61 protein-coding genes (2 of these 61 cut by a window edge) are annotated in these 57,671 nt (G+C 40.0%); 8 read left to right on the forward strand and 53 right to left on the reverse strand.

All coding sequences use genetic code 11. The annotated features are described in order from the left end of the window. Positions 1-2,139: the 3' portion of a sensor domain-containing protein gene (locus MKZ25_RS12265; protein WP_340801753.1), read on the forward strand. 45 nt of this gene lie to the left of the window's left edge; only the last 2,139 of its 2,184 coding nucleotides appear in the window; its start codon lies beyond the left edge, outside the window; its stop codon occupies positions 2,137-2,139. Between the two features lie 22 nt (positions 2,140-2,161). Here MKZ25_RS12265 and MKZ25_RS12270 read toward each other — a convergent pair whose 3' ends face one another. The 6 genes from MKZ25_RS12270 to yneA form a co-directional block, all read right to left on the reverse strand. After that, positions 2,162-2,809 (reverse strand): alpha/beta hydrolase, encoded by a 648-nt coding sequence (locus MKZ25_RS12270; RefSeq protein ID WP_340801754.1) that lies wholly within the window; start codon positions 2,807-2,809, stop codon positions 2,162-2,164. 13 nt (positions 2,810-2,822) lie between these two features. Beyond that, on the reverse strand, positions 2,823-3,386 hold the full coding sequence (locus MKZ25_RS12275; protein ID WP_340801755.1) for a DNA helicase: 564 nt from the start codon (positions 3,384-3,386) through the stop codon (positions 2,823-2,825). A gap of 229 nt (positions 3,387-3,615) precedes the next feature. Continuing rightward, complete coding sequence (tkt, locus tag MKZ25_RS12280) at positions 3,616-5,610, reverse strand: transketolase (protein ID WP_340801756.1); 1,995 nt, start codon at positions 5,608-5,610, stop codon at positions 3,616-3,618. A gap of 139 nt (positions 5,611-5,749) precedes the next feature. Further along, positions 5,750-5,986 carry a DUF896 domain-containing protein gene (locus MKZ25_RS12285; RefSeq protein WP_079527868.1) on the reverse strand — a complete coding sequence of 79 codons (237 nt, stop codon included), beginning with the start codon at positions 5,984-5,986 and terminating at the stop codon, positions 5,750-5,752. A 64-nt stretch (positions 5,987-6,050) separates the two neighbouring features. After that, positions 6,051-6,707 (reverse strand): YneB family resolvase-like protein, encoded by a 657-nt coding sequence (locus tag MKZ25_RS12290; RefSeq protein ID WP_340801757.1) that lies wholly within the window; start codon positions 6,705-6,707, stop codon positions 6,051-6,053. Further along, the gene (yneA, locus tag MKZ25_RS12295) at positions 6,694-7,041 is read right to left on the reverse strand and encodes a cell division suppressor protein YneA (protein ID WP_340801758.1); all 348 of its coding nucleotides are present in this window, start codon (positions 7,039-7,041) and stop codon (positions 6,694-6,696) included. The genes MKZ25_RS12290 and yneA overlap by 14 nt, the downstream gene beginning before the upstream one ends. A gap of 160 nt (positions 7,042-7,201) precedes the next feature. Between yneA and lexA the strand changes: the two genes are divergently transcribed. Beyond that, a complete protein-coding gene (lexA, locus tag MKZ25_RS12300; protein WP_340801759.1) occupies positions 7,202-7,825 on the forward strand; it encodes a transcriptional repressor LexA in 624 nt (207 codons plus the stop codon). Between the two features lie 81 nt (positions 7,826-7,906). Here lexA and MKZ25_RS12305 read toward each other — a convergent pair whose 3' ends face one another. From MKZ25_RS12305 to MKZ25_RS12315, 3 genes are all read right to left on the reverse strand, one after another. Beyond that, positions 7,907-8,602, reverse strand: coding sequence for a gamma-glutamyl-gamma-aminobutyrate hydrolase family protein (locus tag MKZ25_RS12305; RefSeq protein WP_340801760.1), 696 nt, complete (start codon positions 8,600-8,602; stop codon positions 7,907-7,909). A gap of 115 nt (positions 8,603-8,717) precedes the next feature. Further along, on the reverse strand, positions 8,718-9,263 hold the full coding sequence (locus MKZ25_RS12310; protein WP_340801761.1) for a 5' nucleotidase, NT5C type: 546 nt from the start codon (positions 9,261-9,263) through the stop codon (positions 8,718-8,720). 78 nt (positions 9,264-9,341) lie between these two features. Beyond that, a complete protein-coding gene (locus tag MKZ25_RS12315; RefSeq protein ID WP_340801762.1) occupies positions 9,342-10,049 on the reverse strand; it encodes a DNA alkylation repair protein in 708 nt (235 codons plus the stop codon). Positions 10,050-10,314: 265 nt separating this feature from the next. On the opposite strand from MKZ25_RS12315, the gene MKZ25_RS12320 reads away from it, so the two are divergent. Continuing rightward, positions 10,315-10,863, forward strand: a complete 549-nt coding sequence (locus MKZ25_RS12320) for a gamma-type small acid-soluble spore protein (RefSeq protein WP_340801763.1) — start codon at positions 10,315-10,317, stop codon at positions 10,861-10,863. Positions 10,864-10,982: 119 nt separating this feature from the next. On the opposite strand, the gene glnA is transcribed toward MKZ25_RS12320, so the two are convergent. From glnA to MKZ25_RS12335, 3 genes are all read right to left on the reverse strand, one after another. Next, positions 10,983-12,317 (reverse strand): type I glutamate--ammonia ligase, encoded by a 1,335-nt coding sequence (gene glnA, locus MKZ25_RS12325; protein WP_340732670.1) that lies wholly within the window; start codon positions 12,315-12,317, stop codon positions 10,983-10,985. A gap of 62 nt (positions 12,318-12,379) precedes the next feature. After that, positions 12,380-12,760 (reverse strand): MerR family transcriptional regulator, encoded by a 381-nt coding sequence (locus MKZ25_RS12330; protein WP_340718802.1) that lies wholly within the window; start codon positions 12,758-12,760, stop codon positions 12,380-12,382. Between the two features lie 164 nt (positions 12,761-12,924). Next, entirely contained in the window at positions 12,925-14,172 is a 1,248-nt protein-coding gene (locus tag MKZ25_RS12335) for a methionine gamma-lyase family protein (protein WP_340801764.1), read from the reverse strand. Between the two features lie 117 nt (positions 14,173-14,289). On the opposite strand from MKZ25_RS12335, the gene MKZ25_RS12340 reads away from it, so the two are divergent. After that, positions 14,290-14,898, forward strand: a complete 609-nt coding sequence (locus tag MKZ25_RS12340; protein WP_340801765.1) for a trimeric intracellular cation channel family protein — start codon at positions 14,290-14,292, stop codon at positions 14,896-14,898. 50 nt (positions 14,899-14,948) lie between these two features. Here the strand turns inward: MKZ25_RS12340 and MKZ25_RS12345 are convergent, their stop codons facing one another. The 14 genes from MKZ25_RS12345 to gpr all read right to left on the reverse strand — a co-directional run bounded on the left by MKZ25_RS12345 (position 14,949) and on the right by gpr (position 32,049). Then, positions 14,949-15,251, reverse strand: a complete 303-nt coding sequence (locus tag MKZ25_RS12345; protein ID WP_014823385.1) for a rhodanese-like domain-containing protein — start codon at positions 15,249-15,251, stop codon at positions 14,949-14,951. Positions 15,252-15,330: 79 nt separating this feature from the next. Continuing rightward, positions 15,331-15,555, reverse strand: a complete 225-nt coding sequence (hfq, locus tag MKZ25_RS12350; RefSeq protein WP_079527893.1) for an RNA chaperone Hfq — start codon at positions 15,553-15,555, stop codon at positions 15,331-15,333. 77 nt (positions 15,556-15,632) lie between these two features. Next, a complete protein-coding gene (miaA, locus tag MKZ25_RS12355; protein WP_340801766.1) occupies positions 15,633-16,541 on the reverse strand; it encodes a tRNA (adenosine(37)-N6)-dimethylallyltransferase MiaA in 909 nt (302 codons plus the stop codon). Then, on the reverse strand, positions 16,534-17,451 hold the full coding sequence (locus MKZ25_RS12360) for an alpha/beta hydrolase (protein WP_340801767.1): 918 nt from the start codon (positions 17,449-17,451) through the stop codon (positions 16,534-16,536). The genes miaA and MKZ25_RS12360 overlap by 8 nt, the downstream gene beginning before the upstream one ends. A 159-nt stretch (positions 17,452-17,610) precedes the next feature. Next, the gene (gene mutL, locus MKZ25_RS12365; protein WP_340801768.1) at positions 17,611-19,509 is read right to left on the reverse strand and encodes a DNA mismatch repair endonuclease MutL; all 1,899 of its coding nucleotides are present in this window, start codon (positions 19,507-19,509) and stop codon (positions 17,611-17,613) included. A 14-nt stretch (positions 19,510-19,523) separates the two neighbouring features. Further along, positions 19,524-22,139, reverse strand: a complete 2,616-nt coding sequence (mutS, locus tag MKZ25_RS12370) for a DNA mismatch repair protein MutS (protein ID WP_340801769.1) — start codon at positions 22,137-22,139, stop codon at positions 19,524-19,526. 179 nt (positions 22,140-22,318) lie between these two features. Next, positions 22,319-22,900, reverse strand: a complete 582-nt coding sequence (gene cotE / locus MKZ25_RS12375; protein ID WP_340801770.1) for an outer spore coat protein CotE — start codon at positions 22,898-22,900, stop codon at positions 22,319-22,321. A gap of 224 nt (positions 22,901-23,124) precedes the next feature. Continuing rightward, the gene (locus MKZ25_RS12380) at positions 23,125-25,314 is read right to left on the reverse strand and encodes a bifunctional diguanylate cyclase/phosphodiesterase (RefSeq protein ID WP_340801771.1); all 2,190 of its coding nucleotides are present in this window, start codon (positions 25,312-25,314) and stop codon (positions 23,125-23,127) included. A 152-nt stretch (positions 25,315-25,466) separates the two neighbouring features. Further along, the gene (locus MKZ25_RS12385; protein ID WP_087615997.1) at positions 25,467-25,904 is read right to left on the reverse strand and encodes a RicAFT regulatory complex protein RicA family protein; all 438 of its coding nucleotides are present in this window, start codon (positions 25,902-25,904) and stop codon (positions 25,467-25,469) included. Continuing rightward, entirely contained in the window at positions 25,901-27,436 is a 1,536-nt protein-coding gene (gene miaB / locus MKZ25_RS12390) for a tRNA (N6-isopentenyl adenosine(37)-C2)-methylthiotransferase MiaB (RefSeq protein WP_340801772.1), read from the reverse strand. Before miaB ends, MKZ25_RS12385 begins: the two co-directional genes overlap by 4 nt. Positions 27,437-27,512: 76 nt before the next feature. After that, positions 27,513-27,857, reverse strand: coding sequence for a hypothetical protein (locus tag MKZ25_RS12395; RefSeq protein WP_340801773.1), 345 nt, complete (start codon positions 27,855-27,857; stop codon positions 27,513-27,515). Positions 27,858-27,946: 89 nt separating this feature from the next. Then, positions 27,947-29,776, reverse strand: a complete 1,830-nt coding sequence (lepA, locus tag MKZ25_RS12400; RefSeq protein ID WP_340801774.1) for a translation elongation factor 4 — start codon at positions 29,774-29,776, stop codon at positions 27,947-27,949. 326 nt (positions 29,777-30,102) lie between these two features. Continuing rightward, entirely contained in the window at positions 30,103-30,930 is an 828-nt protein-coding gene (spoIIP, locus tag MKZ25_RS12405; RefSeq protein WP_340801775.1) for a stage II sporulation protein P, read from the reverse strand. A gap of 84 nt (positions 30,931-31,014) precedes the next feature. After that, complete coding sequence (gene gpr, locus MKZ25_RS12410) at positions 31,015-32,049, reverse strand: GPR endopeptidase (RefSeq protein ID WP_340801776.1); 1,035 nt, start codon at positions 32,047-32,049, stop codon at positions 31,015-31,017. Between the two features lie 164 nt (positions 32,050-32,213). On the opposite strand from gpr, the gene rpsT reads away from it, so the two are divergent. Beyond that, entirely contained in the window at positions 32,214-32,462 is a 249-nt protein-coding gene (rpsT, locus tag MKZ25_RS12415) for a 30S ribosomal protein S20 (RefSeq protein ID WP_251686766.1), read from the forward strand. 64 nt (positions 32,463-32,526) lie between these two features. Here the strand turns inward: rpsT and holA are convergent, their stop codons facing one another. Then, positions 32,527-33,537, reverse strand: coding sequence for a DNA polymerase III subunit delta (holA, locus tag MKZ25_RS12420; RefSeq protein ID WP_340801778.1), 1,011 nt, complete (start codon positions 33,535-33,537; stop codon positions 32,527-32,529). Between the two features lie 243 nt (positions 33,538-33,780). On the opposite strand from holA, the gene MKZ25_RS12425 reads away from it, so the two are divergent. Continuing rightward, a complete protein-coding gene (locus MKZ25_RS12425) occupies positions 33,781-33,954 on the forward strand; it encodes a YqzM family protein (RefSeq protein WP_079527924.1) in 174 nt (57 codons plus the stop codon). A gap of 51 nt (positions 33,955-34,005) precedes the next feature. Here the strand turns inward: MKZ25_RS12425 and MKZ25_RS12430 are convergent, their stop codons facing one another. From MKZ25_RS12430 to MKZ25_RS12485, 12 genes are all read right to left on the reverse strand, one after another. Continuing rightward, positions 34,006-36,324: a DNA internalization-related competence protein ComEC/Rec2 gene (locus tag MKZ25_RS12430; protein WP_340801779.1), complete on the reverse strand. Its 2,319-nt coding sequence runs from the start codon at positions 36,322-36,324 to the stop codon at positions 34,006-34,008. Continuing rightward, positions 36,293-36,868, reverse strand: a complete 576-nt coding sequence (locus tag MKZ25_RS12435) for a ComE operon protein 2 (RefSeq protein WP_079527928.1) — start codon at positions 36,866-36,868, stop codon at positions 36,293-36,295. The genes MKZ25_RS12430 and MKZ25_RS12435 overlap by 32 nt, the downstream gene beginning before the upstream one ends. 85 nt (positions 36,869-36,953) lie before the next feature. Further along, complete coding sequence (locus MKZ25_RS12440) at positions 36,954-37,601, reverse strand: helix-hairpin-helix domain-containing protein (RefSeq protein WP_340801780.1); 648 nt, start codon at positions 37,599-37,601, stop codon at positions 36,954-36,956. 122 nt (positions 37,602-37,723) lie between these two features. After that, on the reverse strand, positions 37,724-38,461 hold the full coding sequence (locus MKZ25_RS12445) for a class I SAM-dependent DNA methyltransferase (protein WP_340801781.1): 738 nt from the start codon (positions 38,459-38,461) through the stop codon (positions 37,724-37,726). Beyond that, a complete protein-coding gene (gene rsfS, locus MKZ25_RS12450; protein ID WP_008407622.1) occupies positions 38,454-38,807 on the reverse strand; it encodes a ribosome silencing factor in 354 nt (117 codons plus the stop codon). Before rsfS ends, MKZ25_RS12445 begins: the two co-directional genes overlap by 8 nt. Positions 38,808-38,812: 5 nt before the next feature. Continuing rightward, positions 38,813-39,373, reverse strand: coding sequence for a bis(5'-nucleosyl)-tetraphosphatase (symmetrical) YqeK (yqeK, locus tag MKZ25_RS12455; protein ID WP_340801782.1), 561 nt, complete (start codon positions 39,371-39,373; stop codon positions 38,813-38,815). Next, positions 39,342-39,935: a nicotinate-nucleotide adenylyltransferase gene (locus tag MKZ25_RS12460; RefSeq protein WP_340801783.1), complete on the reverse strand. Its 594-nt coding sequence runs from the start codon at positions 39,933-39,935 to the stop codon at positions 39,342-39,344. Before MKZ25_RS12460 ends, yqeK begins: the two co-directional genes overlap by 32 nt. Before the next feature lie 11 nt (positions 39,936-39,946). After that, entirely contained in the window at positions 39,947-40,252 is a 306-nt protein-coding gene (gene yhbY / locus MKZ25_RS12465; RefSeq protein ID WP_340801784.1) for a ribosome assembly RNA-binding protein YhbY, read from the reverse strand. Then, the gene (aroE, locus tag MKZ25_RS12470; protein WP_340801785.1) at positions 40,239-41,081 is read right to left on the reverse strand and encodes a shikimate dehydrogenase; all 843 of its coding nucleotides are present in this window, start codon (positions 41,079-41,081) and stop codon (positions 40,239-40,241) included. Before aroE ends, yhbY begins: the two co-directional genes overlap by 14 nt. A gap of 152 nt (positions 41,082-41,233) precedes the next feature. Beyond that, positions 41,234-42,337 (reverse strand): ribosome biogenesis GTPase YqeH, encoded by a 1,104-nt coding sequence (yqeH, locus tag MKZ25_RS12475; protein ID WP_340801786.1) that lies wholly within the window; start codon positions 42,335-42,337, stop codon positions 41,234-41,236. Between the two features lie 56 nt (positions 42,338-42,393). After that, positions 42,394-42,909: a YqeG family HAD IIIA-type phosphatase gene (locus MKZ25_RS12480; RefSeq protein ID WP_008407628.1), complete on the reverse strand. Its 516-nt coding sequence runs from the start codon at positions 42,907-42,909 to the stop codon at positions 42,394-42,396. 34 nt (positions 42,910-42,943) lie between these two features. Further along, entirely contained in the window at positions 42,944-43,726 is a 783-nt protein-coding gene (locus MKZ25_RS12485) for a phosphatidylserine decarboxylase (RefSeq protein ID WP_340801787.1), read from the reverse strand. A 206-nt stretch (positions 43,727-43,932) separates the two neighbouring features. Between MKZ25_RS12485 and pssA the strand changes: the two genes are divergently transcribed. After that, entirely contained in the window at positions 43,933-44,472 is a 540-nt protein-coding gene (gene pssA, locus MKZ25_RS12490) for a CDP-diacylglycerol--serine O-phosphatidyltransferase (protein ID WP_340801788.1), read from the forward strand. Between the two features lie 86 nt (positions 44,473-44,558). Beyond that, on the forward strand, positions 44,559-45,260 hold the full coding sequence (gene sigK, locus MKZ25_RS12495) for an RNA polymerase sporulation sigma factor SigK (RefSeq protein ID WP_079527948.1): 702 nt from the start codon (positions 44,559-44,561) through the stop codon (positions 45,258-45,260). 87 nt (positions 45,261-45,347) lie between these two features. On the opposite strand, the gene mtnN is transcribed toward sigK, so the two are convergent. From mtnN to MKZ25_RS12565, 14 genes are all read right to left on the reverse strand, one after another. Further along, positions 45,348-46,040 carry a 5'-methylthioadenosine/S-adenosylhomocysteine nucleosidase gene (gene mtnN, locus MKZ25_RS12500; RefSeq protein WP_340801789.1) on the reverse strand — a complete coding sequence of 231 codons (693 nt, stop codon included), beginning with the start codon at positions 46,038-46,040 and terminating at the stop codon, positions 45,348-45,350. A gap of 39 nt (positions 46,041-46,079) precedes the next feature. Continuing rightward, positions 46,080-46,763, reverse strand: a complete 684-nt coding sequence (locus tag MKZ25_RS12505; RefSeq protein ID WP_340801790.1) for a YrrS family protein — start codon at positions 46,761-46,763, stop codon at positions 46,080-46,082. Positions 46,764-46,894: 131 nt separating this feature from the next. Continuing rightward, complete coding sequence (gene greA / locus MKZ25_RS12510; protein WP_340801791.1) at positions 46,895-47,380, reverse strand: transcription elongation factor GreA; 486 nt, start codon at positions 47,378-47,380, stop codon at positions 46,895-46,897. A 267-nt stretch (positions 47,381-47,647) separates the two neighbouring features. Further along, complete coding sequence (gene udk, locus MKZ25_RS12515; protein WP_340801792.1) at positions 47,648-48,283, reverse strand: uridine kinase; 636 nt, start codon at positions 48,281-48,283, stop codon at positions 47,648-47,650. Then, on the reverse strand, positions 48,284-49,561 hold the full coding sequence (locus tag MKZ25_RS12520; RefSeq protein WP_340801793.1) for a peptidase U32 family protein: 1,278 nt from the start codon (positions 49,559-49,561) through the stop codon (positions 48,284-48,286). A 19-nt stretch (positions 49,562-49,580) separates the two neighbouring features. Next, complete coding sequence (locus tag MKZ25_RS12525) at positions 49,581-50,513, reverse strand: peptidase U32 family protein (protein ID WP_340801794.1); 933 nt, start codon at positions 50,511-50,513, stop codon at positions 49,581-49,583. Positions 50,514-50,518: 5 nt separating this feature from the next. Then, positions 50,519-51,151 carry an O-methyltransferase gene (locus tag MKZ25_RS12530; protein ID WP_340801795.1) on the reverse strand — a complete coding sequence of 211 codons (633 nt, stop codon included), beginning with the start codon at positions 51,149-51,151 and terminating at the stop codon, positions 50,519-50,521. A 216-nt stretch (positions 51,152-51,367) separates the two neighbouring features. Beyond that, positions 51,368-52,486, reverse strand: coding sequence for an endolytic transglycosylase MltG (gene mltG, locus MKZ25_RS12535; protein ID WP_340801796.1), 1,119 nt, complete (start codon positions 52,484-52,486; stop codon positions 51,368-51,370). A gap of 186 nt (positions 52,487-52,672) precedes the next feature. Continuing rightward, positions 52,673-53,185 carry a DUF1292 domain-containing protein gene (locus MKZ25_RS12540; RefSeq protein ID WP_340801797.1) on the reverse strand — a complete coding sequence of 171 codons (513 nt, stop codon included), beginning with the start codon at positions 53,183-53,185 and terminating at the stop codon, positions 52,673-52,675. A gap of 73 nt (positions 53,186-53,258) precedes the next feature. After that, positions 53,259-53,549 carry a DUF1292 domain-containing protein gene (locus MKZ25_RS12545; protein WP_340801798.1) on the reverse strand — a complete coding sequence of 97 codons (291 nt, stop codon included), beginning with the start codon at positions 53,547-53,549 and terminating at the stop codon, positions 53,259-53,261. A 107-nt stretch (positions 53,550-53,656) separates the two neighbouring features. After that, positions 53,657-54,073 (reverse strand): Holliday junction resolvase RuvX, encoded by a 417-nt coding sequence (ruvX, locus tag MKZ25_RS12550; RefSeq protein WP_340801799.1) that lies wholly within the window; start codon positions 54,071-54,073, stop codon positions 53,657-53,659. After that, positions 54,070-54,342, reverse strand: a complete 273-nt coding sequence (locus MKZ25_RS12555; RefSeq protein ID WP_014823361.1) for an IreB family regulatory phosphoprotein — start codon at positions 54,340-54,342, stop codon at positions 54,070-54,072. Before MKZ25_RS12555 ends, ruvX begins: the two co-directional genes overlap by 4 nt. 117 nt (positions 54,343-54,459) lie before the next feature. Continuing rightward, positions 54,460-57,132, reverse strand: coding sequence for an alanine--tRNA ligase (alaS, locus tag MKZ25_RS12560; RefSeq protein WP_340801800.1), 2,673 nt, complete (start codon positions 57,130-57,132; stop codon positions 54,460-54,462). A gap of 353 nt (positions 57,133-57,485) precedes the next feature. After that, positions 57,486-57,671: the end of an MFS transporter gene (locus MKZ25_RS12565; protein ID WP_340801801.1), read on the reverse strand. Its footprint extends 963 nt past the window's final position; only the last 186 of its 1,149 coding nucleotides appear in the window; the start codon falls outside the window, past its right edge; its stop codon occupies positions 57,486-57,488.

A 57,671-nucleotide genomic window follows, 5' to 3' on the forward strand; every position in this document is an offset into this window, starting at 1 on the left:
AATTGGCTAAAAACCTTAAGTAACCAGCTTTCGAAAGGATCGCTCATCATTGATATAAATGATGAAAACTTATCTATTTTACATGCTAATCCACATTTTTTGAAATTTACATCTTTTGAAATGCATGAATTGCTCCATCAAAATATCAACATATTGAATGGTCACAGAACAAACCAAACTTCAATTGAAGAATTAAATTTACATTTAAAATCAGGTGTAGCAAAAAAGTTTACGATTTTGCACTATATGAAAGAAGGATCCGCTTTTTGGAACTCGATTACACTGCATCCGATTCGGAATGATGATAATGTCATTCAATATATTTTATTAACTTGCGAAGATACAACAGAAGCAGAGTTAAATAAAATGGTTTATAAATTGGAGCATGAAGTGTATGAAGCAATCGATCATGAAGACAATCTGCAATCGATTTTAAATTTAATTACTGAGAAAATTGAACTATTCTATATTCGCGATGTTTATTGTGCCATACATATTTTCGGTGAAAATTGTGAAATTAAATCGTTAGGCACACATTCATTGCCATTACAGATTATTAATGTACTTGATATATTGGAAATTTCGCCTAATACCGGTCTGAATTCGAACGCAGTTTATTTAAAGGACTTTACAGACAAAGTACAGCACAGAGAACTTTTCAACTGTTGGAATCTTAATTATGTTCAAGGCTCATGGACAAAGCCCATATTAACTCCGCAAAATGAAGTTAGTGGCATTTTGACCCTGTTCAATCAGGATGCAACAGAGTTAAAGCAAATCGATATCAATTATTTAAACCGTTTGGCTCTGCTGATTCAATTAGCCATTAAATATGCCGAACAAAAAATTGAGCTTAGCAGACTTGCCTTTTTTGATGTTGAAACAAATTTACCAAACCTTCATTATTTTAAATCTGAATTATCAGAATGGATAAATGCCGGCGAATCAGGAGTTGTCGCCATCCTTCACCCTACTGAGTTTAATAAGGTTGTCGATTTATACGGAAGAAATGCAGGTGCCGATATACTGCGACAAGTGGCAGATCGTATGGAAATTGATTTCGCACATGGTGATACACTAATTTCTCGTTTTTCAAATTCGCTCATTTTAGGAAAAGTAAGCGATAATGGGTGTTTCCTTGACTGTAATCAGCATCTTGAATCTTTGACACAAATGCCTTATAAAGTCGACGGGAACGAAATCTACATTACATTAAAAATCGGCTATACAAACTTTAATCAATCAGTGACGGTCGAGCAGAGCATCCATCAGGCGGATATCGCCTTATCCAATGCACAGAAACGAACTGGGACTAGCTATTCTATTTACGAAGATAATAGTACGAAACAATTGACTGAGGAAATGGATATTCTCAATCAATTGGCCTATGGGCTGCAACATGAGGAGTTCGAAGTCTATTTGCAGCCTAAAATTAACTTCCAAACGATTGAAGTGGAGGGTTTTGAAGCACTATCTCGATGGAACTCAAGCAAACTTGGTTTTATTTCACCGGTAAAATATATCCCGATCGCAGAACAAACCGGGAAGATTAAAGCGATTGATTTACTGAATTTCAAGCAGATCCTTGTCTGGCTTCAAAATCGTATAAATGAAAACAAAAAGATTTTACCGATTGCACTCAATATATCGCCGGACCATTTTTACGATCCGGATTTTCTGCAAAATATAAGGGATATATTTTATCAATATAATGTCCCGCCGCATTATATAAAGTTGGAAGTAACGGAAAGCATTGAATTGGTGGACTTTAAAAATGCAAAAGAGATTTTAAATCAACTAAGGCTTATGGGTATTGAGTGTTCAATCGACGATTTTGGAATCGGTTTTTCTTCATTAAGTTATTTGCCGCAGTTGCCTTTTTCTGAAATCAAAATTGACCGCAGTTTTGTTAGTGCAATGAATGAACCCGGGATGTATGCCATCGTACAAACGATCATTCAATTGGCGAAAAATATTCAAATGCGCCCTATTGCCGAAGGAATTGAAACCGAAGAACAATTGGCGATGCTTCAACAACTTGGCTGTCCTGCTGGTCAAGGCTATTACTTCTATAAACCGATGTCTATTACCGAAGCAGAACAATTGCTGGACACTAAAAAAACAGCTGACGGGAATTAATTACCTTCCCTCAGCTGTTTTCTTAGTTTATAGTGTTCGGTAAATCTTTTGATAAGAATGCGATTAAATCATGTAGATTTTGCTCGCTCACTCCATGACCTACCGGATATGTTCTGAATGTAACATCCGTGTCATAGTCATTGAAAAAACGGACGGCATGCTCTGCCCATTCAATCGGAAAATCATAATCATATTCACCGTGAGAAATAAAGATTTTAGATTCGTCCATTGTTTTTTTACTGTATTCAAGCGCAGCGAATTCCGGTAAATAACCGCTTAATGCTGCTGTTCCACGAATCGCATTGCCCATCACCATCGCAAGAGACTGTGCCATCGCTGCCCCCTGGTTGAAGCCGACAACATAAATTTGCTGTTCATCCAAATTGAATTCCCAAATAGCTTCTTTAATAAATAATTCAATACCTTTCAGCACTTTATCAAAGATTGCACGATTCGGTTTACCCTCTTCTTCAAATGTATAAAAAGCATAGCCGGGACGATGTTTAATCGGTCCTTGCAAACTAAAAATATGGCAATTTGTTGAAAATGAATCAACAAGTTGCACTAAATCGTTTTCATCGCTCCCTAACCCATGCAGCAAGAAAATCGCAGGTTGCTTATCCGCATCTGCTTTAGGTGCTTTGTGTAAATAATTAAATGGTGTGTTCATTTTATATCTCCTTTTAAGAAAGCGTCATTTTATTGACAAGCTGATCCGTGTAATAAGCCATATAGCCATCCAGCATTTTGATTGTTTCCTCAATATCGCCTTCTGTTAAAATATGTGCATTTTTAGCACAGGCAACTGTTAAAAAATCAATACGGTATGCATGCTCCACGGATGCATAGGCATAATCGTATATCACATCTCCATCTTCTACTTTTAATGCTTCATATTGCTGATGGAATGCTTTCTTGTAATCGTCCATTTTTTCTCCGACACTGTTGCGGATTTGCATTTGCTGTGCCAGCAGTTCATTTTCGATATAAGAAACGGGTGGCACTTTTCCTGAATTGAATGTTTCCCGAACAAGATCTGTCCATGCCATTTTATTTTCCACGTAATACGCAATATTTAACATTAATCGATCATAAAAATCAGTCGTTGACGTGGAGGAAGCTCTTTTTTCATCAATATTTTTTTGAAGCATTGTTTGGAATTTTTCAAGGTCCGCTTTATTCGATAGGAAAAAAAGTGTCTGTTCGATATATGTAGTAATTTCTTTTTGCTTATTTTCTGCTGTCATTATTCATCCACATCCTTCATCTGATAATTCCATATTTCTTTATCATCGTACCATTCCTTAAGTAAAATCGCACGTTATCCAATTATTTCTACGGCATATTGTATCTGAAATTATCCCTTTTGCCAAAGCTTTTTTCTTCTCACTCTCAACATTTTACCGCGGTTCCGACTGATATAGAAATAAAAAAAGCCACTTGCCATAGTAGACAAGTGACATTTTGAACTTCGAATTAAAGTGCTTTTACTTTCGCAACTACATTTTCTACTGTGAAGCCGTATTCTTTTAACACAATTTTCTCCGGAGCCGATGCACCAAATTTATCGATTGCCAATACATCTCCTTCAAAGCCAACATATTTATGCCAGCCAAGTGATGCACCCATTTCAATTGCTAAACGTTTTGTCACAGCTTTTGGTAATACAGATTCTTTATATTCCTTCGACTGTTTTTCAAAACGGTCCATTGATGGCATCGATATAACAGATGCGTCAATTCCTTCTTTAAGCAATGCTTTTTTCGCTTCTACTGCCAAGCCAACTTCAGAACCTGTTGCAATTAACAGGGCATCCGGAGTTTCCTTAGATGAAGGTGAAACAATATAAGCGCCTTTTTCAACACCTTCGTATACTGTTTCTGTTGCAACATCCAATACCGGCAAGTTTTGACGCGACAACACTAAAATAGTTGGCGTTGATTTGCTCTCTACAGCTAATTTCCATGCTGCTACAGATTCATTTGCATCTGCAGGACGGATTACTGAAAGATTCGGCATTGCACGTAATGATGCTAAATGCTCGACTGGCTCATGTGTAGGACCATCTTCACCTACAGCAATTGAGTCATGTGTAAATACATATGTTACAGGCAATCCCATTAGTGCAGATAAACGAATTGCTGGACGTACATAGTCAGAGAATACAAAGAAAGTACCGCCAAATACGTTTAAACCGCCATGTAACGCCATACCGTTCAGCGCAGCACCCATTGCAAATTCACGAACACCAAACCAAATGTTACGGCCTTCCGGTGTTTCAGCAAAGAAATCGCCAGCGCCCTTAATTGTAGTTTTATTTGAGCCTGCCAAGTCCGCGGAACCACCGAAGAATGATGGTGTTGTTTTTGCAATTGCATTGATTGCATCACCAGAAGATGAACGGGTAGCTACTGCTGTACCTGCTTCATATACAGGTAATTCAGAAGCAAAGTTCTCCGGTAATTTATTTTCCATTGCGTTGACAAATTGTGCTGCCAGCTCCGGATATTCGTTTTTGTAGCTTTCGAATAATTCATTCCATGCTGCTTCTGCTTGTACACCTTGTACTTCGCTTGCCGCTTTGAATGTATCATATACTTCAGTTGGGACGAAGAATGGCTCGTGCTCCCAAGCATATGCAGCTTTTGTTAAAGTAACTTCATCAATACCTAGTGGCGCACCATGTGAATCTGCTTTGCCTGATTTGTTAGGAGAACCAAAACCGATAACAGTTTTCACTTCAATTACAGTTGGACCGCCAGTATTTTGTTTCGCTTTTTCAATTGCTGAATTAATTTCCGCAATATCTGTACCGTCTGTAACTTTTAAATAGTTCCAGCCGTATGATTCGAAACGTTTTTGGATGTTTTCCGAAAATGACTTTTCTAAATCACCATCAAGTGAAATGTCATTTGAATCATATAGTACAATTAATTTATCCAATTTCAAGTGGCCTGCAAGAGAAATTGCTTCTGCAGCGACACCTTCCATTAAATCTCCATCACCGCATAGTGCAAATGTGTAGTGGTCTACAATGTCTTTACCTGGCTTGTTGTATGTTGCTGCCAAGTGGCGTTCAGCCATAGCCATACCTACTGACATTGCAATACCTTGTCCTAATGGACCAGTTGTCGCTTCCACACCAACTGTATGACCATATTCAGGATGTCCCGGTGTTTTTGAATTCCATTGACGGAAGTTTTTGATCTCTTCCATCTCTAATCCGTAGCCACCTAGATGCAATAAACTATATAAAAGCATGGAACCATGTCCAGCTGATAATACAAAACGGTCGCGATTAAACCAATTAGGGTTTTGCGGGTTATGGCGTAAATGTTTCGTCCATAAAGTATAGGCCATAGGTGCAGCACCCATTGGTAAACCAGGGTGACCTGAATTTGCTTTTTCTACTGCGTCGATTGATAGTGTACGGATTGCGTTAATTGCTAACTGATCCAACTGTTGTGTCATTATGTGACATCCTTTCCTCGTACGATATTTATACCTTTTATAGTGTAGACAAATTTCCACAAGAAAACAATAATTTCTAAAAACGTCCCGTAAAATATGTCATACTTTATATTAAATGTGACATATTAATGAAAAGTTATTAGTTTAAGAATTTCTTCTGTGATTTAATCTGTTTTAATTTTTCAGGTGTCACATCATTGCCTTCTTCATCGATTACTTTCACATGTTCGATTGTATCGCGCATTGTTGTACGGAAAGTATCTAAATATTCTTTTCGCAGCGCTGTACGTTCCTTAGCCTGCTCTTCCGTCAATTTACCTTCTCTCGCTAATTTAGAAAGCTCATTAATACGAGCTAATTTTTCTTTTGATAACATTTGAATCTCACCTTTCTTCCTACCTATTACAAAGGTATAAAAAAAACGACTTGAAAACAAGTGTTTACTCTTCAAGTCGCTCCATATATTCAATATATCTTCTATGTACGGTCGCTTTACTGATAGAAATGCCCAAGCCCGACAAAGTCGTAGCTATTTCCGCAAAGGTTAAGCCTTTCTGGCGCAGCTGAACAATTTCTTCGACAGGGACTTCTTTTCGTTCACGCCCTTCAATATTGCCGCGATTTTTTAAATTATTTTGCGGCTGGTAGCCATTCTCGACAGCGCGGCGCATTCCCCGGCGAATTTTCGCATTATGCATACGACGCTGATACTCTTCGACAATCGCTAAAATTTCGAGCAGCATTGTATCCATTTCGTTTAATACGACAGGACCTGCATCATTTAATGTATAGACCGTCGCTTCATATTTTTGCAGCAGGTGAAGCACTGCCATCCGGGCATTCCCTCGCCCTAAACGAGTCTCATCCTGTACAAATAGTGCTTTAATCCCGTACTCTTTCATATAGTCAAGCATGTCGAGCAATCCGTCCCGATCAACATCATATCCGCTATGCTGATCCTTGAAAATCTCCACATCTTTATAGCCGAATGATTTTGCATATTTTGTCAGCTCCTCCTGCTGACGCACCAGTGATGTTTCTTGTGTATTTTTATCCGTACTGACACGGCAATAAATAACTGCTTTAGTTTTTATCATTGTTCCCTCTCGCTACTTTAATCGATTGCATATCGGAGGATTCATTCAGCTGAGCAATGTATTGTGAATCTTTTTCTACAGGTACTACCAATACTTGTCCTAATACAACTTTTTCATCCAGCATTCCGTTTTCTTTTTTTACTTCATTAATCCAATCATGCTTAGCCATTTTACCACGATATTGTTCTGCCAACGACCATAAAGTATCGCCATGCTCTATGCTTACGTGTTCGTATAATTCAATATTATCGTCCTGCATCATGAATAAAGCCATCATAAATACAGAGAATAGCAGAAACATTGATGTGAAGCCGTTTAATTTAACTTTTTTCATTGGAAAAACCCTCTTTCGAATGTATGTTCGGAATGTTTGTTCTCATAATAATACGAACATATGTTTTTGTCAACCGTTTTTTCGAACTTATGTTTGCATTCGTGTTCGCATACTGCTATACTTACCTTAAGAAAAATAGCATGATAAAGAGGTGAGTTAGTTGACACAAAAAATTTCAAAACGGCAGCAAGCTATTCTAACTTTTATAAAAGAGGAAGTTCGTTCTAAAGGCTATCCGCCATCGGTTCGCGAAATTGGAGAAGCAGTAGGTTTAGCTTCCAGTTCAACTGTCCACGGGCATTTAGCTCGTTTAGAAAGTAAAGGGCTTATCCGCCGTGATCCTACAAAGCCGCGTGCCATTGAAATATTGGATCAAGAAGAGATTAACATCGCGAAACAAGGTGTCATTCATGTTCCGTTGATCGGTAAAGTTACTGCCGGTCTGCCTATTTCCGCAATTGAGGATATTCAGGAATATTTCCCGTTGCCGGATACATACGGCTCACCGGAAGAGGAATTATTTATGCTTGAAATTATGGGTGAATCCATGATTGAAGCCGGGATTTTAAATGGGGATTATGTGATTGTCAAAAAGACGTCTACTGCGAACAATGGAGAGATTGTGGTAGCCATGACGGAAGATGATGAAGCGACTGTCAAGCGCTTTTACAAAGAAAAAACTCATTTCCGCCTACAGCCTGAAAACAGTTCGATGGAGCCGATCATTGTCAACCAGGTTTCTATTTTAGGTAAAGTAGTCGGCCTCTACCGAAATATCCATTAACCACTAACTTGCCATTCTAATAGAATCGGCAAGTTTTTCATTTAAATAAAAAAACTCAGCCGTATAAGACTGAGCCTTTTGTTACTTATTGCATGCTTCTACAAAACTTTTGAATAAGCGCTGTGCATAAACATCTCCGTTCGGCGACAATTCTTCCGGATGCCATTGTACCGCTACACAATATGGATGTGATTCGTGTTCAATCCCTTCAATGATGCCGTCCTTTGCAACTGCCGAAACGACGAGCCCTTCCCCGAGCTTTCCGACCGATTGATGGTGAAATGTATTGACACGGAATGAGTCCTCTTTAAAAATTTCTTTAAACTTTGTTGTCTTTACTTCGACTGTATGTGCCAATTCCCCGCGCTTTGAAGGTTGTTTATGTAAAATTGTATTCTCGACCTGTGATGGTATATCCTGAATTATCGTCCCTCCAAATGCAACATTCATTATCTGTTGTCCGCGGCAAATACCGAGAACAGGCATTTGTCTTTTATAAGCTTCATTCATTAATAAAAGATCGCTGTCATCACGTTTTCTTACAACACTTCCAATATGCCGGTGCGGTTCTTCACCAAACAGCAATGGATCTATATCGGCCCCCCCTATTAATACGAGACCATCAATTAGATTTAATAACGCATCTATGTTTTCTTCTGTAGCATTCGGTATACAAATTGGAATACCTCCCGCTTGTTCAATTGAAGTTAAATATCCGTTGTTAATATCCAATTTTTTATCAAAATCATACATTGTTAATCCAATAATCGGTTTCATTCTTTTTATCCCCTTATAATTTATAGATAATTCCAATAATTTAAATTATACTATTTCGTTATACTAATTGACTACAAAAATAAAGAAGGATTGCACAATCGCAACCCTTTATTTCTCAAACAATTTCCATTTGTTTTATAAAATACTGTTTTATCTCTTTCCAGTTATGAACACGCATGAAACCATCTTCTGATCGGTTGTACGGCATCGAATATAATATGCCTGTACCTTTGAATGCTGCAAGTTGACGCGGGCTGTCATCAATTAAATAATCGGTATGTATAACCGCTTTATTTCCGCAAAATACAATGTTCTGAGTTTCAATAAATGGTAAATGCTCCATTAGCCAATCGTATTTCGCTGTAAATGAACCCGGTACATCCATAGCAGCTGTCGCAATAAAAATTTCATAATGCTCCTGCAGATCTTGAATAACTTCAATTGCATCGTTATCCAGTACTTTTAAATCTCTGAAATAATCAGGCTCATTTAATAATGCAAATAATTTTTTTGCATCTTCTCGAGGCAAATCACGCTGTGTCGTCAGAAGAAACTCTTCATCTGTAAAACTTGTACCGAAATTTTCGTTATATGTAACACGTAATTTCGAATAAAAGTCAGCTAGCACCTGGTCCATATCGATAGCAATACTTTTCTTCATGTAATAAGCCTCCTTGAAATTTCCTAATTTTAGTTTATACAATTTTATTATGAAAAAACAAGGTATAACTCTTTACAATTAACAACGTACATATTTACGTTTAAAACCGATTCGCCCTTTTTCCACCTGTTTTTCAATTTCCGCATATGCATGAAGCTCACCCGGTTTTTTCCCTTCACGTTTCGTTTTAATTGGTCCGATTTCATTTGCAATCTGCATGGCCTTCTCATGTAAAGGTTTAAATGAAACACCAACTGTCATGACAAAATTGTTCATCGCCACCTGAGTACGCTGCGGTGCTTGGTGAATATTTTGTTTTACATATTCAAGCATATACAATAACTTTTCCTTTGAGAATTCCTCGTCTTTACGATTTCCGAGCAGCCAGCAGTAACAATGCCATCCTGCCGACATTTTCAGATCCTCACTACTGGCGATCCATTTATCGCTCACTTCTTGCGCAATATCTGATTCGGCCAATGTTACGGCTACAACATAATCGGAAATCATATAGAAATAGGCCTGTTCCATCCAGCGGTCATAATCTTCCTCAGTCATAGCTTTCGGATCGGCAATAATTCCTGCAAAATACATGGCATCATAGTTACCTGTAGCATAGAGCTGTTCAGCCAGTTCCTGATCAATTTTTATTTGTTTTACATACGGTTTCATCGAACCAATCGTTACACCGAACACCGGCTCTTTTGCCCCATTGGACATATAAATCTTTTTTGTACGCTCTTTCCCAAGTGCTTCTAACTCTTGCATCATTGTATCGAGTTTCATAATTTCCTCCTTTTATATTAATAATATTATTATTTGTCTCTTACTATTATATGATTTAATCATCCAACTCATCTAGAGTTCTTCTTAAATTAGCTTGCTAGGTATATATTTCCATTTTATACATTATTTACGGCATATATACTAACACTAAAGCTTTAGTATCTTTTTATTGTAGCCCCAAACTTTTAAATTAAAAAAATTGGCAAATTATTTAGCCGAATAATAAAACAACCTCTGAACAGAATAATCTCAGGAGGTGATATTGATGTCAAAAAATAAAAACAACATCAATAATAATAAAAACGTCGAATTCGGAATGGAAACGGACGTTAATCAAGTAAAGCGTCAAAACCAGCAAGCTGAAGCTAAAAAGCAACAGTCTTCCGGTGCGTTTGCAAACAGCGGTCTACAGAAGCAATCAAGTTCATTGAATGCTGAATTTGGTATGGAAACGAACGTAAACCAAGTGAAGCGACAAAACCAGCAAGCTGAAGCTAAAAAGCAACAGTCTTCCGGTGCGTTTGCAAACAGCGGTCTACAGAAGCAATCAAGTTCCCTGAATGCTGAATTCGGGATGGAAACGAACGTTAACCATGTGAAGCAGCAAAACCAACAGGCTGAAGCTAAAAAGCAACAGTCTTCCGGCTTGTTCGCAAACAGCGGTTTACAGAAGAAGCTTTCTTCAATGAGCGCTGAGTTTGGCATGGAAACAGATGTTAACCAAGTGAAACAACAAAACCAGCAAGCCGAAGCAAAAAAACAACAAGCATCAGGTCAATTTAGTAAGAACAAATTCCAAAACGGCAATAAATAAAAATATTGTACCGGCAATTTTTATTGCCGGTTTTTTGTTATTAATTATGTTGGTTATAATTTTTAATAATATGTATACATATACAAAAAGCGCCGGAGTTTTAGCTCCAGCGCTCTCTCTTAATACATTTTCATATATTGATCGCGTTCCCACTGGTGGACAGTTGAACGGTACATGTCAAACTCGATTTCTTTTGCTTCTTTAAAGTTAGCATAAATGTGGTTGCCCAATGCTCGTTGAACAACTTCATCTTTTGCTAGCAAGTTTAACGCGTCGTCTAAAGCTGGTGGCAAGTTATCGATGCCGTTCGCTTTACGCTCTTCTTCGCTCATTACATAAATGTTGCGGTTAATTGCTGGTGGTGGTGTTGATTTTTTGCGAATCCCTTCCAGACCAGCCTCTAAGATTACCGCCATCGCCAAATATGGATTTGCAGATGGATCGACCGAACGGACTTCTACACGTGTCGAAACTCCGCGAGAAGAAGGAATACGAATTAATGGTGAACGGTTTTGTGCAGACCAAGCTACGTAACATGGTGCTTCATAACCTGGTACTAAACGTTTATAAGAGTTTACTGTCGGATTTGTAATTGCTGTAAAGCCTTGAACATGGTCAAGTACACCTGCCATGAATTGCATCGCTGTTTCAGAAAGACCCAATTCAGTAGATTCATCATAAAAGGCATTTTCTTTTCCTTTAAATAATGAAACGTTGAAGTGCATTCCCGAACCGGCTTCACCGAATAAAGGTTTTGGCATGAATGTTGCGTGTAAACCGTGTTTACGTGCAATTGTTTTAACAACTAATTTAAATGTTTGGATATTGTCGCATGCTGTAATGGCATCCGCATATTTAAAGTCAATTTCATGTTGTCCCGGTGCAACCTCATGGTGAGATGCTTCAATTTCAAAGCCCATTTCTTCCAGTTCCAATACGATATCGCGACGGCAGTTTTCACCTAAATCCGTCGGTGCCAAGTCAAAATAGCCGCCGTGGTCATTTACTTCCAAGCTTGGCTCGCCTTTTGCATCCAGTTTAAATAGGAAAAACTCCGGTTCTGGCCCTAAGTTGAAGTCTGTGAATCCTAGCTCTTCCATTTCCTTTAATACACGTTTCAGATTGTTACGTGGATCTCCTGCAAATGGCGTACCGTTCGGATTGTAAATATCACAGATGAAACGTGCAACTTTTCCTTTTTCAGCTGTCCATGGGAAAATCATGAATGAATCATAATCCGGATATAAGTACATATCTGATTCTTCAATTCGCACAAAACCTTCGATTGACGAACCATCAAACATCATTTTATTGTCCAATGCTTTATCTAGTTGGCTTACAGGAATTTCTACGTTTTTAATTGTTCCTAAAATATCTGTAAACTGTAAACGGATGAATTTTACTTGTTGTTCTTCTACTAGACGTTTGATATCGTCTTTTGTATATTTGCCCACTAAATTCCACACTCCTAAATTTGTTCAGTACCGATTTTACTCGATCTTTTATAATTTACGCGCTATTGATAAAAACGCGATAAATCCCCTTGGCGTAACGATGTTTTTTGCATGCGTTGTGCTTGACGCATTTCTTCACGTAAAATTTTGCGTAAATCCGAATCTGAAATATCTTTGCTTGCCTGCTGGGCTGCCGGATCATTTTTCAAAGCAAACACTTTTTTGATCCCTGCCATATTAATGCCCTGTTCAAGCATATCTTTGATTTCCAATAAAGTATCGACATCATTTAAAGAAAACATGCGTCGATTTCCTTCTGTCCGGTGTGGCTGAATTAAATCATGCTCTTCATAATAACGGATTTGTCTTGCTGTCAGATCCGTTAATTGCATGACGATACTTATCGATAATAGTGGCATTGAACGTCGAATTTCACTACTCAATTTAATTCACCTCCCTTATCGCTATATTACGACTTGTTATTAACAATGTCAAATGTATGTCAGAAAAACTCACATTACTTATGTAAATGAGCAAATAGTTGACAGAATAAAGCGAAAATTTATGTGCAATAAAAATCGTCCAATGAATGGACGATTGCTAAATATTATTTTAATTTTTGGACAGCAGAACAAATGGCATATTTTACATGTTCATATGTTAAGCCGCCTTGGATAAATGCGGTAAAAGGAGGACGAATCGGGCCGTCTGCTGTTAATTCAATACTTGATCCTTGGACAAACGTACCTGCCGCCATAATGACATCATCCTCATAGCCAGGCATATAGGCAGGCTCCGGCGCAAAATGGGCATTAATAGGGGAAGCAGCCTGAATTTCGCGACAGAAAGCTACCATTTGTTCAGCTGTTTGGAATGAAACTGACTGAATGAGATCTGTGCGGACATCCGCGTAATGCGGCGATGTCGTCATACCGATTTCTTCCAGTATTGCCGATGTAAAAATTGCCCCTTTTAAACTTTGTGCAACGATATGTGGTGCCATGAAGAAGCCCTGGTAAAAATCGGCTAACGTATTTAACGAAGCCCCTGCTTCTGCACCAATTCCCGGTGACGTCATACGATATGCACATTTTTCCACTAAATCGGCGCGACCTGCAATATATCCGCCAATTTTCGCCAATCCCCCACCCGGATTTTTTATTAATGAACCTGCCATTAAGTCTACACCAACTTCTGTTGGCTCAAGCAACTCAACAAATTCACCGTAGCAGTTATCGACAAAAATAACGGCGTCCGGTGCGATTCCACGTATTTTTTCAACCATTTCAGCTATTTGTTCAACAGTAAATGATGGGCGTGTAGCATAGCCTTTTGACCGCTGAATCGCAATCATTTTTGTATTTTCGTTTACTGCTTTTTTCACACCTTCCCAATCGATTTCCTTGTTATCGATTAAATCTACATGGGAATAGCCGATTTTATAGTCTTTCAAAGAACCCGTATCCTTTTCTCCCCCGTCAACAATCGATTGAAGTGTGTCATACGGCTTACCTGTAATATAGACCAGTTCATCACCGGGACGTAATACACCGAATAAACTTAATGTAATTGCATGTGTACCTGAAATGATTTGCGGACGTACGATAGCTGCTTCTGCTCCGAAAGTTTGCGCATACACACGCTCTAAATTATCACGACCTTCATCATCATAGCCATACCCGGTTGAAGGATGCAGATGAAAGTCACTTACTTGATTTTCACGAAAAGCTGCCAGCACCTTTTGCTGATTATAAAAAGCACGTTCATCCACTTCCTGATGATAAGTGCGGACTTTTTCTTCCACTTTTGCTGCAAGCGTTAATGTTTCAGCTGTTAATATTGATTGAAATGCCATTTTTACTACTCCATTCTGTTCAAACTGTATCCATTATACATGAAAAAAAATAGTTTTGACGAATGTTTAAAAAACTGCTATCGTCATGGTCGAAAGGACATTAAGGGAGAGATGTTTATGGCTTGGGAAGTATTTAGTTTGATCGGAACGATTGCCTTTGCCGTTTCCGGGGCCATTGTGGCAATGGAAGAAGAGTATGATTTATTTGGGGTGTACATATTAGGGATAGTCACAGCTTTTGGTGGTGGTGCCATTCGGAATATTTTGATTGGCCTACCTGTCTCGACATTATGGAATCAGGAGTTTTTGTTTCAAATTGCTCTTTTGGCGATTACTATTTTCTTTTTAATTCCGCATCATTTGATTAAACACTGGAATCGCTGGGGAAATGTGACAGATGCAATCGGCTTATCCGCCTTTGCCATTCAGGGGGCAATGCATGCGGTCCATCAGGATTTACCGATTGTAGCTGTAGTTGTAGCGGCTGTATTGACAGGTGCCGGAGGAGGGGTTGTTCGCGACCTGCTTGCCGGTAGAAGACCTATTATATTACGGCATGAAATTTATGGGGTTTGGGCAGCCAGTGCAGGATTTTTAATCGGTCTTGAAATTTTTAAGGGCGATCTGTTTTTATATTTATTATTTGTTATCATTACCTTCCTGCGCATATGTTCCTACACAAAAGGCTGGAGCCTCCCATCGAAACAAATTCATTATCCAAAGTAGCATAAATTTAGGGAGTGTCGAAATTATCGACACTCCCTTTCTTTTGAAAATTATTTAAATTCCAATTCTCCATCATAGGCCATCATTCCGCCATCTAAATTCGTTACATCAAAACCTTGCTCTGCCAGATATTCGCATGCATTTGCACTGCGTACGCCGCCTTTACATACGACAATATAGGATTTTGAATTGTCCAGTTCATTAGTACGTTCAGGGATTGAGCCAAGTGGAATATGTACAGCACCTGGAATCATTCCGTGTTCCACTTCAAAATCTTCACGAACATCGATTACATTTAAATCTTCATTTGCATCGAGTAGGTTGATCAGTTCATCTGTTGTCATCGTTTTCATCAAAAATCCTCCAATACTTATAGCATCTTAGTCATTATAATCAATCAGACCAGAATTCGCTACAAGTTTGGCTGTGTTATTACTCTTCTTCCGATAACGCTACATTTTTGGACGGTACAAAAGTAGAAATTGCATGCTTGTAGATAAGCTGCTGTTTACCTTCAGACTCCAATAGTACGGTAAAATTATCATATGATTTTATAAGTCCTTTTAATTGGAAGCCATTTAACAAAAATACCGTTACAAAAACATTATTTTTACGTAAATTGTTTAAAAAAGTATCTTGCAAATTTATCGATTTCATCGTCGTTCAATCTCCCTTACCATAAAATACATGCAATAGTTACCTATTCGTTATGCGGACAAAATTTCCCTTTAATTTTAATGATTTTCAAATAAACTTTTTATTTTACTCCAATCATTTCCGATCCACGCAATATCCATTTTGTTTCGGAAATAGGTAAGCTGGCGTTTTGCATAGCGTCTGGAATTCTGTTTAATCTGTTCCACTGCTTCATCAAGTGAAACAAGTCCATCGAAATGTGCATACAATTCTTTGTAGCCAATTGCTTTAATTGCCTGAACATCACGGATACCTGCATCATATAGCGCCCGAACTTCTTCAACAAGACCTGCTACCATCATCAAATCAACACGTAAGTTAATTCTTTCATATAACTTTTCACGGTCCATATCCAAGCCGATGATTAAATGGTTATATAACGGGATATCCCCCCTGTTGAATTGCTCTTCTGCTCGAGAAACCCCTGCAAGTTCCGCCATTTCCAGTGCCCGAATAACACGTCTTGTATTATTCGGATGGATGGACGCTGCAGCTTCCGGGTCCATTTGTACAAGTTTTGCATGCATCGCTTCAGGGCCCAATGCTTCAAGTTCTTTATAATAGTTTTCACGTGCTGCTTCATCAACTTCCTGTTTGGCAAACTGGAAATCATAGAGGACAGATTGAACATATAGCCCCGTTCCACCTACAATAATCGGCATTTTACCTCGTGCCTGGATTTCTTCAATTTTTCCGCGAACAAGCTGCTGATATTCTGCAACCGAAAATCCTTCCGTCGGTTCTTTAATATCGAGCAAGTGATGCGGAACACCTTCCATTTCGGCTTCGGTAATTTTGGCCGTTCCGATATCCATATGACGATAGATCTGCATGGAATCTCCGTTTATTATTTCGCCGTCAATCTCTTTTGCCAAGCGGATGCTTAGCGCTGTTTTTCCGGATGCAGTAGGACCGATAATGGCCACGACATCGATTTTTTTATTCATCTTTTAACCACCGTACAATTATTTCTCTCACTTGTTCTTTCTTTTTTTCATTTAGAATTTCATGGCGCATCCCTTCAAATATATGCACCTTCACATGTTCTACACCGGCACGTGCAAGCAGTTTCCCCACTCGAAACGCACCTTCTGCTTCAGGTCCGGCAATCGGATCATAGGTCCCGTTTACAACAAGTATTTTTAAATCAGAGCGGATGCGGGCATTTGCCCGTTCATCTTCCATCTTCAGCATACCTCCCGTTAGATCTACGAAAAATTGATTTGTCGGGATCACACCGCAAAATGGATCATTAATGTATTTTTGTACTTCTTCTTCATCGGTAGTAAGCCAGTCAAAATTTGTTTTTGCATCCTTAATTTTTCGATTAAAACTGCTAAAACTAAGATCATTCATCACATCGCTTTGAATTTTTGCCCCCTGCAGGTTTACCAGCTGCTTCGCGATAATATGCCCCGCCTTATGAAGCAATGTCGGTGAGCCCGTTCCAGATAAAATCAGTCGTTCTATTTTATCGCTATGCTCTTGAATAAAGCGGCGTGCTATGAACGAGCCCATACTGTGACCGAATAAAATAGGCCGTTCTGTTGTTTCTTTCTTTAAATAGGAGAGCACTTCCACCACATCATCTACAACAAGTTCAAATCCCTTTTCAGGTCCAAAATAACCAAACAGGCCGTTTTTCTGTGCTGTAAAGCCATGACCGCAATGATCATGTGCTGTTACAAAATATCCTTCATCACATAGCTTTTCTGCGAAATTTTCATAACGCCCGCTATGTTCCGACATCCCGTGCAAAATATGGATATGTCCAATACGCTTTTTACTCGGTGCATAAGTACGGACGAAAATTTCATGCCCGTCCGACATTGTGACGAAAAATGACCGTTGCTCCATAAAACCATCCCCTTGTTTATCCCGCATTAACGGGTAGTAATTTATCTGTCTCGAAAACGTAGCGGCAGATGCAAAACTACCCGTAAAAGCCCGATTGGTTTAACTAACAATCAGTGGGAGTGAAGAGATCTCCCACTGATTGAAGTTTCACTGTATGATTTACATTACGCGTTTAAACATTTTTTCCACTTCATATGACGTAAAATGAATTAATACAGGTCTTCCGTGCGGACATGTAAACGGATTGTCGGCATTTCGTAAATCATCGATCAGTCTTTCCATCTGTTCTTTATTTAAATAGTGGTTCGCTTTAATCGACTTTTTGCAGCTCATCATAATCGCCGCATCTTCACGTAGTTTCTTTATATCCGTTTTCCGCGCACTTAATACTTGCTCGATCAGTTCCTCGATCAGTTCCTGTTCCTCGCCTTTCGGAAACCAAGTCGGGTATTCCCGTACAACAAATGAAGAGAGGCCGAATTCTTCCAGAAAAACACCTACTTCTTCTAGTGCCTCCTTCGATTCCTTCAGACGCAATGCCTCATCTGCCGCATAGTGGAATGTCAATGGCATGAGGAGTGTCTGACGTTCGTTTGCATTCACTTCTCCAACTTTATCACGGAAATATTCATACTTGATCCGCTCTTGTGCTGCATGCTGGTCAATCAAATAAAAACCGTCTTCCATTTGGGCTACAATGTACGTTCCGTGAATCTGACCGACAATTTCAACTTGCGGGAAATGCCGTTTTGATTCGCCTTCCTCCATCTGCGTCTCTACAGGATAGGTTTCCTCTTCAACAGTTGGAAGTTCATCGAAATCAGAAAGTTTATGCTGGTCACCGCTTTCCAGCATTGGTGAAGGTATATCCACGACCGGTTGTTGTTTAGTCGGAACCGGTGCGTACGGCTCTTTAACAACAGAAGCTTCACTTGATAATCGCTCAACGATAGTCGATAACTTATCTTCATTGAATGTCGGCTGCGGTGAGGATGCCGGTGCAGGATTCCAAATATTCATCTGCTCCGTCGGTGTGCGAACCGGTTTCTCCTTTTTTTCTGCGAGTGGAATGCGGATAACATCACGGATCGCAGTACGGATCGTATCTTCAATAAGCTTCAGCAGTTCCGGTTCTTTACTTAAGCGTACCTGGTGTTTCGCCGGATGGACATTGACATCGGTTAATTGCGGATCTCCCTCCACATACAAAAGCACAATGGGATATCGCTCAATCGGTAAATACGTATGGTAGGCATCAGTAATCGCTTTTTGGATCACGAAATGTTTGACCCAGCGTCCATTAACGAAAAGCGACATATAATTTTTCGAAGCACGCGTCACCTCAGGCAAACTTGCAAAACCATGAATTTTATAATCTTGATTTTGCCCTTCAAACGGCAGCATTTTCTTCGCATTATGCGCACCGTAAATGGCTGCCAACACTTGCTGTACTTGACCGCGTCCGTTCGTTTGCAATAATGTTTGCCCATTATGCACAAGTTTAACCGCAATCGTTGGATAGCCAAGTGCAATCCGGTTCACAAAATCGATTGTATGCCCCAGCTCGGTCTGAATTGTTTTTAAATATTTTAGCCGTGCGGGTGTATTGAAGAACAGTTGAGCAACAGTGATATCTGTCCCCCTACGCAGCGCGGTCGGCTGATGTTCCTTCAAATGACCGCCCTCCATATACAAATGCACACCTCCATTCCCATCCGACGTACGTAATGTTAACTTGGAAACCGAAGCAATCGATGCCAATGCTTCACCACGGAAACCGAGTGTCCGAATACGGAACAGATCCTGTTCTTTTTCTATTTTTGATGTGGCATGGCGCGAAAAAGATTTAAGCGCATCTTCTTCGTCCATACCACTTCCATTATCAATGACTTGTATCGAATGAAGGCCAGCTTCTTCCAGGAAAATTTCGATTGACGTACCGCCCGCATCGATTGCATTTTCTACTAGTTCTTTTACAACAGATGAAGGGCGTTCGACTACTTCACCGGCTGCAATTTTATTCGAAAGCCACTCATCCATTATTTGAATTTTTCCCAAAGCCGTTTCCTCCTTTATTGATTGCCCAGTAATTTTTGCTGCAGTTCATGCAATAATGTCATCGCCTGCATCGGTGTTGTACCCATCACATTCAGTTTTTTCAATGCATCGAGTACTTCTTGTTGTTCCGGTGCGATTGATGCTTCTTCCTCCATTGCAAACAAGGAAAGCTGCAAATCGTTTTCCGTCACCTGTTCGGCTAACGGCGGACTTTGTGGTGGTTCTTGTTCATAATTGAGAGCTTGCGGCTTTTCAGCATTCGTAGCTTCAAACTGCTCCAGCAATATACGGGCACGCTGTAAAATCGTTTCCGGCATTTCCGCAAGCTCCGCCACATGGACACCATAGCTTTTATCTGCGGCACCCTTTTTCACTTTATGCAAAAATACAACTCGGCCGTCCTGCTCGGTTGCACTCACATGAACATTTTGCAGTCGTGCCAGCTCGTTTTCCAAATCCGTCAGTTCATGATAGTGGGTTGAAAATAATGTGTTTGCTCCGATTTCATCATGAATGTATTCCATCATGGCCTGTGCCAGACTCATCCCGTCATAAGTTGAAGTACCTCGTCCGATTTCATCAAATAACAGCAGACTGTTTTCTGTTGCATGTGTAATGGCATGCTGTGATTCAAGCATTTCCACCATAAATGTCGATTGACCTGCCGCTAAGTCATCGGCTGCACCGATTCGCGTGAAAATCTGGTCGGTAATCGGCAGGAACGCTTCATCAGCAGGAACATAGCATCCCATTTGCGCCAACACGACGATGAGTGCAACTTGGCGCATATACGTACTTTTACCCGACATGTTAGGTCCGGTAATCAGCATCATATTTTTATCATCTGTCAGCACACAATCATTCGGTACATAACTTTGTTTATTGAGCATTTTTTCAACGACCGGGTGTCTTCCTTCAATAATTTTCAAAGCACGTCCTTCATGAAATTCCGGCTTTGTAAAACGGTATTTATCCGTTACCGTCGCAAAGCTCATCAGTACGTCAAGCTCACTGATTTGGGCAGCCAATGCCTGAACTCGAGGTATATAGCCCTTTAACTGTTCACGCAATGTTACAAATAAATCATATTCCAATGCAAGGCTCTGCTCTTCAGCATTCAAAATCAGTGCTTCTTTTTCTTTTAATTCTTCTGTAATAAAACGCTCGGCATTCGCCAAAGTTTGTTTTCGTTCGAAACGTGCCAGGTCCGTATTATTCAAATGCGATTTTGTAATTTCGATATAGTAGCCAAACACACGATTATAGCCGATTTTTAAATTTTTAATCCCTGTCAGTTCACGCTCTTTCTGCTCAAGCTGGGCAATCCAGTCTTTCCCGTTGCGGGATGCATCCCGATATTCATCCAGCTGGGCATTGTAGCCGTCGCGAATGACATCGCCTTCTTTGATCGAAATTGGCGGATGATCGGTAATCGCCTCTGCCAGCAGTTGTTCTATGTCGGCACATACGTCCAGCTTTTGACCAAGCACCATACATTTTTCCAACCCGCTGTTTACAAGCTTTTGCTGAATCTCGGGCACTTGTCGCAATGATTCGCGCAGCTGTGCCAAATCGCGTCCCCCAACAGAACCAAATGCTACACGTCCTGCCAGACGCTCTAGATCATACACATTTTTCAGCAATGTCGTTAGTTCGTCGCGCAAGAAGAAATCTTCCAGTAATTCCGTAACAATTGCCTGTCGTGCTTCAATTGCATTTTTCTTCGCGAGCGGCTGGTGCATCCACTGTTTCAGTTTTCGGCCTCCCATCGCCGTTACCGTTTCATCCAAAAGCCAAAGCAATGTACCTTTCGAATCCCCGCCGCGTATCGATTGGATCAACTCCAGATTGCGTTTTGAATTCGTATCGATGCGAAGGAAATTATCCGCTTCAGTATAGGCAAACGGCTGAATATGCGATAAAGACCGCATTTGTGTACGTTCCACATATTGTAATAGTCGCTTTGCCACGCCTTGCAGCTGTACCGGCAAATGTGCAACATACTGGCCTGCCTTCACCGGATCCATTTCTTCCGTTTCAAGTGACAGGACGATACCTCCCGCTTCCGCATAATCCGCAAGCAGCAACTGCAGCTGCTCCGTTACAATAAGTTCTTTTATTGCATATGCTTGTACTTGCTGAATTAATTGTTTTGCATTTCCTTCAATAACCGAACAGTTTGCTTCACCCGTTGAAACATCCAAATAGGCAAATACGATTTCATCATCTTCGTTACTTTCAGCCGCTGCAATAAAATGATTCGATTTCCCGTCAAGCGCTTTCCCTTCTGTAATCGTGCCCGGTGTAATTACTTGTACGACTTCACGTTTCACAACACCTTTTGCATGCTTTGGATCTTCCGTCTGTTCACATACTGCCACTTTAAAACCTTTCGCTACAAGTGTTTCGATATAGCCTTGTGCTGAGTGATGCGGTACCCCACACATCGGGATCGGATTATCGGTATTTCCTGCGCGAGCTGTTAATGTAATTTCCAGCAGCTGTGACGCTTTAATCGCATCATCAAAAAACAGTTCATAAAAATCTCCTAAACGGTAAAATAAAAAGGCATCTTTGTAATCTTGTTTTACGAGCAAATATTGTTGCATCATCGGTGTATATGTAGTCATGTTTATTTCCCTCACTTGCTAAAACTTGTACAAGTATTATACCATTTGACTCGCAATTTGCCTTGCAATCGCAAAGAAAGGGAATTATCTGAAAGTAATCTTCAGACAATTCCCCTCTGTTTACGATAGAGTTATGCAATTTTTACGGCATTAAATTTGCTGTTAAAAAATAGACGCTTTTACGAAAATGATGAGGAATCATAATCTTTGCCAAAATCTTTGCCCCCGGAGTCGGACGATGAAGATGACGATGATGAAGAACTGCTGGATGGCTGCTGTGAACTTTCTTCAAATGACCATTCATCTTCAAAATCCAGCGGGTGTACATTAATGACAATTGTCGTTTCCCCAATGATCTCCACTAAAAACTCACGCTCGACCGTTACCTGAATTTTGTCGCCTTGCTTTGTAATCACTGCCTCAATACAATTCGGCGCTTGTAAAACACGGACTTTTACGTCGTTTGAATCAACTTCTTCTCCATCGCGGAATGACAGTTTGACACGATCCTTATAGGAAATTGTCTCTGTATGCACTGCCGTTTTTGAATGATTGTTATATGCGTACCAAACGTTCACATCGAACTTCCCTGTCACCTCAACAAATTTACCATTACGCTTCGCCTGGTATTGATGATTAATTACCCAACAACCTAATATGCTCGTTGGCGCATTCGGTGGACAGAGCGTTTCTACACATTCGGTACGCTTCTTCCCTTTCGCAATAACTGCTTTCGTCACAATTTGACGTAAACGCTTCACCGAACATCTCTCCTTTCTTCAACTGCTCGACTTATTGTATGCGGCAGGTGCCTAAAGGGTGAAATGAGTTTTTAGAAAAGAAAAAACTACTACAAACCTTTAGTGTAGTAGCGCTTTTACTATTGCCTTGCTCAAAAGTATCACAATGCCGGTGAATCAGGAAGCGGGATATGGCCTACACAGTGCTTTGTTGTTTAGCCCATGTTTTTATTTCACTTAGAGTTTCACTTACTGAAAGAAATTTTCAACTGGCTATTCAGCAGTTCATTGATTTTTTCAATTGGCATCGGTTTATAAAAATAATACCCTTGCCCTATCTGACAGCCTAATCGCTTCAGCTCAAGATGTTGTTCTTCCGTTTCAATGCCTTCTGCTACCGATACCATATTCAAGTTATCCGAAAGCTGAATAATGGTTTTAATGACTGCATTCATTCGGGGATTCGCTAAATTATCGACAAAACTTTTATCGATTTTAATTTCTTTAAACGGCAGTTCCTGCAAATAACTGAGCGATGAATAACCAACACCAAAATCATCAATCGATGTTTCAATACCAAACTGGTGCAATTCATCGATTATTTTTTTAGCCCTTAAGATATCTTCAAGTTCGACACTTTCTGTTATTTCAAATTTTATAAATTTAGGATCTATTTCATAGTTTTTTATATGAGCAATGGAACTTTCCACAAATGCCGGATTATAAAAATGGCTCGGTGAAATATTAATTGATACTTGATACAATTTCAATCCGGCATCAGAACGTTGTTTTTGCCAATGCAGCACCTTTTTGAAAATTTCGAGATCAACTTTATCAATATTTCCGGTATTTTCTGCAACCGGAATAAATAGTGCCGGCGAGACAACACCTAAATCCGCCGAATTCCAGCGTGCCAGTGCTTCAAAACTTTCGATCTCTCCTGTCACCAAGTTCACTTTCGGCTGGAGTACCGGGAAAAACTCGCTATTTTTTAGACCGCGCGCAAATTGGGCCAGTACATTCATTTCTTGTTCGACCGACTCGACTAAACTCATTTTGAAGTTTTTAATAACAGTGCCAGTTACTTTAAGGGCGCTTGATAACGCATTATCCGCCTGGCGGATTGCTTCTATGTAGTGAATATGGGGACTAAAAGACGATGTTCCTATTTTTAATGTCAGGTAAACTTCTTTTCCATCTATATAATACGGCTCTGATAAAACCTTGTCTGCTTCAACAGGCGGAATATTCATTTTCCGTAAAGACAAACGTGTCGCCACAATAATCGCCGAATGTGTGTACCTCGCAATGATCGAGTCCTTGAATGTCGAGATATTCTGAATTCGGTCCGCAAGCTGACGCAGTAATTCATCCCCGCCCTGGCGGCCATATAAGTCAATTATATTTTGATATTCTCCCGGTTCAATAATATATAAATGTCCTCTCGCATGTTCTGAGGCAAAATCCTTTAAAATAATCTTGAAGCGCTCATAGTTATTTAATCCGGAAGCCACATCCTGAAAAGCAAGACGGCGAATTGCACATTTCTGATCAAAATATTTTAGTGCAAGTGTAACAATCGGTGCGATCCGGTTCATAAATTTTATTTCAATCGTTTTTGGTTCTGCCCGTTGCTCAAAGTACATTGTAAATAATCCGATCTTTTTTCCTTCCGGGTTTAAAATTGGCTGACTCCACATCGAAACTAAACGGTATTTTTCAATTATTGGCCGAAATGCATCATAATAGATCGATTCCCCTAAATCTTTTATGATGAGCGGTTTATTTACTTTTCTTTTGTCTTCCATATCCATTAATAAAACTTTTTCTTCGAGCTTCTTCAAATCTTTCCACATTTCACCGTAAATATTGATCATCCGGTCATTCTCATCAACAAGGACGATGGAGCAATGGCATTTCTTTCCGAAAGTTACTTCAACCGACCTGCAAATATTACGTAATACATTTTCAATCGGGTGTCCTGTTTCCAGACTAAAGTAGACTTCACGTTCCAGCTCAATCAACGATTCAATATTCATGGTGTCTGTGACATCCTTCATTATGATGACACAATATTGGAGTACCCCCTGCTGGTTGAACATTGGTAAATGCCGGACTTCGTTCCAAAATGCATACCCATCTTTTCTGTAATGAAAGGAGGATGTTTTAACAGTAAGTCCGTTTTCAATACTTTCCTGAATCGAATTCTCATTTAACATGTCAGTAAGAGGTCCCTGTAGTAATGAAAGTGTTGCCCCGATTACATCATCTTCCTTATATCCTGTTGTTTGTATAAAGTTCTGGTTTACAAAGTCAATTGTATAATTTTTAAGCGGGTTAATAATTGCTACTGCCGCATCAATCTGCCGGGCCATCTGACATAACCAACTATACATTCCTTCGTCACTTACACTTATATTGTCAAATTCGTTCATAGGTAAAGTCCTTCCTGCATAGTTCTATCTAACTTAAATTATAACAAAACATAGTAGGGATATCGACATTATCATTGGCACTTATTGTTAAAATTTTAGAATATTGAATCTATAAAAAAAGATATCCACGAGGGATATCTTTTAAAATTATGTTAAGAACATGAGCCAGGTGTACTATTACGCACTTTTGAACCGGTTTCGCCTTTTAGTACATCGCCGCCTGTAGAAGCAATGACTTCATCTGTGACATTATTCGCAATGGCATTTGATACTAATTGTAACAGTTCATTTACTTCAGTCTGTGATTGTTTAAACTGTTGTACGACTGGTAATTCGTCGATTTCTGTTTCAATTCCCGTAATTTTGCCTTCAATCATTTTAAGCGCTTTTTCTTTTCCTAAGTGCTGGAAGTTAACTGCCTGCTTTTGCAACGCTTTTAATGAGGCGATCTTTTCGCGGACAAATTGATTTTCATTAATTTGTTCTTCCGCTTTTTTGAAAAATTCCACTTCTTCGGTATTCGCAATCATATGGGCAATTTCTTTTGCTTTTTCTACAATCTCATCTTTTGTATACAATTTTGTTGTCATCTTACGAACTCCCCCTCTTTTGTCACTTCTTCTACAAACTCACCCATTAATGAGTAAGATTTTGCTTCTAAAATTTTTACATTTACAAGCTTTCCAATATATTTTGGATCTGCCTTAAAGTTAACAAGACGGTTTTTGCGCGTATAGCCAGCTAACACATCATCGCGTCTTTTACTGCTGCCTTCAACTAAAACTTCTACTGTTTGACCTTCCAGATCTTTGAGCGCTTTTGCAGAATACTCTCCGACAACCGCATTTAAACGGTGCAGACGGTCTTTCTTTTCTTCCTCTGTTACATTATCGACCATTTTAGCAGCCGGTGTCCCTTCACGAGGCGAATAAATATACGTGAACGCCATATCAAAACCGACGTTACGATACAAATCAAGCGTTTCCTGAAATTGCTCTTCTGTTTCATTCGGATAGCCTACAATGATATCTGTCGTCAATGTTACACCCGGGATGGCCGCTTTAATCTTATCGACTAATTGCAGGAAGTGCTCACGTGTATATTTACGTGCCATAATTTTTAAAATTTCATTTGAACCTGACTGTACCGGTAAATGGATATGATCGACGAGATTACCGCCTTTTGCCAATACTTCGATTAAATGATCATCAAAGTCGCGCGGATGACTTGTCGTAAACCGTATACGCGGAATATCGATTTTACGGAGTTCATCCATTAAATCGCCAAGTCGGTATTCGATATCATCAAAGTCCTTACCATATGCATTGACATTTTGGCCTAAAAGCATAATTTCTTTATAGCCTTGTGCAGCCAATTCACGCACTTCCTGAATGATCTCTTCCGGACGGCGTGAACGTTCCTTGCCTCGTGTGTAAGGTACAATGCAGTATGTACAGAATTTGTCGCAGCCGTACATGATATTCACCCATGCTTTAATCGAGCCAATCCGTTTTTTCGGAAGGTTTTCGATGACATCGCCTTCTTTTGACCAAACTTCGACAACCATTTCCTTCGACATATATGCATCGTGTAAAATATTCGGTAATCGGTGAATATTATGTGTCCCAAACACCATATCAACATGCTGATACTGTTTTAATATTTTGTTCACGACAGATTCTTCTTGCGACATACATCCGCAAACACCGATCAGCATTTCCGGATTTTTACGTTTATATTTTAACAGGAAGCCCAGCTCACCGAATACTTTATTTTCCGCATTTTCACGGATTGCGCATGTGTTTAGTAAAACGACATCCGCTTCTTCGATCATTTCAGTCGGTGTATAGCCAAGCTGCATGAAAATACCAGCCATTACTTCAGTATCGTGCTCATTCATTTGACAGCCGTATGTTCGAATATAAAACTTACGATCTTGTCCCATTCCTAAATACTTTTCTTCGATATCAAAATCTTTGTGATATTTCACTTCTTCTTTACCGCGTTTTTTCGCGTCTTTTAGTGAAGGAGCCGTAAATACTTTCTCGAAATATTTACTATAGTCTTTTTCTTCCTTAGGTTGTTTAATCTGCTGACTAGCTAGTCGTTGTTCTTCATTCATCGACTACTTGCCCCCCTATCATTTATTCCCTTAACTCATTTCATCATTATAGCGAACTGTTGCCGGTTGTTACAAGCTAGTCGATAAATTGTTTGTAACTATTCAGGTCATTATCGCGCAAAATTGTAAAAAATGTGACACTCAATTTGATTACCTGTGCCCAGTTCATCTTATATTTCAATTCAAATTGATGCTTCGGCAGGCGCAGAACGTCTTGAAACAATCCTCTCGCTTCAATATTTTGCTGCGCTAAATAAGCTAAAAACGCCAAAAACAGCTTGTGGTCCTCCAGTTGCACAGCTTTGTTTTCCAGCAGTGCATCTACCCGGCTTCCCGGAGAGTTGGCACGTTCAAATAATTTCTTCAATTCACTTTCCAGTTTTTCATTTTTATAATGCAAAAAATTTAAAATATCGGTCATATTTTCTACCTCATTTTTAAAAACATTTCAGTAAACTAACGTCTAAAAATAAAAGGCAGAAAGATTGCTCTATCTGCCTTTTACAAATACTATTTACTATCATCCATTTTCAGTACGGCCATGAATGCTTCTTGTGGAACCTCTACCGAACCTACTTGTTTCATTCGTTTTTTACCGGCTTTTTGCTTTTCAAGTAATTTACGTTTACGTGAAATGTCACCACCGTAACATTTTGCAAGTACGTTTTTACCCATTGATTTAATAGTCGAGCGGGCAATGATTTTTTGACCGATCGCTGCCTGCACCGGTACTTCGAATTGTTGACGTGGAATCAGCTCTTTTAGTTTTTCTACAATAACTTTTCCGCGTTCATATGCAAAGTCTTTGTGTACGATGAAGCTTAACGCATCGACTTGTTCACCGTTCAATAAAATATCCATCTTGCTTAACTTAGAAGGCTGGTATCCGATTAATTCATAATCGAATGACGCATAGCCTTTTGTGTTTGATTTCAGGAAATCAAAGAAGTCATATACAATTTCTGCTAAAGGCATCTCATAAACGATTTTCACACGTGTGTCATCGATGTAATCCATCCCTGAGAAGTTGCCGCGTTTTTTCTGGCAAAGCTCCATGACAGCACCTACATAATCGTTCGGTACCATTATTGTCGCTTTTACGTACGGTTCTTCAATACGGTCGATTTTTTGCGGATCCGGCATCATTGATGGGTTATCAACTTTTAATACAGAGCCATCTGTTTTTGTCACCTCATAAATTACAGAAGGGGCAGTCGTGATTAGATCAATGTTAAACTCGCGCTCAATACGTTCCTGAATAATCTCCATATGCAATAGCCCTAAGAATCCGCATCGGAAACCGAAGCCTAATGCCTGTGAAGTTTCGGCCTCATATTGTAATGCAGAGTCGTTTAATTCCAGTTTTTCGAGTGCTTCACGTAAATCGTTGTATTTGGCTGTGTCAATTGGATAGAGACCGCAATATACCATAGGGTTTAATTTACGGTAACCTGGAAGCGGTTCTGTTGCAGCACGGGTACCTGCGTAAGTTACTGTATCACCTACACGTGTGTCCTGAACATTTTTGATTGATGCTGTTAAATAACCAACATCACCTACTGTCAATTCAGCTTGTGGTATCGATTTCGGTGTATGAACCCCTACTTCGATTACTTCAAATTCTGCACCTGTTGCCATCATTTTAATTTTATCTCCGGCTTTAACAGTACCATTTACGATACGAATTGAGATGATGACACCTTTATATGCATCATAAACAGAGTCGAAAATTAATGCTTGTAATGGGGCATCGGGATCACCTTGTGGGGCAGGTACTTTTTCAACGATCTGTTCCAAAATATCCTCTATCCCAATCCCTGCTTTTGCAGATGCAAGTACTGCTTCTGAAGCATCCAATCCAATTACGTCTTCCACTTCTCCGCGGACACGTTCCGGGTCTGCTGCAGGCAAGTCGATTTTGTTGATAACCGGTAAAATTTCAAGGTCATTGTCCAGTGCCAAATATACGTTAGCCAGCGTTTGCGCTTCAATTCCCTGTGCAGCATCGACTACTAAAATGGCACCTTCACATGCTGCTAATGAACGTGATACTTCATATGTGAAATCGACGTGACCCGGTGTGTCGATCAGATGGAAAGTATAGATCTCGCCATTTTTAGCATTATATTTCAATTGTACGGCATTTAATTTAATTGTAATTCCGCGCTCACGCTCCAGATCCATCGAATCCAGCAGCTGTGACTTCATTTCTCGTTGTGTAACAGTTTGCGTCTTTTCCAATAAACGGTCAGCAAGTGTTGATTTCCCGTGGTCGATATGTGCAATAATCGAGAAATTTCGGATATTTTCTTGTCGTTTTAAACGTTGTTCTCGGTTCATGTATAATTCCTCTCCTAATTAGAAAAAACACCTGAGCCCCTTTAGGGTTTGGTGTCACTACATATGTAGGTTATTCATCCATTTACTTTTCTACTAAAATACAGCCTCTATTCTCCATAATTTGAAGTAATGGAACAATAGAGGCATAACGTATTTTAAATTATACTATGAATTGTAGTGAAACGACAACAGCGAACCTTCACCTGCAATAGGAAAACCGCATTTCGCATCAAACTTTTGCGAAATGCGGTTTTACATATTCGAGCGGGTATCGTAGCTTAACATCTCTTACACTCCCCGCCTGCTATTAGTAAATCAAATAATACTTAAGCTGCCGATTCAACAAAAGCAACCCGAATCGCCTGAGCTAAAATCGCCATTGTTCGCTGAAGCTCTTCTTCCGTGTTGTCAATACCGCCAAATTCAATCAGCAATACATTTGTTGCAAGATCCTGATTATAGACACCGTCAACACCAGTACCGGACTTTTTAATAATTCCTCTTGAAACTCCAGGTAAAATACGATTCACTTGCTCACTTAGCATTGTTGCATAAGCTAGATTCGCTTCATATGCCGGATGTTCCGCGCCGACTACGAAAGCAATTTTTGCATATTGCTCATTATTTGCCGTAAGTGTCGTTACTTTTTTAGGGGCTGAATCCCGATGGAAATCGATTACAAGATCATATTCGCTTCCTTCCAAATACTCGGCCAATACAGGTCGTGCCACTTTGTACGCTTGGTGAAATGTTGCATCAACCTGTTTCATTTCGGTCATAACATCAAAGTCTACAATATGCGGTGTTAAATCGTTTAATTCAAGATAATGCTGCATCATTTCCTGTAGTGAAAAGATATTCATTTCTTCATCATAAACTGCCTGCATCCCTTTTGTCTTTTTGACGATCGGCTTATAGGACTCGTGTGAATGTGTGAACATCAACAGTACATCGAATGGATCAACTGCCGGTTTCTCTTCTTCAGGTACCGTGACAATTGGTTCTGTCGCCGCATAAACAACGTGGGGACGTTCACTTTTACTTTTTTGTGTAGTCATTTCATTATTTGGAAAAGGGAATTGCCCAATAATGATAGGCAGTGAAAATAAAAATAAGAACAATAATGAGAAGCGTTTTAGTTTCCGCAAACACATCACCCTTTCTCCAATACAATATGGAAAAAGAGTAAAACTTAGAACGTATAACTAGTTTTTATTGTTCAGAAAATAAAAAACCGGTCAATTACCGGCTTTTTGTTTTTCTTCAAGCCATGTAAACAAGCTTTCGCCTAGTAAAAATGCATATTGACTAAGCCAAAAGTCGACTTCTTTCGGTGTAACCATTAACCGCTCAGGATGGGTACTGAATACTTCTTCAAATAATTGTCTGCGGTCTTCAGTCGGCCATGTTGCCCACTGACCGAAAATCGGCTCAACTGTCGTTAAATCAACTTCCTCGTTAACAGGTGTCCAGCTTGTTACAGAAAGCTTGCCGGACGGTTTACCTCTTTCCTGTATTTTAGCCGCAATGGATCTGAATGCTACATCGATTGCATCAGCGATTAAAATCGGTGCTTCCACAACTGTCGGAACTCCGATCGCTGTTACAGGGACGCCGAGCACTTCCTTGGAAACTTCTTTGCGATGGTTGCCGACACCTCCACCTGGATGAATTCCTGTATCTGTAAGCTGGATTGTCCGGCATAAACGTGCACTTCCGCTTGTTGCAAGCGCATCGACGATAATTACGAGTGCAGGTTTGATCTTTTCTGCCAATGCATGGATATAATCACTTGTTTCAAATCCTGTTTGCCCTGTAACACCAGGTGCATACAAAATGAACTTCGGTGAATCGAGTTCCGATTGTTTTTTATGCATCGCATCAATTGTATAAGGACCAATTGCATCAGGGGTAATCGTCTTGTTCCCTAAACCTATCACTAAAATTTTTGAATCCGCCGTAATCTTGATGTCTTTGTGCAAATCATGCAGGTAGTGGATCAAAGATTCCTGCATTTGCTCAAAGCCATGGCGGTCTTCCGAGGTTAGTGTAGGGATCGACAACGTTATATATGTCCCCTGCTTTTTACTTATTCTTTCTTCCCCAGTAGCATTCACTTCAACTTTTGTGATTTTGACACGATTTTGTTGGGATTCTTCCATGTGAATACCGCGTTCATGTTCCAATGTTTCCTTTTGCTGTTTTGTCTGATGTTGGACGACTTCTGCTGTTTCATCAATTAAATCTGTTCGATTCCAATCAATTTTTTTCATAATGCACCTCCACAATTCAGTTTGTTCAAACTGTCAAGTAAATATTCTTTGCATTTATGTATTGCAATTCCTTCAATCCTTTGGTAGAATGATTTTTGTTGTATTGACACATGAAATAAGTGAGAAAATACTCATCTCGTACCTAAATCTAGGAGGTGAAAGAAATGCCAAACATTAAATCTGCTATCAAACGTGTAAAAGTTAACGAAAAAGCTAACGCTGCTAACGTACAAGCAAAATCTGCTATGCGTACTACAGTTAAAAAAGCTGAGCAAGCGATCGCAACAGGTGCTGAAAACGCACAAGAACTAGTAGTTGCTGCTTCTAAAGCATTAGATAAAGCTGCTTCTAAAGGTCTTATTCACAAAAACGCGGCTTCTCGTAAAAAGTCTCGTTTAGCGAAAAAAGCTTAATTGTAAACTTATAAAGCCAACTGTGCATCTGCACAGTTGGCTTTTTTCATTGTTTCCCGAAATATTATAGTTTCTTCATTAAAAACAGCTCTAAATGGCGCTCACGGTTTCCACCTGTTGTCTTTAGCTGCAGGTCTACTTCTGCCAGACTATAGAGCGCTTGAAGTAAACGCTGGTCGGACGGGCGGTTTCTTTGACCTGAAATAACCTGCACCCTGTATGGATGTATTTTAAGCTGCTTTGCAATCTGTTGCTGATGATACCCTTTCTTTTGCAAATAGAAAATATTGGTCATCGTCCGAATATTATTTGCCAAAAGACCAACCAGTTTAATCGGTTCTTCCTTTTGACGTAAAAGATCATGATAGATTTTAAGAGCCTCTTGCTGATTGTGGTCCAAATAGGCATTCAGCATTTTAAAAGCATCATGCTCAAGTGTTTTCGCCACTAGATCCTCCACAAGTTCTCTTGTAATTTCATGGTCTTCACCTAAATACAAGGCCATCTTTTCCATTTCCATCTGAAGCTGGAGCATATTCGGACCGACCATTTCAATCAGTTTGCCGACAGCTTCATCGGTGATCGCTTTTCCGTGCTGCCCTGCTTCGTTTTTTATCCATACATTCAAATCATTGTTTTGTGGTGTTTCCGCTGCGATTACTGTACATTTTTCTTTCATGAGCTTCGTTACTTTTTTGCGCTCATCCAGCTTTTCGTAGGGTGCGATAAATATGGTAATGGCTGTATCTGTAGGATGCTGCAGCCAGCTTTCAAGGCGCATCAAATTATGATCAATCTTTTCTTTGCCTTTTTCAGTCGCTTTTAAAAATGATGCATTTTTGGCTATTATTAATTTACGTTCAGAGAAAAACGGAATCGTATCCGCTTCATCGATAACATAATCAATCGGCTGTTCATTTAAGTCAAAGATCATGACTTCCGCTTCTTCATTTTTTTGAAGAGCCGCCTTCAACTGCTTAATTGTTTCATCTACAAAATAGGATTCTTCTCCTACAAGCAAGTAAACCGGTGCGAAATTCCCCTTTTTAAAATCTTGCCATACTTTTGTTATCATGTTGGGAACCTCCTTTACTTTCATAGTTCTAAGTATATCATTTTTTACGTTATTGAGGGATTCAGTTTCGCATCCCCATAAGCAAAGAAGAAGAATCATCCTGCCACTCTGCATTAAAATAATAAATGGAAGTTTATTGAACTTCACAAGGATACAATAAACCAATAAAAGGAATAATTAGCATTTCATATAGCATTTTCAGTTAGAATATTCTATAATTATTGAAGATTAGGAGGGATACTTATGGCAGGACATCAAGATCCAAACTATGTAGCTGAAAACCCGTTTGAAGGCCGCGGCCGCGCGATGAAAAGCAATGACTTTCCTGATGCCGGTTACGGTTTCGCCATCGGTGGCGGATTCTTCATCGTATTGTTTATTATTGCAACGATCGTAGAAGCAGCTACACGTCTGTAATTCCTTAGCAGTGGAATGATTCCTTACTTCAATGAGAAATCATTCCATTTTTCATTTCGCGAAAAGAGCATTCGATTTTTCAATGTACATTTGATTTTCTGAGATGGTTATTTCTATCGTGCCTTCTAATCCGGTTATTGCGTATGGGATATTTTTTTCCTCAAAGCGGTTGACGACATCAATATGCGGATGATTGTATCGGTTATGTTCCCCTGCCATAAACACGGCAAATTTAGAGTTTGTTACTGTTAGGAATTCCTCGATGCTCGATGTTTTACTGCCATGATGCCCCGCCTTCAACAGATCGATATTACGTAATTTCCCGTTATAAAGCCGAATCAGCTCGCGCTCACCTTCCTGCTCCAAATCCCCTGTAAACAATGCCCGTAATGCCTGATGCTTTACGAATAGAACGAGCGAATCGTTATTACCTTCATATTCGGTTTCCAACGGCCATAAATATTCAAAAGTTGTTTCTCCTATTTTCCATTTGTGACCAGCCATTTTCTCCACTAGTTTTGTCCTTGTTTTCTCCAGCTCATGCAAAAAATCGTTCATAACCGGCTTGTTTAGCGATCCCGGTGTCACATGCACCTCTATTACAAGCACTTCCCGCAACACCTCTTCCGCCCCCTCTACATGATCGGCATCCGCATGTGAAAGCACAAATGTGTCAATCGTCTGAATACCTCGTCCTTTCAAATAGGGAACGACGACTTGACGACCTACTTCAAAAGGGCTTTTGCGCTCTTTCCATTTTTCCTGTTCAAATCTTAATAAGCCTCCTGCATCGATGACAATGACCGATTTCCTTCGGGGCAATTCAATGACAATGCAGTCCCCTTGGCCGACATTGACAAAAGCAATTTTCAGATCACTCTGCAAAAATGGCTGTATATGAAATATAAAGGCAGGCAGTACTAAAGCAAAAATGATTTTCTTTACCGGAGCTTGCCGGTCAAGCAAATAAAAAGTGAAAAAAACCGAACTATATAAAAAGAGAAGCCACATTATTGAAGGTTTACCGGGATTCCACATTTGGACAATCGGCTGCTGAATGAAGAGAATGAAATTTGTGAGCGCTGTACGCAGCGGCTCGTAAATAAAAAAGAGAATGGAATCAAACGGGAATGGCAAAAATGTCAGCATAAGGGCGAATAGGTTGATCGGTAAAATGAGAAATGAGAAAAGAGGGACGAAGAAAATATTGGCGATAAAAGAAGAGAGGCTGATTTCGTAAAAGTGGAACAGTAATAAAGGATAAACGAGGATTTGGCAAACGAACGTGATGTAAAAGGATTGTAACCAAAAATTGGAGTGGCGGGATAAAATACGGCGGGAGTAAACTAAGCTGTATGTGGCCAAATAGGATAGCTGAAAGCCAACTTGAAAAACTGCTCCAGGCTCTACTAATACAAAAACGACAAAGCTGAGGGACAGGGCATCGTCCATCGGTATTTTCCAGCGAAAATACTGTGCTAGCATGATTAATTCCACGACACTTACTGCGCGCCAAATAGAAGGCGCCCCTCCTGCTAAAACTGCATATAAAGGCAATAAAATAAGCAAAAATACTGTAGCGACTTCTCTACGTATTCCCAAGCGAAGCATTAACTGAAAAAACAGGAGCGAGACAAGTGCGACATGCAAACCCGAAATTGCGAATAAATGAGTAATCCCAAGCTTTTGATAAGCGCGATTTAATTGTTCATCGACATTTTCCTGGAAACCGATTAAAAGAGCTTGAGCCTCTGCTGCAAGTGATGGGGGGAAAGTTTCTTCAATATGCCTTTTTAACCGAAAGCGCTGTTCATAGATCGGCTGCATGAAGTTTTTATTTTGCCGAAAAAATTGAAGCTGTTGAATTTCGATGATTCCTCTTGCATTTTCACTTTGCAAATAGCGGGCCATAGAAAAGCCGTAGCGGTGTGCGGGGAATGCTGGGGATACTTGCTCCCCGGTTACAATAAAACTTGTACCAGCAAGCTGCTGTGCCTCGAAGCGTTGTTTCTCCTTTTCGGTTTTCAATTCATAGGTGACATATACTTTATCGCCGGATTCATCGACCATGAACCCTCTTAGCATGACCCCATCTATATTGTACTCGTCGGTCCATGTCAACAATGCTGGCAGTTCAACCGGTAGTGAAAGCTTATTGACCTCATAGGAAAAATAGCTGTAACTTCCAATGCCAACTATAAAAATAACCAACAGATGAATGTTTGCCAGCCGCTTATAAAGACTAAATACCAACAATAACCCAAGCAGGAAAAGTAGCCTTCCCGATTCAAATGCAGCAAGTGCACTGATACAAACCGAGAAGGCGTAAAATATCCAGTTATGCTTGAACAAGTTTACCAAATAAAGCATGCATCTTCTCCTCTAATGGGAGCAACTGATCACGGCTTGCACCTAACTCACGTAGCTTTTCAAGCATTTCAGCGGTTAATGCGAACTTCTCATCTTGCAGAAAGTCGATTTTCGCTTCATCAAATGGAATATGGGCCACATGGACATCCGCTTTTTTGAACAGTTCCATTGCGTACATATTATTTTTATAATCTTTTGCATAGTATACATTTTTGATGCCTGCCTGAATGATTGTCTTCGTGCATGGCAGGCACGGGAAATGTGTGACATACAAATCCGCCCCATTTGATGGCGTACCATATTTTGCACATTGCAGTAAGGCATTCGTTTCGGCGTGCACTGTACGGACACAATGGTTGTCCACAACGTAGCACCCTTCTTCGATACAGTGTTCGTCACCTGAAATCGACCCATTATATCCGCCGGCAATAATGCGCTTTTCCCGTACAATTGTCGCTCCTACCGCAAGACGGCTGCACGTGCTTCTTAATGCGAGTAAATGACTTTGCGCCATAAAAAATTGATCCCAAGTAATTCGCTCCATATGATAACCCCCAAATGTTTTGTCACCTATCAGTTTATACGTAGTTCCTGACATTCGCAATGTAAGTTCGTTCAGAAATTTCAGCTTATTTTACCTCGATTAAGTCCTTCAACTGCTCAAATGTTTTATCCCCGATTCCCGTTACTTTTTTTAAATCATCAATGACTTGAAAATCCCCATGCTCGGACCGATGCTGAATAATTGCACCCGCTTTGGATGGACCAATTCCCGGTAGCTGGGTCAATTCCGCTTCCATCGCATTATTTATATTAATCTTCCCGGACGCACTTCCACTGCCTGAGCCGGTTGACGGGGATGCCTGTAACACCTGTTCCATTACTTCTGCTGGCTCTTCACCCGTTTTAGGTATATAGATGACCATTTCATCTTGAAGCCTTTGGGCATGGTTAATGAGCACCGGATTGGCATCATCTGAGTATCCTCCTGCAGCTTCAACGGCATCGATAACCCGTTGTTCTTCGGATAATGTATACACACCCGGATATTTTACCGCTCCTTTTACATCAACCATTAATGGCCTATATTCACTTTCGATTTCCGGTTCAGGATTTGTGGTGGGTTCTTCAATAGCAGGAATTGTCATTTGATCAATTGTTTCAATCGCAGCACTGTGCCGGGAATCATCGAGGAATAACAAGTAGATTAATACTGCAGCAACGACTCCGCCCAGAATGGCGAGTTGCTTTTTATACTTCTCCAGAAATGGCTGCAAATAAAAAACACCCTTTCATAAAGAAGGTTTTATATATGGAGCTTACATCCACTATACAAATTCCGCTTCTTTATGAAAAGGTATTTCCATCAAAACTGCCGAAACTTACTTTTTCGGCTATTTTATTTTACCGCCCGAATAAAAATTCGTTCACTTTCATCATTCGGTTGTGTTTTCGTCCAGTCTGCCGTCACTTCAACATGGGAAAAACCGATTTCTTCCAGCCATTTCACATATTGCTCATACGCAAATGTACGCTGATAATGTTCTTCATCAAAACGTTCAAAAAGACCGCTTTCTGTTAGAACAAAAAACGTCATTTGATGGTATACAGAATGGGGTTCTGCACCGGGCTCTGTATGCCAAACATATGAAATTTCGCCGTCGTCATATGTAAATGGACCATCCAGAAAAATATCGTCCATTTTAAATAACGAGTGTACATCAAAAAATAGCTGTCCGCCTTCACGAAGACTGTCAAATATCCGTTTCAATGTTTCCACGACATTGTGCAGCTCTTTTACATAGTTGATCGAGTCAATTGGAATGATGGCAACATCCAAGTCGCTGAAGCCTTCCAGCTCGTCCATTGACATTGCATATAGAGGCATTGAAAACTTCTCGGCTTCCATACGCGCACTTGCAATGGCAAGCATGTCTTCCGATAAGTCGATACCTGAAACAGTGTAACCCGATTTATGCAGCATTAGTGCAAGCGTTCCTGTACCACAGCCAATATCGAGCAGAGTTTTATAGTTCTGTGCAGGTGCATATGTCTGAATCCATTCCACATATTCCGCGTACGGGATATCTGTCATCAGTTCATCATAAACTTCCGCAAAACGCTCATAACTATTCATTGTCCATTTGTGGCGCGTCTAATTGTGGTGCATCTCCCCATAAACGCTCTAGGTTGTAATAGGCACGCTCATCTTTATGGAAAATATGTGCAACAACATCACCCATATCGACTAAAATCCAGCGTGCAGTATCAAAGCCTTCAAGCTTACGTACTGTGTAGCCTGCTTCTTCTGCTTTTTCTTTAATTTCACGTGCAATTGCCTGTACTTGGCGCTCTGAGCTACCTTCTGCAATGATGAAATAATCAGCTAAAAGTGAAATTCCCTGCATATTTAATGCAACGATATCCTCTCCTCGCTTGTCATCGATTGCTTTGTACGTAATATTTAATAACGTTTCATTCATGTATGTTATTCCTCTCTTAATAAGCTGTTGTAGCATTCAATTGAAACAGGGTAAATTGCCTGCTGTGACGAAACTAAAAAACTGAGCGTATGTGTCACACATGCCCGGAATGCATCCTCTAAACTGCGTTCTGCCAATGTTCTTAGTTCCTCAACACCCTGAAACTTACGATTTGGTTCAATCATATCTGCCACATAAATAATTTTCTCAAAAGTTGTCATATTCGCACGTCCGGTAGTATGGTAACGAATTGCATTTAAAATGGCTTCATCATGGATTTGGAACTCCGTCTCGACAATCCAGGCACCAACCGGACCATGCAATATTTCTGCATTCCAGTCAAGCAGACGCGTATCCAACTGCTGTTCGATCACGACTTGCTTCATCCAGTCCACATCCGCATATTTTGCGATATCATGAAAAATAGCCGCGATTTCTGCTTTTTGTGGATTTTCACCGTATTGATGAGCTAAACGGATTGCTGTTTCCATTACACCAACCGTATGAATATACCGTTTTTCAGGCATTCGATCTTTAATCGCTGCCAGCATCGTTTGACGTTCCATACAAACCTTCCTTTCGAATATACTGTTCAACTGCAGCAGGCAGTAAAAACTGTAAAGGTGCCTCTGTTTGCTGTAGTCGGTTTCGAATATATGTTGAAGAAAGGTCAATTTGCGGAGCTTCCACCATACACACGTCGTAGGAAGATTTTGCTTCACTGCCCGGGCGCTTCACTCCTACAAATGTGACAAGTTCCATTAACTCATCGATACGGTGCCACGTATGCAAGGAATCGATCATGTCCCCGCCAATAATAAAATAAAACTGTGTTTGCGGTTCACTTTCACACAATGCTTTCATTGTATCGAATGTATAGGATACCCCTCCGCGCTCAAGTTCATATGTTTCCACATGAAAATATGGAATGTCCTCGATCGCCAGCTCAACCATCCGCAGACGCTGCGCATTTGTTGCCGAGCGGGCCAAATCCTTATGCGGGGGTTTTGCGTTCGGCATAAAGCGGACTTCCGTCAAACCAAGCGCTGCATACACTTCATTGGCCATCATTAAATGTCCGATATGCGGTGGATTAAAAGTTCCGCCAAAAAGACCAACTTTCTTCATTACACTTCACCTTATTTCGTAGCTACTTTTGGTAATACGATTTTTTTGTTGTTGCGTGATTCTTTATATAAAACAACTGTCAATCCGATCAGTTGAACAAGCTCGGCACGTGTACCGGCAGCCAGTTCTTCCGCCACGACATTTTTGTCTTCTTCACAGTTGTCTAAAATGCGTATTTTAATAAGTTCGCGTGCTTCCAATACATCGCGTAATTGAGCGATCATTGCATCATTTACGCCACCTTTCCCAACTTGGAAAATTGGATCTAAGTGATGTGCCTCAGCACGTAAAAAACGTTTTTGTTTACCTGTTAACATAATTTCCTCCTAATTGCTCCGTTAAACGGGCAATCATTGCATTTGTATTTGGATAATGACCTAGCCAGTGTTCGTAGGCAATCGCACCCTGATGCACGAACATGCCTAACCCATTGACAATTGTCGCCCCTTTTTGCTCAGCCGCTTGCAAAAATGGCGTCATTAATGGATTATACACAATATCGGCAGCAATTGCGCCTGCCGGGAACTTTTCAAGCGAAAATGGTAATGCAAAGTCGCCCGTAGTCATTCCGGCTGGTGTTGTTTGAATAAAAATTTCATAATTCGCCAGGCTTTGTTCTGCTTCTTGCATTGAAACAGCTTGGCCGGCATTTAACTCCTCAATAATCTGCTGTGCTTTTTCAACTGTACGATTGGCAATTGTTATATTCGTATAACCTGCCATTTGAAGGGCAAATGCAATTCCGCGAGCTGCGCCACCTGCTCCGATCAGCAATACCGGTGCCTCACGTTTCGTTGTACCGATTACATGCTCAAGTGATTTCACAAAACCGGGACCGTCCGTATTATAGCCCTTTAATTTACCTTCTGCAGTGCACACGACCGTATTGACCGCTCCCATTTTTTCGGCAAGCTCGTCAAGCTCATCCAGGAGCGGAATGATCGCTTGCTTATGGGGAATCGTTACATTCCAGCCGCTTGTCCCTAACAGTTTAAATGATGCAACAGCTTGTTGTAGATGTTCGGGTTTCACGTGGATCGGGATATACGTTGCATCTACATTCGCTTCTTCAAACCATGCATTATGCATTTCCGGAGATTTTGACTGTGCAATCGGATCCCCAATAACTACAAACCACTTTTTCATCAACATTTCCCTCTTTCCTACTGCCATTCATTCACTGCGAAATAATGGAATTTTATATAAAGAAGACGAATTTTCCCGCCTCCCCTACATTTCATTCAACTAACTTAAATCAATAAAAATTTCATCTAACATCAGGTGAATAGACCGTTCTATTAAATCAGTGATGGACGAATGAATACTTCTACACCTTTTGGTGCGTAAGCTGCTACGACAACATTGGCATGCTGTACTGTAATCCAGCCTAATCCTGAAATAACTACATCCGTTTTCGGTTCTTTGATCGAAAACTCGTGACGCCCTAAAGGCGGTAATTGATCAATATGCTTAGACGTTGGTGGTGCCAGTAACTCACCTTTATGTTCTTCATATAACTGATCTGCACGTTCCAGCTTCGTACGGTGGATCGGTAAATCATTTGCAACATGTACAGTAAATGCCGAACGCTCACCTTGAATAAAATCAAAACGGGCAAGAGCACCGATAAATAATGTTTGTCCAGGGTTTTGCTGATACACTTTTGGTTTAATTTCTTTTTTCGGCATAATATATTTTAATTCACTCGAATCAATATGGTGTGCCATTTGGTGATGATTGATTATGCCGGGTGTATCATATAAAGATGATCCGTCATCAAGCGGAATGCCAATCATATCAAGTGTAGTTCCCGGGAAATGAGAAGTTGTAATAATTTCTCCTTCACCTGTAGCTTGCTTAATAATACGGTTAATAAACGTCGATTTACCGACATTTGTACAACCTACAACATATACATCTTTGCCATTACGGTATTCTTCAATTGCTTCAACGACTTCCTGCATGCCCATTCCTTTATGTGCCGAAACAAGCTTCACATCAACCGGCTTTAATCCAAGTGCTTTTGCTTCACGCTTTAACCAGTTGATCACTTTCTTTTCTTTTACCGATTTTGGTAAAAGGTCTGCTTTATTTGCTACTAAAAGAACAGGATTATTTCCAACGAATCGGTGTAAACCTGGTAACCAGCTGCCGTTGAAATCGAAAATATCCACGATTTTCACGATTAGACCTTGCTGTTGTCCAAGACCGTTTAAAATACGTAAAAAATCATCATCCGTTAAGCTAACAGGTTGGATTTCATTATAGTTTTTCAAACGGAAACAACGTTGACAAATAATCATTTCCTTTTCAAGCGAGGATGCAGGTGCATACCCTAATCCATTTTTATCTTCAGTTTGAATCACTGTTCCACAGCCAATACATTGTGGCATTTCATTCATTCACTATTTCCTCCTAACTACTATTGCACATTCATGCAAAAAACTCGGGTCGCTTTTTAGTCTTCCCAAGGATACTTTCCTTTCCGCTTTAAATCGTTGTATACACGACGTTCGACGAAACGGTTAAATTTTGTAACGAGTCCATCAGAGTCAGCAACAGGACGAACTAAAAACGTATAAAGTTTTTGACGTTTTGCACCCATCACATCCGTTAAAAGCTGATCTCCCAGCATCGCAACTTCATGGCGACGTAGACGCAGCTGAACAAGGGCCGCATAATATGCCGCACCTAATGGTTTTTTGGCACGGAAAATAAACGGTATGCCATGCGGTTCTGCAAACTGGCGCACCCGTGCTTCATGATTGTTTGAGGCAATGATAATTTTTATGCCTGCTTCACGCATCATTTCAAACCATTGTACAAGCTCTTCCGTTGCATCAGCACGGTCCCATTCAACAAGCGTATTATCTAAATCTGTTATGATCCCTTTAATGCCTAAATCCTTTAATTTTTCCGGTGTGATTTCATACACACTGCGAATAAATTCATCTGGTAATAAAAAGTTGTACAAAGCCGTAACCCCTAACTCAAAATTTATTTATTCATTATACCATAGTAGCAAAGGCTTCTCCCATTTTTATCTTCGCTCCATTTGTTACATTCTCGGTAAATTCAATGGTATTTTGTTCAAATAACATCACAACGGTTGAGCCGAACGCAAAATAGCCGACTTCTTCCCCTTTTTTCCACTCTGTAGACGTGTTTGTAAGTTCAATGGAATTCACAAATGTCGCTCCTACTTTAATGAATGCTGTATAATGCTCTTTTTCATAGTTAATTTCGCTAATCATACGATAATTATGACTGATCGGTTTTTTTCCATATTGTAAGCCCATCTGGTTAACTGGATAAGACTTTTGCCCAAGTATATATTGTCGCTTAACAACACCATCAATCGGACTATGGATACGGTGATAATCTGCAGGACTCAAGTAAAAAACAATATACTTGCCATTATTATACCTCTTTGCCTGTGTTTCATTTCCCATTAAATCAATTAAAGAATACGGTTTATTTTTCACAGTAAACATTTCCTGCTCTTCAATATTGCCGAATGCTTCTATTTTTGCATCAACAGGGCTTGCAAAAATATTTGTGCGAATATCTACCGGCCGTACTTCTTCTTTCAACTGGCGAACAAAAAAATCATGCAGGCTAGTAAATTCTTTTGGAGATTTTGAAACTTCTTGTATGTTAATTCCGTATATTTGACTATAGCTGCGAATAAAATTTTTACTTAAACGGGATTGTGCAATCTGTTGTAAAATTTTCGAAGAGATCTTACCATTTGATAGTTCTATCATATTCCGGTATAATTTTTCCTTCATTCTAGGTCCTCCGGTTTTGATTAAGTATTGAAGCTCTGCCGCTAAGCTTTTGAAGCAGATTAATTACTATCCGTAAATGCGGGATAAAAGTAAATTATATAATGACTGACCTTACAAAGATAGGTCTTAATATGAATTAACTATTACCTTTTTTTAATAGAACAAGTATAATAGAATATAGCCGATGTGCAAGGGAGTGTTTTCCAATGTTTCTACTTCAAAAAGTTGATTCAACGTTTAAAAAGATAAAAGCAAATGCTGCAAATATAATTACAATTACTAATATGTCATTTGGTGGGGCTGCAATTATGGCAACATTAAATGAGTATCATAGCTACAGTGTATTATTAATTTTTATCGCTGCTTTTTTAGATCGGTATGATGGTAAAGTTGCCCGTAGATTTAATCAGGAGTCCGAATTAGGAAAACAGCTTGATTCCATGGCGGATATTATTTCTTTCGGTGTAGCACCTGCCCTGTTAATGTATGAAATGGCATTAATGAATGCAGGATTTACAGGTATGATGATGCCCGTATTATTCATTGCTGCCGGTGCGTTACGTTTAGCTCGGTTCAATGTAATGGATTCAACAGGATATTTCGTAGGACTGCCAATTACAGCAGCGGGTACGTTACTGACTTTTTCTTATTTCTTTACAAATATGTTATCTGAAACGTTTTACTTAATTCTTTTCCCGGTACTGGCACTAATGATGGTAAGTACCTTTACATTAAAAAAAGTGTAAGAGCAGAAATATCGCTCTTACACTTTTTTTCATTTCTGTGCAAAATTCATCATATACTGTCGAAAAGATGAAAGGATGTTAATTGCTTGAGCGGTTTTGTGACAGCATTGGTTCAACTTTGGCTTGAGCTTCCCGCATTATTAGGCTATTTAAAAGGGCAGACGTTTTATAAACCGTTATCACGCGAGGAAGAAGAAGAAGTCATCAATCGTTTTATAAAAGGGGATGAAAGCGCTCGTGTTGAATTAATCGAGCGAAATATGCGGCTCGTTGCGCACGTCGTAAAAAAATTTCATCCTTCACACGATTTACTTGATGACTATATTTCCATTGGCACGATTGGTCTTATGAAAGCCGTAAGCAGTTTTACACCAGAAAAAAAGACCCGTCTCGCCACATATGCCGCCCGATGTATCGAAAATGAAATTCTGATGCATCTTCGCGCACAAAAAAAAGTGCAAAAAGATGTCTCGTTATTTGAGCCGATTGGTGTCGATAAAGATGGGCAGTCTCTTCAAATCCGTGATTTACTGCAGCTTGACGAACCTTCAACAATCGAAAAAATTGAACGGCAGGAGGATTTTGCCCAGCTGTATCGCTATTTGGATACATTAGATCCACGTGAGCTCGAAATCATTTCCTACCGCTATGGACTTCAAAATTTCGACCCGCATACCCAAAAAGAAATTGCCAAAAGGCTCAATATTTCACGCAGCTATGTTTCACGCATCGAAAAACGGGCCCTTATTAAGCTTTACCAGCAGTTTAAGCATGGCGAGAAAGAATAATCCATTTGAAAGGCATATATTTCTGACATACAACAAAGAAAATGCCCAATCCTTTAATGTGATTGGGCATTTCTACGCTGATTCGAATTATAGTTTCGTAATGGCATTTAATACGATTTCTGTTGAGTGTTTTGCTGCAACAGGTAAAAACTCATCGAATGACATGCTTGATTCTTGTCCAGCAATATCTGATAATGCACGAATGACAACAAACGGTGTATTGAATTGGTGGCATACTTGCGCTACAGCCGCTGCTTCCATTTCCACAGCCTTCATTGTAGGGAAATCTTTTCGCACTGCCTCGACACGCTCAGGGTTGCTCATAAAGACATCACCTGAACAAATGAGACCTACACTGTAATTATGCTCTCCCACTTCTTTTACTGCCTGTTTCGCAACTTCCATTAATTGTTCGTCCGATTTATAAGCTGCCGGCATCCCAGCCATTTGACCGATTTCATAGCCAAAAGCAGTAACATCCACATCGTGATGACGTACTTCATCCGAAATGACGATATCCCCAACTTTTAATGCTGCATCAAAACCGCCTGCAGATCCTGTATTGATGACTACTTTCGGATTAAACTTTTCCAATAAGATCGTCGTAGACATTGCCGCATTCACTTTTCCGATACCGCTTTTTAACAGGACGACTTCTTTGCCTTCATATGTACCTGTTGTGTATTCACTGTTTGCTATTGTTTCTGTTTGTGTATTTTTTAGAGCACCGCGTAATAATTCAACTTCCTGCTCCATTGCACCGATTACTGCTATTGTCATTTATTCATTCCTCCATTTAAACTTGCTAATTATACTTCGTTATTGTGAGCCTTCCAGTGTTGACAAAACTTCCACTTGAACCGGTTTCCAGCCTTCATTGTCAACCCATTCAATACTTACACGGTATTTTTGTTCTTTGTCCATTGATGTGACAACAGCAATTGCATTTTTCGCACTGCCATTATTATTCACACGCAGTACAATACTGTTTTCCTGCTGTAGATCGATGACACTGAAAATTGCTTTTAGTTTTTCTTCGTAATCAATATGCCCATTTTCATATGTCGACACATGTTCACCCGTTTGTGCCGTCGGATAGGCCGGCCAATTCGGATTGGTAATGACTTCTTTTACTGCCGGATCGTCGGAAGGACTTACCATTTCACCTGATTCAGATGCTGGCTGTTCGTCTTCAGATTCATCTGTAATATGTTCCTCTTCTGTTTCCTCCGGTACATTTGTTTCTGTTTCATTATCTTCCGTTTCTTGCCCAGCGTCTTCTTCAGGGGCATCTGTAGTTACTTCTGCCGCTGAATCTTGCTGTTCGGCTTCGTTTTTGGCGTCTGGTTCTTGTTTAATAATAATAATTAAAGTTGCTACTATTAATACAGCGACAATGGCAATTAAGTAATTTAATCTTTTATCCGCTTTCTGGAATTTCGTCTGTTTTGTTTTTTGTTCAGCATACTGTTGTCGTGTTTGAAATCGTCTTTTTCGTTCCATTTCAATTCCTCCTATGCATACCTATTTTAGCATTAGAACAGCGAAGGTTGCACGGAAATTATACACTGGAAACTCTTCCAGTTATCAACAAAAGAAAAGCAGCTAGCAATTTATGCTAACTGCTCCATAAGTTATTTTACTTCTAAAATAATAACTTCCATATCTCCGCCCGGTGTTGTCAGTTTTACAACATCATCAACATGCTTGCCCATTAAAGCTTTAGCAATTGGAGAGTCATTGGAAATTTTACCTTCCATCGGATCCGCTTCAGCTGACCCAACAATTGTGTAAGATTCTTCAAAGTTTGCACGTTTACCGTTAATAAGCTCATCAAATGTAACTGTTTTACCTAATGAAATTGAAGTTGATGAATCGTCTTCTGTAATAATTACAGCATTACGCAGCATTTGCTCGATCAATGAAATACGACCTTCCACAAATCCTTGCTCTTCTTTTGCTGAATCATACTCAGAGTTCTCAGAAAGGTCACCGAAGCTGCGAGCTACTTTGATACGCTCTACTACTTCAGGACGCTTTACAGTTTTTAATGTGTTTAATTCATCTTCTAATTTTTGTTTTCCATCAAGTGTCATTGGATATTGTTTTTCGTTTGACATTATTCCCACTCCTTAGTATTAACTTGAAAACGTTTACTTTTGGCGTTTTCTATTTCTATTTCTAAAAAATACGTATTAATTTAAAAGTTATTCTCACGTATTTTGTTCATAAATAACAGAAAACCCGACTACTAGTTTACGGTATGTGTAAATCCCTTCTTTTAGAAGAAGTTTACACCGTAATACGGGCAGCCGAATTTTATGATTGATTATTTATGTTGTTCTATCATTTTAAAATGCAATTACTGTAAATACTACATCATCATATTACAAGTTTGATTCAGTTTCAAGAATTGTTTTTATTTTCGTTACCATTAAGTCAATTGCAACGTTATTTTCCCCGCCTTCAGGGATGATTACATCTGCATATCGCTTAGTCGGTTCGATAAACATATTGTGCATTGGACGCACCGCTGTTAAATACTGATCGATTACCGAATCAGCTGTACGGCCGCGCTCTTTAATATCACGTTGAATACGTCGGATAATACGTAAGTCAGAGTCTGTATCCACAAATAATTTAATATCCATTAAATCACGCAGGCGCTCGTCCTCCAGCACTAAAATTCCTTCAACGATGATTACATCTTTAGGTTCTACATGAATGACTTCATCTGAACGTGTATGCTGCACATAATCATAGACCGGTTTTTCCACTGATTCATACGCAAGTAAACGATGAATATGATCGATCAGCAAATCATTGTCAAATGCTAGCGGATGATCATAGTTTGTTTCCAGACGCTGTTCAAACGTCATATGGCTTTGGTCTTTATAATAATAATCCTGTTCGATTACAACTACTGAATGTTCACGGAAAACATCGTAAATAGAACGTGTCACGCTTGTTTTACCTGAGCATGAACCACCGGCAATTCCGATTACAACTGGACGGTTTGACATTTAATTATTCTCCTTTCGCATCATATCAAAATGTGATAATGAGCGATCAACTTTAAATTTAACGATTTGTAGTGGGTGGCGGGCAACATCTAGTTCATTGCCTTTTTCATCCCAAAGCTGGCCAACCGTCATTTTGAATGTATCCATATTAGGGCCGAAAAATTCAACCGTATCGCCTGTCTTGAAATAGTTGCGTTGTTCCAATGTAACCATTTGTGTTTCGGCGTCATAATCCATGACAAACCCTGCAAAATCCCACTTCATTTTATGTGAATGGAAACCGAACATTTGCTGTTTATAACTTGGCTCACCTTCAAAGAATGACGAAGCAGTTGCACGGTTTGCACAGCGCGCCAATTCTTCCAGCCATTCTTTTTCGAATGTAAAGTTTTCCGGGTCTGCACAGTAAGCATCAATTACTTTGCGATAAACGGAAATAACCGTTGCGATATAGTGAATCGACTTCATACGGCCTTCCACTTTTAATGAATCAATCCCTAACTCAATCATGTGAGGAATGGATTCGATCAATTTCAGATCTTTCGGGCTCATTGCAAACGGCGCTTCACCTTCGTTAAACAATGCTGTTTCTTCACCGTCGTTATTTTCATATAAATCATAATCCCAACGGCAAGACTGACAGCAGCCGCCACGGTTTGAGTCACGGGCCGTCATATGATTTGAAAGTGTACAGCGTCCGGAATAAGCGATACACATTGCACCGTGCACGAAGGCTTCGATTTCAATGTCTACCTCTTCTTTCATTTTACGCATTTCTTCCCCGCCTACTTCACGCGCCAAAACAACACGTTCCAATCCTTCTTCCTTCCAGTACTTTACCGCTTTCCAGTTGGATAAAGACTGTTGTGTAGAAAGGTGGATTTCCAGAGAAGGGGCGCTCTTTTTACACGTTTCAATAATTAACGGGTCTGCAACGATAATCCCTTTTACGCCTGCTCCTTCGATTGCCTGCAGGTATTCTTCCAAACCAGCCATATTTTCGTTATGCGCGAAGATATTTGTTGTTACATATACAACAGCTCCATATTTATTCGCAAATTCAACGCCTTCCTTCATTTCTTCAATTGTGAAGTTTCCAGCGTTTGAACGTAAACCAAACTCCTGACCACCGATAAATACAGCATCAGCACCGTAGTGGACGGCTACTTTTAATTTCTCCAAGCTTCCTGCCGGTGCTAAAAGCTCTGGTTTTTTCGTAATTACTGTTTTTCCGTTAATAGTTTCACGGATCTTTTCATTTTGAATTAATTGTAGCATACTGCGCTCGTTCTCCTTCCTAGTAGACTGTTTCCTTGTAGATGAAGCCAGTATCCAGTGGACGTAACGCTGGCTGAATTGCTTCGATTTGCTCAAATAGCCCGGATTTAATATCATCGTACGCATCTTCGCCTTGATCAAAATACGTATCAATCGCTTGACGGTAGAGTTTTGTAACCGTTACCGTATAGTCAAACGTTTGAAGGACACCATCAATTTTAAGTGAATCGATACCTGCCTCAAACAATTCATTTAACTCTTCGATAATGCACATATCATTCGGTGAGAAAATGTGCGTCCCATTCATATCCTCATAGATCGGATATTTATTTTTACGCTCTTTATCGTGAAGGAACATGTTTTTGTTTTCTTTGCGATTTTCGATTTCCATCGCTTCGTCACGGTACAGGAAGTAGTTTCCTAAAAGTGAGCGTTTAGATTGGAACATACAAGTCATTCCATGTACTTGCACTTCGATTTCATGCTTTGTATTTTCTTTGATTTCAATCACTTCATCGACTGAAAGTTCACGTGCCAGTACAGCACGCTTGCTTCCACGCTCACCCCAATAGTTCACTTGGAAGAAGTTCGTTGCTGTCGTTTCCGGATTCCAATGCAACGGTATCGTTACGTTGTTTTCACGCACTGCAATAATTACAGCCGGGTCACCGAATAATAATGCATCTACGCCAATACGCTGCATCTGTACTAAATATTCATCCAATGCATCTAAACGATCATTGTGGAATAATGCATTGACCGCTACATATACCTTTTTACCTGCAGCATGAATCAGCTTTGTTGCTTCTTCCACCTGTGCTACTGTAAAGTCTCCAGCTAAGCGCAAGCCAAATTTCTGTTCACCGATCACAAAAGCATCTGCACCTGCCTGAAGTAGTGCTGTAATATGCTCAATGGATTGTGGTGTTACTGATAATTCTGGTTTTTTCACACTAATCACCTCTTCAAACAAATTAACAAACCATCACCGACAGGGAAAAAGGCACTTGAATAATCCGGATGTGCCATGATCCAGTCCGAAAATGTTTTTAAGTTGCGGATCATCGTTCTTTTTCTTCTAGGTACTTCTTTTATATCTAAATCCGATAATCCGTGCATATACATATTATCGATGTATAAAACGCCTCCCGAAGGAACAAGTGATGCGTATTTTTCGAAAAACTTCATGTATTGCCCTTTTGCCGCATCAATAAAAACAGCATCAAAAGTAGCAGGAAGTGAATCCATGTCTACCTCTAACGCATCACCCTCAATTACTTGTATGCGGTTTGCCACCTCTGACCTTGCAATGAATTCCTTGGCATACTGAACTCGCGACACATCGCGTTCTATCGTCACAATATGACTTTGTGGCAGTGCTTGAGCCATCCGTATAGCAGAATAACCAATTGCCGTTCCAATTTCTAAAATCGATTTTGGATTTTGAATTCGCAAAATCTGATTCAGTGACTCAATCCCGGCAAGCTGCATGATCGGGACATGATTCTGTTCTGCGAAGCGTTCCATTTCCATTAATAATTCATCACGTTCAGGAATGAAGGAAGCAATATAAGCGTCTGATAATTCCATTTGTCATTCTCCCTTTACCTGGTTGTTTGCGCACATCTTTCTTTCACAAGAAAAAAGACGAAACGAAGTTGTTTGCGCCTACAAAATTGTTATATAAGGACAAAAAATCACAATTTATAATAGCATGAAAAGAAAAGGAATGCGAACAATTTACTGAATTCCATCGTAAAACGGAAATTTCAAGCCATTCGATTCCTTTTCTACAACTTATCTTTCTTAACGTAAATATTTTTCGATGTTCGCTAAGTGCTCATCATACGTTTTAGCAAAATGATTGACGCCTTCTTTATCTGCCAGGAAGTATAAATAATCAGTTTGTGAAGGGTTCAGTGCCGCTTCGATTGATGTTTTACCGGCTCCTGCGATTGGTCCAGGCGGCAATCCGGTATTTTGATACGTATTATACGGATTTTCCACTTCCAGGTCGCTATACAGTACGCGTTCTTTATGCGATCCTAATGCATACAGTACAGTTGGGTCTGTCTGTAAAGGCATATCAATTTTAATACGATTATAGAAAACACTCGCAATTGTTTCACGATCCGTCTGCGCAGTTGCCTCTTCTTCAAGCAATGATGCAAATGTCAGCAATTCATGGACCGATGTTTCGCGTTCTTCCAATATCGGAGTGTATTCGGAAACAATCGTATTCATCGCAGAAAGCATTGTACCGATAATTTCCTCTATTGTTGGGTTTTCCTCAAAGAACGGATATGTTGCCGGATATAAATAGCCTTCTAGCGGGTGACGGATATTTTCCTTTAAAATAGCTTCTGACAATAAATCAGGATATTCAGTGATTAATTGCTCCACATAAGCGGCATCCGTCACTTTTTTCATAAAGTCCTCTGCTTTGTGAGAAGTGTTTTTCTGTACAACATCAGCTACTTGCTCGAGCGTCAATCCTTCCGGCACTGTCATTGTAAATACAGGCTCGCGATACACGCGCCCTGTCTTTAAGCTTTCAATAATTTCATCGAGTGTCATGGATTTCGTTAAAGAATAACTGCCGGCTTGGAATTCCGATTCATTTTTAAATTTAGTATAATATTTAAAAATCTGTGCATTCTTTACAATGCCCTTATCTTCTAAAATAGTCGATATTAATGTAATCCCTGAGCCCATTGGAATTTCGACTTCAACTTTTTCGTTCGATTCCGGGTCCGTTGGTTCCAATGCCGATGTCACATAGTTGTATCCTGTGAAACCGACAATGGCAATAATCAGAAGAGCAACAAGCGCGACAATTCCCACAATTTTACGCACCGTTTTAACTTCTCCTTTACGCTCTTTCATCTTATTTAACATTTCTTGCTTCTTATTTTCGTCTAGCACGGGAGTCCCCCCTTTTTCTCTTCCATAATGATACATAAAAATCTCTTTCGACACAATATAGAGCCACGAAAGGTATAGAAATTCTCACTATTTGCGACGTTTTATAATAAAAAATGTTCGTTTTTGTCTATTTTTGAACAATAAAAAACCTCACTGTCGTATACATCACCAGTGAGGTTCTTGAAATTAGTTTTGTGCTAATGAATTTAATGCTTGTTCTACCATTTCCCACTCTGCATCTGTTTCGATAGGGAGCAGGTCCGCTACTTCGCCATTATCGCCCGCGATATAGGCAGAAGCGTAAACTTCCTCCAATACCGGTTCGTCGTCTTCCATAATTGCATAGAATAAGTAATTTTTCCCGTTGTTTTCAAAGCGGTGCAAAATTTGGCACATAACTTCTTCATCTTCTTCATTCGTGATCGTAAAGTAATTTGTCTGATCCGCGCCGAATTCTGAAAGCACCGTATTCATAACCTCTTCAACCATTGCCCATTCTTCATCTGTTTCAACATCTGAGAAACTGCTCATTTCGCCATTCTCGTCAAGAACATAGCGAAGTGCAGAAATACCAGCTTCTTCATCCCCGATTAATGAGAATAACACATAGGAGTGCTCATCCGAATCAAATGTAAATACAACGCGGCATTGCTGCTCTCCGCCGTCTTCTTTTTGTAAAATAAAAATATTTTCTTCCATACTAATTCCTCCCATTGAATGAATAAAACAGAGCAGGCTCGTCACCCACTCTGTTTTTATCGTGTCAAATGAATTATTCTTCTTCGCCTAATTCGTCTTCGATCTGGTTTAATACTTCTTCGATTAAATCCCATTCTGCTTCTGTTTCGATCGGCGTTAATTCGCCATCTTCACCATTATCAGCAGGAACGAATGCAGAAGCAAAGATTTCAACTGCGCCATCTTCATCTTCTTCTGCACCTACTAAAGAATATAATACGTATGATTTACCGAACTCTTCTGAATCGAAAGTGTGTAAAATTTCGCAAAGTTGTTCGTTGCCGTTTTCATCGACTACTGTAATGTGATTTTGTTGTTCTGACATGATCGTCACCTCTTCATAATATTTAGGCATTGGTGCCTGTCGCTGCTCAATATATTATACATAAAGCCTTTTCGGATAAGTACAAAAAAGCCTCGTAATGAGCAACTTTAGTTTTTACTATCTAAATAACCTTGTAAAATCATGACAGCAGCCATTTTATCAATAACTTGCTTTCGTTTTTTACGGCTTACGTCTGCTTCGATCAGCATACGCTCAGCAGCCATCGTTGTCATACGCTCGTCCCAAAGCTTAACAGGAAAACCGAATGTATCTTCCAGCAGCTTCTTATAGCTTTCGGAAGCTTCCCCGCGGGGACCGATCGTATTATTCATGTTCTTCGGGTAGCCTACAACAAATTCTGTTACATTATGTTCCTTTACAAGCTCATTGATACGTTCAATACCAAATACGCCTGCCGCTTCATCGATTTTTATTGTCTCGATTCCTTGCGCTGTCCACCCTAGCGCATCACTAATTGCAACGCCGACTGTTTTCGAGCCGACGTCTAAACCCATAATTCTCATTTATCCGCCTCAGTATTCTTTCTAATATAAAATCTAACGAGTTCCTCTAAAATCTCGTCACGTTCTAGCTTGCGGATTAAATTACGTGCGTCCTGGTGGCGAGGGATGTATGCCGGATCGCCAGATAATAAATACCCTACAATTTGATTTGTTGGATTATACCCTTTTTCCTCTAAAGCCGTATACACCTTCAGCATCACTTGCTTTACTTCTTGTTCCATGGATTCTTCTGGAAAACTGAATTTCATTGTTTTATCGAAAGAACTCAAGACCAGCACCTCGCTTTCAGCAATGAGGAGATGAAGCACACTCTTCCATCTCCATTTATATCATTATAACTTATTCCTGCAAGCACTTCAAATATGCCAGTTGTAAAATTTAGATATTTAGAAAGATTTTACATGTTCGTAAACAGCATTTAACGCATCTTCCAGCTTAGCAGCATCTTTTGCACCGGCCATTGCCATATCCGGACGACCGCCGCCTTTACCGCCGCATGCTTCAGCAACTTGCTTAACAATGTTACCGGCGTGATAGTTACCACCAACGATATCTTTCGTTACACCCGCGCATAACATTACTTTCTCGCCATCAACAGCACCAAGAACAATAACAGCGGATTCCATTTTTTCTTTTAAATCATCCATCATTTGGCGTAGTTGATTATTGTCTTTTGCTTCTACACGAGTTGCAAGAACTGTCACATCACCGATTTTTTGTGCCGCATCCAATACTTCGCCAGCTTGTGCATTTGCAATTTTTTGAGACAATGAATCATTTTCGCGTTGCAGTTCTTTGTAATCTGCCTGAAGTGTTGCCACACGAGTTGCAACGTCTTTAGCATTTGATTTTAAAAGGCCTGCTGCTTCATTTAAGATCGCTTCTTCTTCTTTGATCGCTTCATATGCTGCTTTACCTGTAACAGCCTCGATACGGCGAGTCCCTGCACCGATGCCGCTTTCAGATACGATTTTGAAAATGCCGATTTCAGATGAACGGCTTACATGCAGTCCACCGCATAGTTCGATAGAGTAGTCCGAAACGGCTACAACACGTACAACATCGCCATATTTTTCACCGAACAGCGCCATTGCACCCATCGCTTTTGCAGAATCGATATCCATTTCCTGAATAATGACTTCGATATCTTCCCAAATTTTTTCGTTCACTGCACGTTCAACTTGCGCAAGCTCTTCTTTTGTTGCAGCGCCAAAGTGAGAGAAGTCAAAGCGTAAACGGTCCGGCCCTACATAAGAACCTGCTTGTGCCACATGGTCACCTAATACGTCTTTTAATGCACGGTGCATTAAATGTGTTGCAGTATGGTTTTTAAGGATTAATTTACGTTTTGCTTCATCTACTTTTGCAGTAGCCATATCGCCGACATTCATTTCACCTGATTCCACTACTACTGTGTGCAATGGCTGACCATTTGGCGCTTTTTGAACATCTTTTACGATGGCAGTGAATCCGTCTGCTTCAATGATACCTGTATCGGCAATTTGTCCACCCATTTCAGCATAGAACGGTGTTTCAGATAGAATTACCAACGCTTCTTCACCTTCAGAAGCAGTTGACGTTTCTTGACCGTTGACAACGATTGCAGCAACTTTTGCCGAAGCTTCAAATGCATCATAGATAAATGTAGATTGCTGTGTTAAGTTTGAAAGCACTTCATTTTGCACTTGCATTGAATCCACATCAGCACGTGCATTGCGTGCGCGCTCACGCTGTTGCTCCATAGAAGCTTCAAAACCTTCATGGTCAACTGTCATGCCAACTTCTTCGGCATATTCTTCCGTTAACTCAATCGGGAAACCGAATGTATCATAAAGACGGAATGCGTCAGCACCCGGAATAACCGTTTCGCCTTTTGCCTTTTGGCTTTCGGCAACTTCATTGAAAATTGCTAATCCGCCATCAAGTGTTTCGTGGAAGCGCACTTCCTCATTTTTAATAACACGTTGAATAAATGCTTCCTTTTCTTTTACTTGCGGATAGAAATCATGCATAATTTCTCCGACAGTCGGCACTAATTCAAACATAAACGGCTTTTCGATGCCGATTTTTTTCGCATATCGAACAGCACGACGTAATAGACGACGCAACACATAGCCGCGGCCTTCATTTGATGGCAATGCGCCATCCCCGATAGCAAATGCTACTGTACGGATATGGTCGGCAATTACTTTAAATGGTGTATTCACATCTTCAGTTGATCCGAAAATTTCATTTAGATCCACTTCATGCGGTCGTTTGTACGTACGGTTTGCAAACGTTTCTGTTTTTTCGATGATCGGCATGAAAAGATCTGTATCAAAGTTTGTCGGTACATTTTGTACAACAGAAACGATACGCTCAAGACCCATCCCTGTATCGATGTTTTGCTTTGGAAGCGGTGTATATGTGCCATCCGGATTGTGGTTGAATTGAGAAAATACAAGGTTCCAAATTTCAAGGTAGCGCTCGTTTTCCCCACCCGTGTACATTTCTTCCGCCGGTGCGCCAACACCGTACTCTTCACCGCGATCATAGAAGATTTCTGAGTTTGGACCAGATGGACCTTCACCGATATCCCAGAAGTTGCCTTCAAGTCGGATCAGGCGCTCTTTCGGAATCCCGATTTCATTGTGCCATACATCATAAGCTTCCTGATCTTCAGGGTGGATTGTCACTGATAACTTTTCAGGATCGAAGCCCATCCATTTTGGATCCGTCAAAAACTCCCAAGCGTAATGAATCGATTCTTTTTTAAAGTAATCTCCGATAGAGAAGTTCCCCAACATTTCAAAGAATGTATGGTGACGCGCTGTTTTACCTACGTTTTCGATGTCGTTTGTACGAATCGATTTCTGTGCGTTCGTAATACGCGGGTTATCCGGAATGATACGTCCGTCAAAATACGGTTTTAATGTCGCCACTCCTGAGTTGATCCATAAAAGTGATGGGTCATTAATTGGAACTAATGGTGCCGATGGTTCAATATGATGCCCCTTTTCTTTAAAGAAATTCAAATAAAGACGACGAATTTCAGAACCTGTCATTGTTTTTGTTGTCATGTTTTATTCCTCCTACTAATTATTGAAGTCGATGAATTTTGGTACTATTTAAATGATTCGCTTAAGAAAACAAAAAAAGCCTTCATCCCGGTAAAGGGACGAAGACTATTATCTCGTGGTACCACCCTAATTTATAATGCGCTGTGCATCATATCTCAAGTGCTTGTAACGTAAGCAGACGGCAGTGATTAGCTGCACTCTGGAGTAGCTTTCAGTATTTGTTCGGGGAGATTTTTTCAGCCGGGAAATCTCTTTCTGCTCACGAAGTCCATACGTACTTGTTCCATCATCGTTTTCATTTTATTATGCTCTTCATTATAAAAAATAGATATCGTGCTGTCAATCGGCATTCCTTAATAATTAAAACGTTTTTTCGTCAGTAAAATTAAAAGGATGGCAGGCACTGTACAAATGATCATTCCTAAGAACGCCAAACCTGGTTCGATTTCATAAAGCTTACCACCTAATAATGTAAGAATCGCTGCACTTAAACTCATGGCAAGTGCCGAATAAATCCCCTGTGCATTTGGGATCTGCTC

The sequence above is a fragment of the Solibacillus sp. FSL W7-1464 genome (genome assembly GCF_038004425.1).
GTDB lineage: Bacteria > Bacillota > Bacilli > Bacillales_A > Planococcaceae > Solibacillus.

Excerpts from the sequence above, each read along its gene's own strand:
- MKZ25_RS12270 (WP_340801754.1), bottom strand. The coding sequence starts at position 2,809 with ATGAACACACCATTTAATTATTTACACAAAGCACCTAAAGCAGATGCG.
- MKZ25_RS12275 (WP_340801755.1), bottom strand. The coding sequence starts at position 3,386 with ATGACAGCAGAAAATAAGCAAAAAGAAATTACTACATATATCGAACAG.
- tkt (WP_340801756.1), bottom strand. The coding sequence starts at position 5,610 with ATGACACAACAGTTGGATCAGTTAGCAATTAACGCAATCCGTACACTA.
- MKZ25_RS12285 (WP_079527868.1), bottom strand. The coding sequence starts at position 5,986 with ATGTTATCAAAAGAAAAATTAGCTCGTATTAATGAGCTTTCTAAATTA.
- MKZ25_RS12290 (WP_340801757.1), bottom strand. The coding sequence starts at position 6,707 with ATGATAAAAACTAAAGCAGTTATTTATTGCCGTGTCAGTACGGATAAA.
- yneA (WP_340801758.1), bottom strand. The coding sequence starts at position 7,041 with ATGAAAAAAGTTAAATTAAACGGCTTCACATCAATGTTTCTGCTATTC.
- MKZ25_RS12305 (WP_340801760.1), bottom strand. The coding sequence starts at position 8,602 with ATGAAACCGATTATTGGATTAACAATGTATGATTTTGATAAAAAATTG.
- MKZ25_RS12310 (WP_340801761.1), bottom strand. The coding sequence starts at position 9,263 with ATGAAGAAAAGTATTGCTATCGATATGGACCAGGTGCTAGCTGACTTT.
- MKZ25_RS12315 (WP_340801762.1), bottom strand. The coding sequence starts at position 10,049 with ATGAAACTCGATACAATGATGCAAGAGTTAGAAGCACTTGGGAAAGAG.
- MKZ25_RS12320 (WP_340801763.1), top strand. The coding sequence starts at position 10,315 with ATGTCAAAAAATAAAAACAACATCAATAATAATAAAAACGTCGAATTC.
- MKZ25_RS12335 (WP_340801764.1), bottom strand. The coding sequence starts at position 14,172 with ATGGCATTTCAATCAATATTAACAGCTGAAACATTAACGCTTGCAGCA.
- MKZ25_RS12340 (WP_340801765.1), top strand. The coding sequence starts at position 14,290 with ATGGCTTGGGAAGTATTTAGTTTGATCGGAACGATTGCCTTTGCCGTT.
- MKZ25_RS12345 (WP_014823385.1), bottom strand. The coding sequence starts at position 15,251 with ATGAAAACGATGACAACAGATGAACTGATCAACCTACTCGATGCAAAT.
- hfq (WP_079527893.1), bottom strand. The coding sequence starts at position 15,555 with ATGAAATCGATAAATTTGCAAGATACTTTTTTAAACAATTTACGTAAA.
- miaA (WP_340801766.1), bottom strand. The coding sequence starts at position 16,541 with ATGAATAAAAAAATCGATGTCGTGGCCATTATCGGTCCTACTGCATCC.
- MKZ25_RS12360 (WP_340801767.1), bottom strand. The coding sequence starts at position 17,451 with ATGGAGCAACGGTCATTTTTCGTCACAATGTCGGACGGGCATGAAATT.
- mutS (WP_340801769.1), bottom strand. The coding sequence starts at position 22,139 with ATGACTACATATACACCGATGATGCAACAATATTTGCTCGTAAAACAA.
- MKZ25_RS12380 (WP_340801771.1), bottom strand. The coding sequence starts at position 25,314 with ATGAACGAATTTGACAATATAAGTGTAAGTGACGAAGGAATGTATAGT.
- MKZ25_RS12385 (WP_087615997.1), bottom strand. The coding sequence starts at position 25,904 with ATGACAACAAAATTGTATACAAAAGATGAGATTGTAGAAAAAGCAAAA.
- miaB (WP_340801772.1), bottom strand. The coding sequence starts at position 27,436 with ATGAATGAAGAACAACGACTAGCTAGTCAGCAGATTAAACAACCTAAG.
- MKZ25_RS12395 (WP_340801773.1), bottom strand. The coding sequence starts at position 27,857 with ATGACCGATATTTTAAATTTTTTGCATTATAAAAATGAAAAACTGGAA.
- lepA (WP_340801774.1), bottom strand. The coding sequence starts at position 29,776 with ATGAACCGAGAACAACGTTTAAAACGACAAGAAAATATCCGAAATTTC.
- spoIIP (WP_340801775.1), bottom strand. The coding sequence starts at position 30,930 with ATGTGTTTGCGGAAACTAAAACGCTTCTCATTATTGTTCTTATTTTTA.
- gpr (WP_340801776.1), bottom strand. The coding sequence starts at position 32,049 with ATGAAAAAAATTGATTGGAATCGAACAGATTTAATTGATGAAACAGCA.
- rpsT (WP_251686766.1), top strand. The coding sequence starts at position 32,214 with ATGCCAAACATTAAATCTGCTATCAAACGTGTAAAAGTTAACGAAAAA.
- holA (WP_340801778.1), bottom strand. The coding sequence starts at position 33,537 with ATGATAACAAAAGTATGGCAAGATTTTAAAAAGGGGAATTTCGCACCG.
- MKZ25_RS12425 (WP_079527924.1), top strand. The coding sequence starts at position 33,781 with ATGGCAGGACATCAAGATCCAAACTATGTAGCTGAAAACCCGTTTGAA.
- MKZ25_RS12430 (WP_340801779.1), bottom strand. The coding sequence starts at position 36,324 with ATGCTTTATTTGGTAAACTTGTTCAAGCATAACTGGATATTTTACGCC.
- MKZ25_RS12435 (WP_079527928.1), bottom strand. The coding sequence starts at position 36,868 with ATGGAGCGAATTACTTGGGATCAATTTTTTATGGCGCAAAGTCATTTA.
- MKZ25_RS12445 (WP_340801781.1), bottom strand. The coding sequence starts at position 38,461 with ATGAATAGTTATGAGCGTTTTGCGGAAGTTTATGATGAACTGATGACA.
- rsfS (WP_008407622.1), bottom strand. The coding sequence starts at position 38,807 with ATGAATGAAACGTTATTAAATATTACGTACAAAGCAATCGATGACAAG.
- yqeK (WP_340801782.1), bottom strand. The coding sequence starts at position 39,373 with ATGGAACGTCAAACGATGCTGGCAGCGATTAAAGATCGAATGCCTGAA.
- MKZ25_RS12460 (WP_340801783.1), bottom strand. The coding sequence starts at position 39,935 with ATGAAGAAAGTTGGTCTTTTTGGCGGAACTTTTAATCCACCGCATATC.
- yhbY (WP_340801784.1), bottom strand. The coding sequence starts at position 40,252 with ATGTTAACAGGTAAACAAAAACGTTTTTTACGTGCTGAGGCACATCAC.
- aroE (WP_340801785.1), bottom strand. The coding sequence starts at position 41,081 with ATGAAAAAGTGGTTTGTAGTTATTGGGGATCCGATTGCACAGTCAAAA.
- yqeH (WP_340801786.1), bottom strand. The coding sequence starts at position 42,337 with ATGAATGAAATGCCACAATGTATTGGCTGTGGAACAGTGATTCAAACT.
- MKZ25_RS12485 (WP_340801787.1), bottom strand. The coding sequence starts at position 43,726 with ATGAAGGAAAAATTATACCGGAATATGATAGAACTATCAAATGGTAAG.
- pssA (WP_340801788.1), top strand. The coding sequence starts at position 43,933 with ATGTTTCTACTTCAAAAAGTTGATTCAACGTTTAAAAAGATAAAAGCA.
- mtnN (WP_340801789.1), bottom strand. The coding sequence starts at position 46,040 with ATGACAATAGCAGTAATCGGTGCAATGGAGCAGGAAGTTGAATTATTA.
- MKZ25_RS12505 (WP_340801790.1), bottom strand. The coding sequence starts at position 46,763 with ATGGAACGAAAAAGACGATTTCAAACACGACAACAGTATGCTGAACAA.
- greA (WP_340801791.1), bottom strand. The coding sequence starts at position 47,380 with ATGTCAAACGAAAAACAATATCCAATGACACTTGATGGAAAACAAAAA.
- udk (WP_340801792.1), bottom strand. The coding sequence starts at position 48,283 with ATGTCAAACCGTCCAGTTGTAATCGGAATTGCCGGTGGTTCATGCTCA.
- MKZ25_RS12520 (WP_340801793.1), bottom strand. The coding sequence starts at position 49,561 with ATGCTACAATTAATTCAAAATGAAAAGATCCGTGAAACTATTAACGGA.
- MKZ25_RS12530 (WP_340801795.1), bottom strand. The coding sequence starts at position 51,151 with ATGGAATTATCAGACGCTTATATTGCTTCCTTCATTCCTGAACGTGAT.
- MKZ25_RS12540 (WP_340801797.1), bottom strand. The coding sequence starts at position 53,185 with ATGGAAGAAAATATTTTTATTTTACAAAAAGAAGACGGCGGAGAGCAG.
- MKZ25_RS12545 (WP_340801798.1), bottom strand. The coding sequence starts at position 53,549 with ATGTCAGAACAACAAAATCACATTACAGTAGTCGATGAAAACGGCAAC.
- ruvX (WP_340801799.1), bottom strand. The coding sequence starts at position 54,073 with ATGAGAATTATGGGTTTAGACGTCGGCTCGAAAACAGTCGGCGTTGCA.
- alaS (WP_340801800.1), bottom strand. The coding sequence starts at position 57,132 with ATGACAACAAAAACAATGACAGGTTCTGAAATTCGTCGTCTTTATTTG.